Annotated in this window: 39 protein-coding genes (2 of these 39 running past the window's edge); 17 read left to right on the top strand and 22 right to left on the bottom strand. The window is 45.9% G+C overall.

All coding sequences use genetic code 11. From position 1 onward, the window contains the following. A protein-coding gene (malQ, locus tag ACZ5ZC_RS03995; protein WP_005396760.1) for a 4-alpha-glucanotransferase crosses the window boundary here: on the bottom strand, positions 1-1,000 show its 5' portion. It extends 1,181 nt beyond the left edge of the window; the window shows 1,000 of its 2,181 coding nt (coding positions 1-1,000); its start codon is at positions 998-1,000; its stop codon lies beyond the left edge, outside the window. A 117-nt stretch (positions 1,001-1,117) separates the two neighbouring features. Continuing rightward, positions 1,118-3,571 (bottom strand): glycogen/starch/alpha-glucan phosphorylase, encoded by a 2,454-nt coding sequence (locus tag ACZ5ZC_RS03990; protein ID WP_104973146.1) that lies wholly within the window; start codon positions 3,569-3,571, stop codon positions 1,118-1,120. Between the two features lie 735 nt (positions 3,572-4,306). On the opposite strand from ACZ5ZC_RS03990, the gene malT reads away from it, so the two are divergent. From malT to sstT, 7 genes are all read left to right on the top strand, one after another. Next, positions 4,307-7,015, top strand: coding sequence for an HTH-type transcriptional regulator MalT (gene malT, locus ACZ5ZC_RS03985; RefSeq protein WP_109169259.1), 2,709 nt, complete (start codon positions 4,307-4,309; stop codon positions 7,013-7,015). Between the two features lie 580 nt (positions 7,016-7,595). After that, a complete protein-coding gene (locus ACZ5ZC_RS03980; protein WP_041853110.1) occupies positions 7,596-8,513 on the top strand; it encodes a polyprenyl-phosphate transporter in 918 nt (305 codons plus the stop codon). Between the two features lie 251 nt (positions 8,514-8,764). After that, positions 8,765-9,190: a hypothetical protein gene (locus tag ACZ5ZC_RS03975; RefSeq protein WP_074190343.1), complete on the top strand. Its 426-nt coding sequence runs from the start codon at positions 8,765-8,767 to the stop codon at positions 9,188-9,190. Between the two features lie 9 nt (positions 9,191-9,199). Then, a complete protein-coding gene (locus ACZ5ZC_RS03970; protein WP_006740812.1) occupies positions 9,200-9,814 on the top strand; it encodes an SCO family protein in 615 nt (204 codons plus the stop codon). Next, the gene (locus ACZ5ZC_RS03965) at positions 9,804-10,112 is read left to right on the top strand and encodes a PTS sugar transporter subunit IIB (RefSeq protein ID WP_447821469.1); all 309 of its coding nucleotides are present in this window, start codon (positions 9,804-9,806) and stop codon (positions 10,110-10,112) included. Before ACZ5ZC_RS03970 ends, ACZ5ZC_RS03965 begins: the two co-directional genes overlap by 11 nt. A gap of 275 nt (positions 10,113-10,387) precedes the next feature. Then, positions 10,388-11,464, top strand: a complete 1,077-nt coding sequence (rsgA, locus tag ACZ5ZC_RS03960) for a ribosome small subunit-dependent GTPase A (protein WP_085342500.1) — start codon at positions 10,388-10,390, stop codon at positions 11,462-11,464. A 357-nt stretch (positions 11,465-11,821) separates the two neighbouring features. Continuing rightward, positions 11,822-13,039, top strand: coding sequence for a serine/threonine transporter SstT (sstT, locus tag ACZ5ZC_RS03955; RefSeq protein WP_005396770.1), 1,218 nt, complete (start codon positions 11,822-11,824; stop codon positions 13,037-13,039). A 76-nt stretch (positions 13,040-13,115) separates the two neighbouring features. On the opposite strand, the gene pdxY is transcribed toward sstT, so the two are convergent. The 6 genes from pdxY to ACZ5ZC_RS03925 all read right to left on the bottom strand — a co-directional run bounded on the left by pdxY (position 13,116) and on the right by ACZ5ZC_RS03925 (position 20,567). Beyond that, positions 13,116-13,985 (bottom strand): pyridoxal kinase PdxY, encoded by an 870-nt coding sequence (gene pdxY, locus ACZ5ZC_RS03950; protein WP_301616862.1) that lies wholly within the window; start codon positions 13,983-13,985, stop codon positions 13,116-13,118. A 101-nt stretch (positions 13,986-14,086) separates the two neighbouring features. Beyond that, complete coding sequence (locus ACZ5ZC_RS03945) at positions 14,087-14,275, bottom strand: AbrB/MazE/SpoVT family DNA-binding domain-containing protein (protein ID WP_005396772.1); 189 nt, start codon at positions 14,273-14,275, stop codon at positions 14,087-14,089. A gap of 147 nt (positions 14,276-14,422) precedes the next feature. Then, a complete protein-coding gene (gene potE, locus ACZ5ZC_RS03940; RefSeq protein ID WP_005396773.1) occupies positions 14,423-15,733 on the bottom strand; it encodes a putrescine-ornithine antiporter in 1,311 nt (436 codons plus the stop codon). A gap of 61 nt (positions 15,734-15,794) precedes the next feature. Continuing rightward, on the bottom strand, positions 15,795-17,942 hold the full coding sequence (speF, locus tag ACZ5ZC_RS03935) for an ornithine decarboxylase SpeF (RefSeq protein ID WP_005396774.1): 2,148 nt from the start codon (positions 17,940-17,942) through the stop codon (positions 15,795-15,797). Positions 17,943-18,383: 441 nt separating this feature from the next. Beyond that, a complete protein-coding gene (locus tag ACZ5ZC_RS03930) occupies positions 18,384-18,830 on the bottom strand; it encodes a helix-turn-helix domain-containing protein (RefSeq protein WP_031780583.1) in 447 nt (148 codons plus the stop codon). Between the two features lie 540 nt (positions 18,831-19,370). Next, on the bottom strand, positions 19,371-20,567 hold the full coding sequence (locus ACZ5ZC_RS03925) for a tetratricopeptide repeat protein (protein ID WP_046875696.1): 1,197 nt from the start codon (positions 20,565-20,567) through the stop codon (positions 19,371-19,373). Positions 20,568-21,113: 546 nt separating this feature from the next. On the opposite strand from ACZ5ZC_RS03925, the gene pulA reads away from it, so the two are divergent. Beyond that, positions 21,114-25,103 (top strand): pullulanase-type alpha-1,6-glucosidase, encoded by a 3,990-nt coding sequence (pulA, locus tag ACZ5ZC_RS03920; RefSeq protein ID WP_464931804.1) that lies wholly within the window; start codon positions 21,114-21,116, stop codon positions 25,101-25,103. Positions 25,104-25,202: 99 nt separating this feature from the next. On the opposite strand, the gene ACZ5ZC_RS03915 is transcribed toward pulA, so the two are convergent. The 5 genes from ACZ5ZC_RS03915 to ACZ5ZC_RS03895 form a co-directional block, all read right to left on the bottom strand. After that, complete coding sequence (locus ACZ5ZC_RS03915) at positions 25,203-26,819, bottom strand: endonuclease (RefSeq protein ID WP_464931803.1); 1,617 nt, start codon at positions 26,817-26,819, stop codon at positions 25,203-25,205. 332 nt (positions 26,820-27,151) lie between these two features. Then, entirely contained in the window at positions 27,152-28,765 is a 1,614-nt protein-coding gene (locus tag ACZ5ZC_RS03910; protein WP_464931802.1) for an alpha-amylase family glycosyl hydrolase, read from the bottom strand. 120 nt (positions 28,766-28,885) lie between these two features. Next, entirely contained in the window at positions 28,886-29,392 is a 507-nt protein-coding gene (locus ACZ5ZC_RS03905; RefSeq protein WP_006740821.1) for a hypothetical protein, read from the bottom strand. Positions 29,393-29,710: 318 nt separating this feature from the next. After that, positions 29,711-30,520 carry a MalM family protein gene (locus ACZ5ZC_RS03900; RefSeq protein ID WP_054866798.1) on the bottom strand — a complete coding sequence of 270 codons (810 nt, stop codon included), beginning with the start codon at positions 30,518-30,520 and terminating at the stop codon, positions 29,711-29,713. A gap of 100 nt (positions 30,521-30,620) precedes the next feature. Further along, positions 30,621-31,892: a maltoporin gene (locus tag ACZ5ZC_RS03895; RefSeq protein WP_006740823.1), complete on the bottom strand. Its 1,272-nt coding sequence runs from the start codon at positions 31,890-31,892 to the stop codon at positions 30,621-30,623. A 446-nt stretch (positions 31,893-32,338) separates the two neighbouring features. Here ACZ5ZC_RS03895 and glgX point away from each other — a divergent pair, with 446 nt between their 5' ends. From glgX to ACZ5ZC_RS03875, 4 genes are all read left to right on the top strand, one after another. Next, complete coding sequence (gene glgX / locus ACZ5ZC_RS03890; protein ID WP_464931801.1) at positions 32,339-34,309, top strand: glycogen debranching protein GlgX; 1,971 nt, start codon at positions 32,339-32,341, stop codon at positions 34,307-34,309. 160 nt (positions 34,310-34,469) lie between these two features. Further along, entirely contained in the window at positions 34,470-35,114 is a 645-nt protein-coding gene (locus ACZ5ZC_RS03885; RefSeq protein ID WP_124008131.1) for a recombinase family protein, read from the top strand. Beyond that, positions 35,111-36,295, top strand: coding sequence for a multidrug effflux MFS transporter (locus tag ACZ5ZC_RS03880; RefSeq protein WP_054866797.1), 1,185 nt, complete (start codon positions 35,111-35,113; stop codon positions 36,293-36,295). Before ACZ5ZC_RS03885 ends, ACZ5ZC_RS03880 begins: the two co-directional genes overlap by 4 nt. A 79-nt stretch (positions 36,296-36,374) precedes the next feature. Then, positions 36,375-37,019, top strand: coding sequence for an START domain-containing protein (locus ACZ5ZC_RS03875; protein WP_464931810.1), 645 nt, complete (start codon positions 36,375-36,377; stop codon positions 37,017-37,019). A 16-nt stretch (positions 37,020-37,035) separates the two neighbouring features. Here ACZ5ZC_RS03875 and ACZ5ZC_RS03870 read toward each other — a convergent pair whose 3' ends face one another. Continuing rightward, positions 37,036-37,245: a DUF3955 domain-containing protein gene (locus ACZ5ZC_RS03870; protein WP_006740828.1), complete on the bottom strand. Its 210-nt coding sequence runs from the start codon at positions 37,243-37,245 to the stop codon at positions 37,036-37,038. A gap of 505 nt (positions 37,246-37,750) precedes the next feature. On the opposite strand from ACZ5ZC_RS03870, the gene ACZ5ZC_RS03865 reads away from it, so the two are divergent. Continuing rightward, positions 37,751-39,997, top strand: a complete 2,247-nt coding sequence (locus tag ACZ5ZC_RS03865) for a CehA/McbA family metallohydrolase (protein WP_464931800.1) — start codon at positions 37,751-37,753, stop codon at positions 39,995-39,997. 92 nt (positions 39,998-40,089) lie between these two features. Here ACZ5ZC_RS03865 and ACZ5ZC_RS03860 read toward each other — a convergent pair whose 3' ends face one another. Beyond that, the gene (locus tag ACZ5ZC_RS03860) at positions 40,090-41,844 is read right to left on the bottom strand and encodes a hypothetical protein (RefSeq protein WP_464931799.1); all 1,755 of its coding nucleotides are present in this window, start codon (positions 41,842-41,844) and stop codon (positions 40,090-40,092) included. A gap of 428 nt (positions 41,845-42,272) precedes the next feature. Between ACZ5ZC_RS03860 and ACZ5ZC_RS03855 the strand changes: the two genes are divergently transcribed. Next, entirely contained in the window at positions 42,273-43,226 is a 954-nt protein-coding gene (locus ACZ5ZC_RS03855; RefSeq protein ID WP_005395595.1) for a M23 family metallopeptidase, read from the top strand. Continuing rightward, positions 43,130-43,582 (top strand): bactofilin family protein, encoded by a 453-nt coding sequence (locus tag ACZ5ZC_RS03850; protein ID WP_080619267.1) that lies wholly within the window; start codon positions 43,130-43,132, stop codon positions 43,580-43,582. Before ACZ5ZC_RS03855 ends, ACZ5ZC_RS03850 begins: the two co-directional genes overlap by 97 nt. A gap of 88 nt (positions 43,583-43,670) precedes the next feature. Here ACZ5ZC_RS03850 and ACZ5ZC_RS03845 read toward each other — a convergent pair whose 3' ends face one another. Further along, positions 43,671-46,421, bottom strand: coding sequence for a M16 family metallopeptidase (locus tag ACZ5ZC_RS03845; protein WP_464931798.1), 2,751 nt, complete (start codon positions 46,419-46,421; stop codon positions 43,671-43,673). A 364-nt stretch (positions 46,422-46,785) separates the two neighbouring features. Between ACZ5ZC_RS03845 and ACZ5ZC_RS03840 the strand changes: the two genes are divergently transcribed. Continuing rightward, entirely contained in the window at positions 46,786-48,672 is a 1,887-nt protein-coding gene (locus ACZ5ZC_RS03840) for a methyl-accepting chemotaxis protein (RefSeq protein WP_053808230.1), read from the top strand. 116 nt (positions 48,673-48,788) lie between these two features. Here ACZ5ZC_RS03840 and fecE read toward each other — a convergent pair whose 3' ends face one another. From fecE to ACZ5ZC_RS03810, 6 genes are all read right to left on the bottom strand, one after another. After that, positions 48,789-49,553 carry a Fe(3+) dicitrate ABC transporter ATP-binding protein FecE gene (gene fecE, locus ACZ5ZC_RS03835; RefSeq protein WP_017634499.1) on the bottom strand — a complete coding sequence of 255 codons (765 nt, stop codon included), beginning with the start codon at positions 49,551-49,553 and terminating at the stop codon, positions 48,789-48,791. Positions 49,554-49,555: 2 nt separating this feature from the next. After that, positions 49,556-50,527, bottom strand: a complete 972-nt coding sequence (locus ACZ5ZC_RS03830; protein WP_139059654.1) for a FecCD family ABC transporter permease — start codon at positions 50,525-50,527, stop codon at positions 49,556-49,558. Then, positions 50,524-51,483, bottom strand: a complete 960-nt coding sequence (locus tag ACZ5ZC_RS03825; protein WP_370687806.1) for a FecCD family ABC transporter permease — start codon at positions 51,481-51,483, stop codon at positions 50,524-50,526. Before ACZ5ZC_RS03825 ends, ACZ5ZC_RS03830 begins: the two co-directional genes overlap by 4 nt. 74 nt (positions 51,484-51,557) lie before the next feature. Then, complete coding sequence (locus ACZ5ZC_RS03820) at positions 51,558-52,481, bottom strand: Fe(3+) dicitrate ABC transporter substrate-binding protein (protein WP_054866865.1); 924 nt, start codon at positions 52,479-52,481, stop codon at positions 51,558-51,560. 101 nt (positions 52,482-52,582) lie between these two features. After that, positions 52,583-54,721, bottom strand: a complete 2,139-nt coding sequence (gene pvuA / locus ACZ5ZC_RS03815; protein WP_464931797.1) for a TonB-dependent siderophore vibrioferrin receptor PvuA — start codon at positions 54,719-54,721, stop codon at positions 52,583-52,585. A 121-nt stretch (positions 54,722-54,842) separates the two neighbouring features. After that, complete coding sequence (locus ACZ5ZC_RS03810; RefSeq protein ID WP_464931796.1) at positions 54,843-56,879, bottom strand: TonB-dependent receptor; 2,037 nt, start codon at positions 56,877-56,879, stop codon at positions 54,843-54,845. A gap of 249 nt (positions 56,880-57,128) precedes the next feature. On the opposite strand from ACZ5ZC_RS03810, the gene ACZ5ZC_RS03805 reads away from it, so the two are divergent. After that, positions 57,129-57,671, top strand: partial view of an ATP-grasp domain-containing protein gene (locus ACZ5ZC_RS03805; RefSeq protein WP_301606653.1) — the start only. It continues 669 nt past the right edge of the window; the window shows 543 of its 1,212 coding nt (coding positions 1-543); it begins with the start codon at positions 57,129-57,131; the stop codon falls past the right edge of the window.

The following is a 57,671-nucleotide window of genomic DNA, read 5'->3' as shown; positions in this document are numbered from 1 at the left end:
GCGCATCGAATGCAGCTTGGTGTAACAAGCTGTCGCCACCTTTTTCTACAAAGTCCAAGAATGCACGAGCGCGGTCGGTGTTTTTGTCTAAATGGCGAGCTTTAAACTCACTAAACAGCAGCGGAAGAACGCTCATTTTCAGTTGCGAAACTTCTGTGTAGTTCACCCAATGAGAGTCACGTGCTTTTTGTAGACGCTGTTGAAACTCTGCACTGCCAACACGTTGCTGAGCTTCAGCACTCAGTGCGAATTCAGGTACAGAACTTACGTCGATGTACATGATATTCAACCAACGACGAGAAGACGGGCTGTATGGGCTCGCGCCTTCTGGGTTCGCTGGGAACAGTGAGTGAATCGGGTTCAAACCAATGAAGTCACCGCCACGAGAAGCGATATCGCTCACCAACTGTTTTAGGTCACCAAAATCACCGATACCCCAGTTGTGCTGAGTACGCAGTGTGTAAAGCTGGATACTAGGACCCCATAGCTTTTTATGTTGGTTTAGATCGTCTTGTTTGAAACACGCTTTCGGCGTGATGATCAATGACATCTCGTAAGGCGTTTTACGACGCTTACGGCTGACAATCAATTTGTGATAACCCCAAGCCAAGTTCTTTGGCAATGCAAACACTAGAGGGCCACCCTCAGCACGCTCATCACGAACAATTTGGGACTGAAGATAGCCTTCAAGTACCTCTCCTTGTTCTGTTTCTAAACGCCAGCTGAATTCACTCTCACGAGCACTCGTACCTAGGTTTAGTTCCACTTCGACTGGTTCGCCGTCGCGTAAAACAAGAACAGGGGCTAGTACGTCTTTTTTATGTTTCTTTTCAGCAGAAGCCAATAGTTTTTCATCGCTGCTAGTATCGTAGCCAAGCGAAGCGAGCAAGCGGCGCAGCGTCTCCTCAGACACTTTTGCCTCATCTCCCCAAGCACTGACATAGCTATCAGCCAATCTCGCCATTTCCGCGACTTTCTTTAATGCTGTTTGTTCTTTCATCGCTTTCTCCGAAGGTAATACCAACACCTTCCGTGTAGGGTTTTATTGTTATCAATAACTTCTTTTGGAAAATGACCAAAGGTAGCGCTTGGCTACCTTGGTCTTAACTCTGTTCTATTAACGGTGAACCGCTTTTAGTTTCCAGATGTTGTTCACATAGTCGCGAATTGAGCGATCTGAGGTGAACTTGCCGACAAGAGCGGTATTAAGAATGGCTTTCTTCGCCCAGCCAGCTTGGTCTTTGTATTGTTCGCTCATGTCTTCGTGCGCTTTCACGTAAGATGCGAAGTCCGCAAGACATAAGTACGGGTCACCACCATCTAGTAGGCTGTCGTACGTTGCACGCAGTAAGCCTGGTTGACCTGGAGTGAATTCTTCACCCAGTAGTAGGTCCATAGACGCTTTGAGTAGGTGATCCGCATTGTAGTAATCAAATGGGTTGTAACCTTGAGCTTTCAGCGCTTTCACACCTTCAACGTCTAGACCGAAGATGTAGATGTTCTCATCGCCTACTTCTTCACGAATCTCAACGTTAGCACCATCCATCGTACCGATCGTTAGGGCACCGTTAAGCGCCATCTTCATGTTACCAGTACCTGATGCTTCTTTACCCGCAAGTGAAATTTGTTGTGATACGTCCGCCGCAGGAATAATAATTTCAGCCATGCTCACACGGTAATCAGGAATGAAGACCACTTTCAGCTTGTTGCCGATGCGAGGGTCGTTGTTCACTTTCTCAGCAATCTTGTTAATAGCGAAAATGATTTCTTTCGCTAGGTGGTAACCCGGTGCCGCTTTCGCTGCGAAGAACACAACGCGAGGCACACATTCGAAGCCTGGTTCGTGAATAATGCGATGGTACAGAGACAGTACGTGTAGAAGGTCTAAGTGCTGGCGCTTGTACTCGTGCAGACGCTTGATTTGAACATCGAAGATCGCATTAGTATCGAGTTCGATACCCATGTTCTCTTTCACCCAGTTAGCTAGGCGTTCTTTGTTCTCTTTCTTCACTGCCATGAATTCTTTCTGGAATTTCTCGTCAGTGGCGTACTTAGCGATGCCTTCTAGTTGCTCTAGTTTCGCTGGCCATTCTGGGCCGACTTTCTCTGTGATTAGCTTAGAAAGACCTGGGTTACAGAACTTCAACCAACGACGTGGCGTAATACCGTTCGTTACGTTGTGTAGACGTGTTGGGTACATTTCGTGGAACTCTGGGAATAGGTCTTTCTTAACCAATTCAGAGTGAAGTGCCGCTACACCGTTTACTGCGTAAGAGCCAATTACACATAGGTTTGCCATGCGGACCATGCGGTGGAAACCTTCTTCGATGATAGAAAGCTTCTGTTGTTTCGCGACATCACCCGGCCACATTGCACGTACGTCTTGTAGGAAACGGTGGTTGATCTCGTAAATGATCTCCATGTGACGTGGTAGTAGGTGCTGAATTAGCGACTCTGGCCATGTCTCTAGTGCTTCTGGAAGTAGCGTGTGGTTAGTGTACGCGAATGTTTGAGAGCTGATTTCCCAAGCCGCTTCCCAAGTTAGACCTTTTTCGTCCATCAGGATGCGCATTAGCTCAGGAATCGCAATCGTTGGGTGCGTATCGTTAAGCTGAATAGTCTCTTGCTTCGGTAGATCCGCTAGCGAGTAGCCCGCAGCTTCGTGGCGACGTAGGATGTCACGTACAGACGCAGCAGAGTGGAAGTACTGCTGCATAAGACGCAGTGTTTTACCTTTCTCGTGGTTGTCATTCGGGTAAAGCACTTTAGTGATGTTGCCTGCGTCGATCAGTGCGTGCTGCGCTTCGAAGTAGTCACCGTTGTTAAAACTTGCTAGCGAGAATGGTGCAATTGCCTGACATTCCCAAAGACGTAGCGGGTAAACCGTGTCTGATTCGTAACCCACAATTGGTAGATCCCAAGGCATTGCTCTTACAGACATGCCAGGAACCCATTTGCGAACTTCTTTACCGTTCTCGTTAACCACTTCAACGTGACCGTAGAAACCGATCTCTTGTGCAAGTTCTGGACGAGCAATTTCCCAAGGGTAGCCTTCTACACCACGCCATGCGTCAGGTGCTTCTTGCTGGCGACCATCTTTGAAAGACTGTTTGAACAAACCGTATTCGTAGTGCAAGCCGTAACCGACGGTTGGGAATTCTTGTGCCGCACATGAATCCATGAAACATGCCGCTAGACGACCAAGACCACCGTTACCCAATGATGGGTCACGTTCTTCTTCTAGCAGGTCAGTTAGGTTGTAACCCAGTTCAGCCATTGCTTCTGTTACTTGTTCGTACAGACCCATGCTGATTAGGTTGTTGCCCGTCAAACGACCGATAAGGAATTCTAGCGAAAGGTAGTTAACGCTCTTCGCACTTTTAATGCGTGGATCTTCTTCAGTAGCAAGCAAATCTAAAGTAGTGAACTCAGCCAGTGCATGACCCATTGCTAGGTACCAAGCTCGGCTGTCTGCGTTTTCAATCGTGTGAGCGTAAGTTACAGATAGGTGTTTCTTTACGCTTTCTTGGAACGACTTCTTGTCAAATTGTTTTTGTTGAGTAGGTTTCATTACGAAATTCTCACGTCTTTTGGTAATTCATCTGCCATACATCGTGCATTTACCTCTGTGAATAAACATCCTCCTAATTCTCCTCCTTTGAAGGAGGAGGGCTGAGGGCGTAGAGGGGGTACCATTGCTAGGTTAGTGATCCAAATCTCAACAAAGTGAGCTTTGCTCCAGTTCTTAGTGATTTTGATCACAATGGAATATGAGAAAGGTTAAAACCCGTTCATGACGCTTTTTATAGCCCACTCATCTGATGATGTGAAAATTGTAATATTGGTCACATTAACTTGGTTAACATGGAAAGATTTTTCATAATCGATGTGCAACGAGATCTTAATACGTTCGACACAAAAGATATTTAAGTGACAAGAATCACAAATAAAGGGCGTAGTTGATGGTAAATCCATCAACCCTTGAGAATTAGGAAGTGGATCAAAGTAACGGACATTTCTGATGTCGTACCATCCCACACGGCTCACAGGATTGTACGCTTTTTATACAAACTAGAATTAGGCGGTGTGAGTTATTTCTAGTTTTCGCTAGCTTTTATATCTAAGTGACCGTATGGAATGGTTTTTCAGACGGATGCAAGCCCCAACAAGAGGCGACATCAACCGGCATTCAAGCAGTTTTTGATGCCGGTGAAATCATTCAGTAAGACGAAGCTTTCGAGAGGGCCTTACTGAAATGATCACGTCGCAATCACTTGGGTATACATAAATAAGGACATAATTACTAATGTGGATTCCATCTAAGCTTACTCGACCAGGACGCCTGCACAATGCCATCGTGCGCCCACGAGTGTTGGACTTACTACAGCAAGCGCCTTACTACAAATTGGTTTTATTCCGCTCCCCAGCAGGTTACGGAAAAACCACCATGGCAGCGCAGTGGCTATCCGATAAACCAAACGTCGGTTGGTACAGCATTGATGACAGCGATAACGACGGCTTTCGTTTTGTGAACTACCTGCTTCAAGCATTAAACAAAGCCACCAACTTCAGTTGCTCTAACGCACAAAAACTGGCGGAAAAACGCCAGATCTCTTCTCTACGTTCTTTATTCAGCGAAGTGTTCGCGGAAATGGCTGATTTTCATCAAGAGTGCTACGTGGTGCTAGATGACTATCACTTGATTACCAACGATGAAATCCATGAATCCATGCGTTTCTTCTTAAAACACATGCCAGACAACCTCACCGTTGTGGTAACAAGTCGTGCAGCGCCGCCTCTGGGTACTGCAAACTTACGTGTTCGTGATTTAATGATCGAAATCGGCAACGAGATGTTGGCGTTCGATACCGAAGAAACGACTCGCTTCTTTAATCAGCGTATTGCCGATGGCATCGACGAAGACATGGCAAACAACCTCAGAACCTATGTGGAAGGTTGGCCATCGGCGATGCAGTTGATCGCGTTACAAGCGCAACATCAAAACCGTACATTGGCGCAAACCGTAGAGTCGGTATCGCAGTTCAATCACGCGCATTTGTGGGATTACCTGGTCGAAGAAGTATTTGACCTACTCGATCACGAAACTCGTCATTTCTTGATGCAAGTTTCCGTGCTTGACCACTTCAATGATGAGTTGGTGTTTGCCCTCACCCAACGCGAAGATGCGCTTGGTTTGATCGAATCATTAAACCGCTACGGCTTATTCATCTACCCACTCGAAGGGGAGCAAAACTGGTTCCGATTCCATAACTTATTTGGCGAGTTTTTGTCTCATGAGCGCCAAGCGCGTATTCCTCAGCAAGAAAAAGATCTTCACCGCAATGCAGCTGTTGCCTGGTTACAACAAAAAGCACCGCACCAAGCGATTCACCATGCACAAAAGTCGAACGATAAAGACTTGGTGGTAGAAATTCTAAACGAATTCGGCTGGAAGATGTTTAACCAAGGCGAGCTCAGCACACTGGAAAGCTCAATTAATAAGTTGGATGCTGAGCTTCTGTTCAGCCACCCAAAACTTACGATGCTCCGAGCTTGGTTGGCTCAAAGTCAGCATCGTTATAACCAAGTAGGCCACCTGCTTGAAGAAGCGGAAGAGGAGCATAAAAAGCGTAACATTGAGTTAGATATTCATTATCAAGGTCAAGCAAACGCGCTGCTTGCTCAAGTGGCTATCAACAGCAACCAACCAGAGAAAGCACTCGAATTAGCGGAGCTAGCACTTAGCCAACTTGATAACACGATTTACCGTAGCCGCATTGTGGCAACTTCGGTTGTTGGCGAAGTTAACCACGTGCTAGGTAAACTCGACCGCGCGTTACCGATGATGCAACAAACCGAAAAATTGGCGCGTCAGTACCAAGTTTACCACCAAGCGTTATGGGCGATTTTACAACAAAGCGAGATTTTGATTGCGCAAGGTTACGTACAAGCCGCCTTTGAGCTGCAAGATTCCGCATTCCGCCTGATTGAAGATCAGCAACTTCAACATGTTCCTCTGCACGAGTTTTTGCTGCGTATTCGAGCGCAAGTGCTTTGGTGCTGGAACCGACTTGATGAAGCAGAAGAATGTGCCTACCGAGGTCTACAAATTCTCGAAAACCATTCGCCAAGTAAGCACTTACACAGCTACTCGATGCTGGCGCGTATTGCGGTTGGCCGTGGCGAGCTAGACAAAGCCGGTAAATTCATTGAGCACATTCAACATTTGATGAAGCAGTCGACTTACCATGTAGACTGGACAGCAAACGCCTCACTATCGTTGATCCTGTTTTGGCAAGCGCGCGGGAATACCGATGCAATGCAAGAATGGCTCAACACTGCAGTTCGTCCTGAATCGGCATGCAACCACTTTTCACAATTGCAATGGCGCAACATTGCACGCGCGCACATCAACTTAGGTCAATATACCGAAGCGCGCGCAGCATTGGATTTCCTCCAAAGTGAAGCTCGTCGTACCAACCTAATCACAGATACTAATCGCAACTTAGTGGTCGAAGCAGTGTTTGCTGCTCGCCAAAAAGACGAAGAGCAAGCAAAAGCATTGCTAAAAGAAGCGTTAGTGATGACAAACCAGACGGGGATGGTAGGTAATTTCCTCATTGATGGCGCCACCATTGGCGGGCTACTGGAGAAGTTAAGCCTCCGCCATGAGTTAGGCGATCTAGAACGTCACCGCGCTCAACAATTGATGAAGGATATTTCCTCCAATCAGCGCAGCCGCTCTATTCACTTTGATGAAGACTTCATTGAGAAGCTGGTAAACCACCCTAACGTACCGGAACTAGTTCGCACAAGCCCACTGACTCAACGTGAGTGGCAGGTGCTTGGTTTGATTTATTCTGGTTTCAGTAATGAGCAAATCGCGCAAGAGCTTGATGTGGCAGGCACCACGATTAAAACCCACATTCGCAACTTGTACCAAAAGCTCAATATCGCCAATCGTAAAGAGGCCATTGTGACAGCTGAAAATTTACTCCAGTTGATGGGGTACTGATCAGTTCAAGAAAACAGATTAAAACCTAAAGTGAAATACAAGGGGTTGGCGTGATGCGTCAGCCCTTTTTTATGAGTCTAGAACGAGGAAAATGCAATTTGCAAAGCACGTAAGTAACGTTGTTCATATAAAAAAATAGCCAACCGCAATAATCGCGATTGGCTTATATTTAGTGTGAACAAATTGTATTCACTAACAACGTCAGTTGGCTAGGTGACCCTCGGCTTAAGAAGGGTCGAGCAGTATTATGCATTAATCATGCCAAAATGCAAAGACTTATTTTTGGGCACAGGATCTCATATAAAGTGAATTTGTCTATATAAAATATAGCAAAACGCAAATTCAATTATCAAATTGCATTTGCATAATGCAACAAACGTGGCCATTGATAGTACAGTTAATCATCTCAATAATGTAAACCAAATATTAAGATATCGTTGTATTTGAATCACCTCATTACCTGTAACAAAAATAAGCAATTACTTGGATATAAAACCCAGTAGCTACAGCACTATTTCATACTTTTTTCGTCGCAATGTTTGTATACTCTGTGCCATCGAAACGACTTAGCATTAGAGCAATGAACTACTTAATTACTTTCTTCAAAGGAATCGCCATGGGCGCAGCAGATGTTGTTCCTGGCGTATCAGGCGGCACCATCGCGTTTATCACCGGCATTTACGATACGCTGCTTGAGAGCATTCGACGCATTAACCCATCACTTTTCTCTATTTGGCGAAAAAAAGGGGTTAAAGCCGCCTTTAATCACATCAACGGTTTCTTCCTTATCGCTCTGTTTGCCGGTATTTTCACCAGCATTGCTACGCTAGCAAAGTTGATCACTTGGCTTCTTGACACACACCCGATCCCACTTTGGTCATTTTTCTTTGGTCTGATTTTGGTATCGGTCTATCACATTATTCGTCAAGTTGAACAACGTGATCTTATCCGCTTCGTGACTTTACTCGTTGGTGTCGGGTTTGCTTACAGCATCACCGTGCTTAAACCTCTGCACATGGAACCAACGGCCATTAACACATTGTTCGCTGGGGCTATCGCGATTTGCGCGATGATCTTACCGGGCATCTCTGGCAGCTTTATCTTGTTATTGATTGGGATGTATGCGCCAGTATTAGCCGCCGTGAAAGGCTTCCAAGTCGATACATTGGCGCTGTTTTTGTCAGGTTGTGTGATTGGTTTGCTGTCCTTTTCGCATCTATTGTCGTGGTTACTACGCAAGTTCCGCGATTTCACTCTGATGTTTTTGACAGGCTTAATGATTGGTACGTTACCAAAGATTTGGCCTTGGAAAGAAACCATCACTTGGCGCACCAATTCAAAGGGTGAGCAAGTGCCCTTGCTACAGCACAACCTATCACCGTTTGAATTTGAACACGTGACATCACAACCTTCTCAGTTAGTGCTTGCCGTTGTGATGATGCTTGCTGCCATTGCGCTGGTTTTGAGTCTCGAAAAATTCGCAGATTCAGACAAGTAACTGCGGTATCAAATCAATACGGAATCAACAAACAAGAACGGAGCCAATTGGCTTCGTTTTTGTTTGTTGGCTAAGAGAAAATCATCGCAATTGAAAATCTTTATGGGCTTGATTCAACACCCCCTACACCGCGCGGTTATTTTGATCTCTGGCATCGAGGCACAACGCACAATTTATCTAGGCCACGAGTTGGCGAATGACGCTTCTGTGCTACGATGCAGGTAATGTTAAGTGATAAATGCTGAACCTTAATGAAAGTGTTACAAATCGCCGCTGTTTCAGCCGCACTGGTTGCGGGGTTTTATGCCCCGACGTTACTAAAAAGCTTTTCTTCATCCACTCCGATCAAACCGATAGATGAGTATTGCGTTCTCTCTACTGCCTCGTGCGTTCAAGAGAATGTTACGATGACGCTCAACGCAGATACTGCTCAACCCTTGGTCCCTACTACTCTGAATGTTGAGTGGCACACAAGCGATGCTGAGCAACTCGTCCTCAGCCTTTCAGGAAGAGAAATGGAGATGGGAGAACCCAAGTTTTTACTGAAGCAAGTCGCTCCCGGTCGATATCAAGGTGACATCATTCTGCCGGTTTGCACTCAAGACGCCATGACCTGGGTTGGTGAACTCAGTGATGGGGAGAGTACCGTTTACCCTGCTATAAAAATGCAAAGATAAGGAATCATTATGAGCCGCAATTGGTCCCTATTTCTCGTAGTTGCTTTCGCCCTCGGGTTTGGCGTAAAGAGCTATTTAGATAATCAGAAAACGAAGCCAGAGCAAGTGGATAGTTCCACCTCTCAACAAACGGTATTGTTTGGGGAAAATAACCAAGCCGTCAATATCTTCGATGTGAATGACCCTCGCATTCGAGTCGTCTATTTTGGCTTTACTCGCTGCCCAGATGTTTGCCCAACTTCGCTTGCTATGCTAGCAGGAGCCCTAAATCAGATCGATGAAGCGCAAAAAGCGCAACTGCGCCCAATGTTCATTTCTTTAGATCCAGAGCGTGATGAGGCCGATGCCTCGGCGAAATATGCCCATTACTTCCATCCAATGATTGAAGGCCTATCGGCACCTCTTGATGTAACCACACCTTTGGCACACAACTATGGTGTTATTTTCCGCAAAACCGAATTGGAAGGCTCGGAGCTCAAATACACGCTTGATCACAGCTCTTACTTTTACTTCTTGAAGCCGGATGGCACGTTAATCACCAAGGTACCGCATACACTCTCGCCGGCACCGATTGTTGAAGCCATTTCAAAACTGACGACTGAAGGCTCCTCAAATGACAGTTAAGTCAGTGCTGAAACAGTTTTTCAGTTTCCTAACTCAAACCAACCCCAATGTCGAACAAGACGTCGATACGATCATTGACGCCATTGGGGGGATAGAAAACCTGCTAGAAACCGGAGCATGCGCGACTCGGCTGCGTCTTACCCTCAGAACGACGTCCATCATAGATAAAAATGCACTCAAAAATCATGGCGCACATGGCATCGTGATATTGGATGAGCGTCATGTCCAAATCATATACGGCTTAAAAGCCAACACGTATTCGCAGATTATGGAAGAGCGCATCAACAAACAAAGCTAATATTTTCGCAGTATAGCTACCCTCTAAGAAAAAGGGCGGCTATACTCTCTTGGCTTAATTAATTCACTTATTTATTAACCAACGAAGAGGACACATGATGATTGTATTGAATAACACTAACTGGGCATCGCAAGGGTAACCCTAACCGCACCAATTGCGTGGCATAGCCACAACTCCCCTTCTCTGCCCGGTCTTCACCGGGGTCAACTCTATCCGAATTAGACCCTAATGCGATTTGTATTAAGGCGCTTTTTTGCGTCTGGGATAATTCAACAATGAATCAAACACATACTTTTTGTGACACATTAATTTCAACTTCAAACCCACTAAAACGATTGGGTTGGAAACCATTTTTTCAGCAACAACTGACACTAGACGATTACGACGACACTATCTTTGCACGTGTGATTGCGCATCACCGAAGTGGTTACCTATTGGCGACAGAAACGGGGCAAGTCCACCTCAATGCCCACCACTCTCTACCCAATATGACCGTCGGAGACTGGGTTATCTTAAATGACGATCAGCAATTTGTTCGCTTACTGGATCGCTTGAGCCTCTTTAGCCGCAAAGCAGCAGGTAGCAAAGTGGCAGAGCAACTCATCGCCGCAAATGTGGATACCGTTTTTATCGTCTGTTCCCTTAACGACGACTTCAATTTAAGTCGTATTGAACGCTATCTCGCCTTGGCTCATGAAGCCGAAGTCGAACCCGTCATCGTGCTTTCCAAAGCCGATTTGTGTGGCAACATTGATGAACTAAAAAGCCAAGTACAGAAGCTCGATCCTCTATTAGTCATAGAGACAGTCAACGGCTTAGAAGCAGAGAGTGCTTCCAAACTCATGAGCTGGTGCGAAGAAGGACAAACCGTCGCTTTTATCGGTTCTTCAGGCGTTGGCAAATCAACTCTTGTGAATGCATTACTCGGGCAGCAAGAACAGGCGACCGGGCATATTCGTGAAGACGATAGTAAAGGGCGACATACAACCACATCGCGCTCTATCCATCTATTACCTGATGGCGGCATCTTGATTGATACTCCGGGAATGCGCGAGCTTCAACTAGCAGACTGCGAAGTGGGCGTCAGTGAGGCATTTTCTGACATTGAGGCTCTCGCTCAGCGTTGTCGCTTTGGTGATTGCCAGCATCAAACTGAGCCGGGTTGCGCAGTTCAAGCTGCGATTGAAAATGGCAAACTGGAGGTTCGTCGTTTCAATAACTATCAAAAACTATTGCGAGAACAAGCCTTTAACGGCGCGACTTTGGCAGAACAACGAGCTCAAAGTCGACAGTTCGGGAAACTCACTCGAAATGCCATGAGTGATAAGCGCAGGCGCCAACAAAGTTATTGATTTGTTACGTTTGAGTTGTCAATAAAATCAAAGGAGACGAAAGTCTCCTTTTTAACAACTTTATTAAAAACCATTACTCATAACTAATGATAATTTTCAACATAAAAATCTTATTTAAATAACATTGAGCAAACATTTAATCCAAAAACAAACTAAAACTAGACACAAAATATTACCAAGCTAAGATATGTGATATTCAGCAAGAAAATGGCTGAATTTATAAAAACAGGATAATTGATAATCATGTGTCTTAGTGACCAGAAGCAATGCTCACCCCTTGCAATACAAGGGCATTATCGCCGTGTAATGATGGACTATTGCCCTGCTCGCTCTGGCATAAAATTGCAGGAATGATGTATGCAACACAACAGCCTCGTTGCCCGATTTGCTCGTGGTAACCTCGTCGTCCAGATCCTTGTCGGTATTGTCTTTGGTATTTTGCTCGCCACAATTTCCCCAAGCCATGCCGAAAGTGCAGGATTAATTGGTAGCCTTTTTGTTGGTGCTCTTAAAGCGATCGCGCCAATCCTTGTGTTTATTTTGGTTGCCGCTTCAATTGCGAACCAAAAGAAAAACCAGCACACGTACATGCGTCCAATCGTTGTACTGTACCTGATGGGTACGTTCTTCGCGGCGCTATCAGCAGTGGTTCTAAGCTTCCTTTTCCCGACCAATTTAACGCTTGTCACCGGCGCTGAAGGTGCAACGCCGCCTCAAGGTATTGCTGAAATTCTACGCACACTGTTGTTTAAACTGGTCGACAACCCAGTAAATGCACTAGTAGAAGCAAACTACATCGGCATTCTTGCTTGGGGTGTGGGTCTGGGTCTTGCGCTACACCACGCATCTGCAACAACGAAAGCCGTGTTTGAAGATCTCAGCCACAGCGTGTCTCACATTGTTCGCTTTATCATTCGTCTTGCACCATTTGGTATCTTTGGTCTGGTTGCTTCAACGTTCGCAACAACAGGCTTTAGCGCACTAGCAAGCTACGCACACCTTCTGGCGGTTCTTCTTGGCGCAATGATGATCATCGCACTCGTTGTAAACCCGGCGATCGTGTTCGTTAAAACTAAGCAAAACCCTTACCCACTTGTATTCCGTTGCCTACGTGAAAGTGGTGTAACCGCGTTCTTCACTCGTTCAAGTGCGGCGAATATCCCAGTAAACATGGCACTATGTGAGAAGCTAAAACTGGACGAAGATACGTACTCAGTATCTATCCCACTAGGTGCGACCATTAACATGGCTGGTGCTGCAATCACTATCACAACGCTAACGCTTGCAGCTGTGCACACTATGGGTATCGAAGTTGATCTACTGACTGCGCTACTGCTCAGTATTGTGGCTGCGGTTTCTGCATGTGGCGCATCAGGTGTTGCAGGTGGCTCGCTACTACTTATCCCACTTGCGTGTGGTCTGTTTGGTATCTCAAACGACGTAGCAATGCAGGTTGTAGCGGTTGGCTTCATCATCGGCGTGATTCAAGACTCTGCTGAAACTGCACTAAACAGTTCAACAGACGTTGTCTTCACTGCAGCAGTTTGTAAATCAGAACAGCAAAAAGCTCAGTAAGACTGACAGAACAAATAGAAAGGGGAGCCGATGATGGCTCCCCTTTTTTGTTTAAGTACGGATGCTTTGCGCTCAATTACGCGGTGGCCAGAGCCACCTCTTCAATTGAGAAATGCTTACTTGGCTCAACAAATTCTTGCTGTGCCGCGATAGTTTGCAGCTCCCACTCCCCAGCATGGTAAGTGGCGCTTAATACCCCGTAGCATGCGTCATGGCAGTGTTGGAAAGCTTGCTTAGGAGACCACCCCTTCAATAATCCAGCGGTGAAGATAGCCGAAATAAGATCACCCACACCCACAGGCTGTTTGGCAAACTCAAACTGAGGACGCTTCGCTAAGTAAATGCCTTCTTGCGTTGCCAGTAACATGTTGAAGCTGCCATTCTCTAGGCAGTAAAGGTGCTTCACTAGCACTATTTTTGGACCTTTCGCTAGTGCACGTTGGCATGCCGTGATCGCATCGTCTAACGAGTGGATTTCCATCTCTGCAAATTGGCTTAGCTCGAACTGGTTAGGCACGATCACATCTGCCATTGGCATCAGACGGTTTAACAAGTTTTCTGCAATACCCGGCGCCACAATACAGCCTTTGTCTGGCGCGCCCATCACAGGGTCGCAAACATAAAGTGCCTTCGGATTCGCTTGCTTCACTTTCGTCACGGTATCTTCAACAGCAAGGCACTGCTCTGCGCTGCCTTGGTAACCTGTCAACACCGCTTGGCATTTTTCCAATGCACCGATGTTTCCAAGACCACGAACTAACTCGCTGATGTCTTCAGCCGCAAACGCTCGCCCAGTCCAGCCTTCTTGATACTGCGTGTGGTTAGAAAATTGAACGGTATGAATCGGCCATACTTCGAAGCCCATGCGTTGCATTGGGAAAACGGCACTGCTGTTACCAGCATGACCAAAAGAAACATGAGATTGTATAGAGAGGATACCTTGCATAGTACCTTACCTCTTATTGTTGTTATCGATAGTTCAAAGACAGCGGCAAGCGCCAGTTTTGCGAAACCAGTAGTGTATCCGACAAACCAAGATTCTCTAACTCAATTCTCGTTAACTTCTTCAGAGTAAGTTGGAGCGCTGGTTTTCAACACCATCTTCTTGATTTCCATTTTGTCTTTATTCAGTGCGATTTCTAGGGTATCTCCTTCCCTTATCCCGAGTTGAGTCAGGATTACGCTTGGAATGACTACGGCGGTATCGTCACCGATTTTAACAGGTTGACTTATCATCTTTCGTCCTCCAAATGTCGAAAATGAGTTTTCACATCATTGGATATTTATTCCCAAGAGCCTTGTTCTGACTTGGGCTTGGCATAAGCGCCTAAAAACAAAGAGCCTTCCACACCGCGTTTGGGAAGGCTCTTTCATTATTATTTTTTAATTTGCTAAAGGCTCATGCTTGGCAGCAATCAGACCGTAAGCACTCCAGCCTAGGAAGGTGACGATTGAGCCCCACATCATCGCTTCGTAGCCAGAACCATATAGCGCGTAGAAGCTGTATAGGGAACCAATCAGAGCGATAATGTTGGTGGTTTTCATCTCGCGCTCTGGCACGTGCGCCACTTGCTGCATGATGAAAATTGCGCCCATACATAGGATGTAAGGAATAACGTTCGTTACTACCGCTAGGTTAACCAGCGCTTCGAACTGCTCGTTCAGCGTTGGAGAAATAGTCATTAAAGACAGCACCGATTGGATAACCGTAATGGCCACCATACCTTTGATTGGCGTACCACGTTTGTCCACTTGAGAGAACAATTTAGGGAAGAAGCCCGCATCAGAAGATGATTTGAACACTGACGCGATAGTGAACTGCCAGCCTAATAGAGAACCCGCACAAGCCAATACCGCCATACCAGCAACCGCTTTACCTGCTGCTGAGCCAAGCATCACAGACCATACGGTTGAGAATGGTGCGGTAGAAGCGGCAAGCTCAGAGTTTGCAACGATACCAGAACAGATGTTTGTCGATACAATGTAAACCACCGCAGCAATCAACGTACCGCCCAATACTGCGATTGGTACGTTCTTCTCTGGGTTTTCTACCGCTTCAGAGTTCGCACAAGCCGATTCAAGACCAAGAAACGCCCATAGTGTCATGGCAATAGAAGCACTCACAGCTTCACCAAATGGTAGGTGGTGTGGGTTCCAAGCTTCTATGTACATGGTTGGGTTAAACCAGAACCAACCAACAATACCTAGCGAACATACCGGTAGGATCACACCCCATACCGTGAAGGTACCGATTTGACCTGTGATTTTCGCACCACCGAAGTTAGCGAAAGTACAAATCCAAAGAATGGCGATGGTGTACAAACAGGTTTCGACCGGAGATAGGGTCACTTCAAAAAATGCCGAGCCGTAACCCACACAGGTAATCGCGATCGCAATATTCGCAATAAGGAGCGACAAACCGTAAGTCCAGCCCGCCATAAACGCACCAGATTTACCGAATGCGTAAGACGCGTAACCGTTCATACCGCCGTCACGTTTACTAAAGCGACCACATTTTGCAAACACATAAGCCAACGCCAAAGAGCCCGCTGCCGTGATCAGCCAAGACAACACAGAAATGGTGCCCACTTGCGCCAGTTTACTTGGCAGCATGATGATACCGGAGCCAGCCATGTTGATGAACGTCAGAATGGTTAACTGCACCACCGACATTTTTTTAGTTTCAGTACTCATAAATTATTCTCCACGAATAAGCGGTTCGCACCGACGCCGGAGCGTGGTGCGAACGGGTAGATTAATCTTTTAGGACATAGCAATGTGCGGTAGTGCGACCGTCGACATCTTCAAGGTACACACCTTGAATTTCTGGCGCGAAGCCTGGGAATCGGTTGATGCCTTCTTCTAGAGATAAGAAGTAATCCACCACCTGTTGAGTCCAGATTTCACCAGTGATCACACAGATAATGCCTGGAGGGTAAGGCAGTGCACCTTCGGCGGCTACGCGGCCGACGGCCTCTTTAAGTGGTAGGTAATCGCATTCACCGCGGAAGTATTTACGTGTTGCCACGTCTGGTTTGTGAACCATTTGTGGGAAGTATTCACTGCGGAACATCGCTTTTTGTAGCTGTTTCACGTTCAGCTCTTTGTACATGTCATGCATTTCCTGACATAGCTGACGGATGGTGTAACCACGGTAGCGCTCTTTGTTCGCTTCGTAGACGCCTGGTAGCACAATACTGAGAGGTGCATCATCACGAATGAATTTTTCAAATCGGTTGATTTGCGCGACAAGGTGACGGATCTTACCCATATCTTCGGCAGGAGTGAGTAGGAACAAGATGGAGTTCAAGTCACACTTCTCAGGGATGATGCCGTTTTCGCGAAGGAAGTTCGCCAATAGCGTTGCCGGAATACCGAAATCTGCGTAGCTGCCGTCTTCGGCAATTCCTGCCGTGGTTAGCAACAATTTACATGGGTCAACAAAGTATTGACCTTCGCCATAACCTTCAAACTTGTGCCAGTTTGCATCTGGCTCGAACATGAAGAACTTCTTGTTGGTCGCGATCACATCAGTGTCGTAACTGCCCCAAGGTTGACCTTCAATTTCATTTGGAATGAACGGACGAATTAACTCACAACTTTTGAGAATTTCTTTACGCGCTTCGATACCTGTCTTAACCGCGTCGCTCCATAAACGTAAGCCTGCTTCACCATCGTGGATCTTCGCGTTCACATCCAATGCTGCAAACAACGCATAGAACGGAGATGTCGATGCGTGCATCATAAACGCGTTGTTAAAGCGTTTGTGATTGCAGTAACGAGCTTGGCCTTTGATATGGCGGTCTTTTTTGTGGATTTGCGACGTTTGAGAGAAACCAGCTTGTTGCTTGTGAACAGACTGGGTCACGATCACACCCGCATCTTCTGGTTTCAGATCCAGTAGCAGTGGCGAACAATCTTTCATCATAGGGATGAACTGCTCATAGCCTACCCATGCCGAGTCAAACAAGATGTAGTCACAAAGGTGGCCAATCTTATCCATGACGTAACGAGCGTTATAAATTGTACCGTCGTAAGTACCCAACTGGATGATGGCCAAGCGGAACGGACGTTCATCTCGTGCACGCTCTGGAGATACTTTCGCGATTTGAGCACGAATGTACTCTTCATCGAAACAGTGCTCATCCATACCACCAATGAAGCCCCAAGGGTTACGCGCCGTTTCTAGATAAACTGGCATACCACCCGCTTGGATTAACGCGCCGTGGTGATTTGACTTGTGGTTATTGCGGTCGAACAATACCAAATCGCCTTCAGTTACTAGCGCGTTACACACCACTTTGTTTGAAGCAGAAGTGCCGTTGAGTACGAAGTAAGTTTTGTCAGCGTTAAATACTTTTGCAGCGTGTGCTTGCGCTTGGTGTGCAGAACCTTCGTGGATCAGTAAGTCACCTAAGTCCACGTCCGCGTTACACAAGTCGCTACGGAATAGGTTTTCGCCAAAGAAATCGTAGAATTGTTTACCAGCAGGGTGTTTTTTGAAGAACTGACCACCTTGGTGCCCTGGACAGTCAAACGCCGAGTTACCCATCTCAACGTAGTGCGTTAATTGCTTGAAGAAAGGAGGGAGCAGACGACACTCATATTTAGTCACAGCTTCATTAATTTGACGGCAGTAGTAATCGATAGATTGTCTTTCTAAATCAATAACCCCCGTTAACCAAACGTAATCTTCTGCCGAAACTGGAGTTTCATCGGTCACTAAGAAAACAGGAATTCCGTACCCTGTTTCCGAAATCATTCTGTGCAGACCCGCTTTAATGTCTGCTGACGTAATAATAGCCGCACCAACGTCGGTTAATTCAACTTGTTCTAAAGGCAGTAAGTGACGATTAAATTGTTCATCTAAAGATTCAGCTAATAAGCTAAAGTCTTCAGGCATGTAATTACTAACACCTATAATTAAACGTTTCATTTGAAATATCTCTTTTTGTTCTTTAAAAATGACAAGGACAGATATTACAAACGAAATATTTATTTAAAATTCAAATTACAAATTTCGTGATTAAATTTTCATATTTAAAAGACTTATTTTATCGAATTAAAATTTAGAGACTTTCATCACTTTCCAGCTTCTATCTCAATGATATTGAAACGCACCTAAAAGGAAAGAACCTTCAATAATTATGTGACAACGCCCATTATTAAAAAGAAGGTTATTATAAGAAAATAAAGTTTTGAGATTTCCATCACTATATAATAAGTTAAATTATATTATTGCAGTTTAAAACACTCCACTTTTAACCAAATTTAAACACATAATAAAAGAGCCATCAACACATGTATTGATGGCTCTTTACTTTGGATATAAAGAAAAAACAACTTAATTGAATAAATGACTATCTAGCTTGACTCCACCATTCGACCATTGCTGATAACGCTTTACAGACATGCCTGACGAGTACATGGTATGTTTACAATCCATACACTCAACAAAATACAACCCACTCATTCCTGCCATAACGTGCAGCCTTCGGCTATCGCAGCGCTTGCAGGACAGGCGCTTTACTTTGGTGTTGACGTCAATACGCCGAGCAAAGTTTAACGTTTCGTGAGAGCATAAAGCGTCAACAGCACTATCTTTAAAAGGATGCTCACTAAGTAAATAATTAATGGCGTAATCGTACACCGGGGGGATTGAAGATTTTCCACTTTCAATATTACTTATCTTAGCAACGGAAACGCCTAATAAAGAAGCGAACTCAGCCTTACTGTACTCTAAGATAAATCTTGAAGAGATGAATTTATCTGCACTAATGATTCTCAACATACACAAATCTCTAATAGAAATAAAAACAGAGCAAACTAATTCGCTCCATTTCTGCTGAAACATGTAATGAAAAAGTTACTTCCTAGTGTAATTCTGCATATTATCTATGCTATTTTATTTTGTACGTCATCTTGCGCCTAATTAATTATAAAATCAATAATCCATGCCTAAATATAAAAACACAATTTAAGATTTATAATACAATTTTTAATTTAAATTATTAGATAAAGTAATGAATACTATTCACCTATTACTCTGGGCATCAAGTATTGCTCTTCAATCATTATTACTATCAATTGAAGAGACTTGATTTGAGCCCAACAGGAGAAGTAGATAAAGAGGGAAATCCCTCTATTTGAAGATAAACATATCTCGCCTTAGCGAAGTACTAAAAATGTGTTGAAAAATCGAATAAATAGTATGCAATCCAGTAAATAAATCGCTTAGATAAGTTTACAGTCTGTAATTGTGATCGACAGAGATACTGAGACAGAAAGGCAAAAGAAAAGCCTCAATTATGAGGCTTATGGATAAGATAAATTATGGTTGAAGGAAATTCTGCGTGAAATCGAGCGCCTCTTTAGAGAGCTTTTTTTCGGTAGACGATGTGGTTGTCTGCCCTTCCGTCGTTGCTGTGGTCATGTCTGGCTGGAAGTTCGGCGCCGATGCTTCATCCCATGCGTTAGCATCGTCTTTATTTTCGTCACTCAACACCGCGTTAAGTTCCTCCTCTGCAGGAAAATACGCTTCGCGTTTGTACACCTTGTTCAGCGCCCGAATAATGGAATGCTTTCTTACCATCCCTGACGCCAGCTTTCTTTGCAACGGTTTCGCTATGGATTGCAATCCAACGACGACATCAACACCAATATTGGTTGCCACTTCGTCACGCAACGTACGCGCTGGCTGATACCCCATATTGGCAGCAAGAAACAACCAAACATAAGCAATCGCATTGCCTGTTTTACCTTTGTCCTTCCACGCTTCGCCAGCATGATACATCGCCTCGGCGCTGCCACCTTCTGCGGCCCTTTCAAGCCAATAGCAGCCTTTGACCATGCTTTTTTCTGTACCAACACCATTTAGGTAACATAAGCCAACTTGGATCTTTCCGTCCGCACTGTCTTTTTCAGCCGCTTTCATAAACCAATAAAGCGCATCTGCACTGCGTCCTGCACTATTGTCTGGTGAAAGTTGCCATTCACCCATGTAAAGCATGGCATCAATGCAGCCTTCTTCGGCTGCGGTTTCAATCAGTTGGTTACCTTTGGGAATATTTTTTTCCGTTCCGCGACCAAAAACCAACGCTTTGCCTGTCGCAAATTTCGCTTCGGTATCCCCTTCCATTCCGGCAATGGCGGTACGCCAAAAGTTTGCCTGCTCTTTTAAAATCACATCTTCACGCATGCGCTCACTCAAGCGAACAATACCGTACATTCCCGTCACGTTGTCCAACTTAGCGGCTTTATCATACCAATACAGCGCTTGACGAATGTTGTCCTTCTCGGCTTCTTTCGCTAGAAATAAAATGGTGGGGATATGCCCGGTTTCTGCTTTGAACTCACGCTCTTTACGCTCTTGCTCTCGCGCTTTTTGCATCGCCTTTCGATAAGCGGCTTCGCGAGCTTTCCTCTCTGCCTCGAGTCTCTGTTTCCGCATCGACAACGAGATCATCCACACAAATATCAGGACGAGTGAAAGGCCAGTTGCCGCAATGGCAATGCCCATACTACTCATAAATAGCCTCTTTTGGTTTCAGGGCCCAATTCATCTCCCTCTCAGGGAAATATTAAGATTACGCGCCGACATAACGCCGACTACCTTCATTATATAACGACCACTTAGCGAAAATCTGAAGCTTGCCAAGACTTAATGGCGGTATTTTATGCAATATCACTGCAACTTATTTTTAATTAAAAAATATCACTGCGATTTTTATAGAACTTAATCACGGTTTTGGGGCTGAGATATTCTCCTCCCCTATCATCCCCCCTTGCTCCTCCTATAAAAATTTACATTTTAATGATGTGCAGAAGCTCTCACTATGCGTCTGTTTTATTATTTAATTTGTGAACAAAATCGACTGTGACAGAAAATTTTCACTTGTAAAAAACTTAACTGCCTGCTCTCACATTTTGCTGATGATTCAGTGTATTAGCATCTAGTTGAACATTTCCTTTTTCGGCATCTGCCTTTCTAGCGTGTGCGAAACCTTCTTGATGACTGAGTCAGCGAAGGCAGCGCGCAGCTCAATATCAATTCAATAACAATGGATTTGTAAACGTGGACAATAAGACATTTAAATTATCAACAATTGCCAAAACCGTACTGCCTTTGATTTCCGTCGCAGTCATCAGCGGTTGTGGTAGTGATAGCACGAACGAAGATACGACGAACCCAGGCTCAGGCTTGTACCCTGCGGGAGAGAACGAGGTCGTCATTTATTACAAACGCGACGTGGCGTCCGCTTCAACGGCCAGCGACTACGAAGGTTGGGGCTTGCACCTGTGGAACGGTGAAGGCTGTACCAGCACAGATTTAGACGCAATGGGCATTCCTGGCACAGGAACGGATTGGTCGGCACCGCATCCATTCGATGGCATCAACGACACCTACGGTGCTTACTACGTACTGAAAGTGAACCCAGATGCCTCTGACCCACACGAATGCATGAACTTCATTCTGCACAAAGGTGATGAGAAAGCATTCGGCAGTGCAAACTCAAAAGTGGAGCTGACGAAAATCGGCGAATCTAAAGGGTTGTTTGGCTTCCACGGCAGCAGTGAGCTTTACTACGAGCCAATCGAAGAACGCCCTGTTGATATTGATGGTCAAAAAGCGCATTGGCTAGATGCCAACACCATCGCGTGGGAAGCGGCGGCCAATGCGGATTCCATGAAGCTGTTCTACAGCCTCAGCAACGACATTAAAATGGATGAAGACAAGCAAATCTCCGGTGGCACAGCGGTTGAGTTGACGAAAGCAGGTGATTTATCTGAAGGTCTGAAATCACGCTTCCGTCACCTTGCTAGCCTCCAAGCTGCAGGCATTGATATCGATGACGCGACCCTACGCACGATCCTGAAATCACAAATCGTTATGGTAGCTTACAACGCAAATGGTGACGTCATTTCTGCAACTGAAGTGCAAAAGCCAGGCGTTTTGGATGCGGTGTTTGCCGACTCCAAGGCAGGTAACGCGATTGGTCAAGAACTCGGCGCGATTGTGGAAGGCGGTGCTGCAACCTTCAAGCTATGGGCGCCAACTGCTCAAGATGTTGATCTTATTATCTACGATGAAAACTTAGCGGAAGAAGCTACCGTTGCAATGACAGAAGATCCAGCAACAGGTATCTGGGCTTCTGAGGCACAAAGCAATGTTGTTAACAAATACTATCGCTACCAAGTTAAGGTATACCACCCTACAACTGGGGTCGTTGAAACGCGTTTGGTAACAGACCCATATTCAATGAGCTTGTCTAAAAACTCGCGATACTCGCAAGTGGTTGATTTAGATGACCCAAGCTTAATGCCTCAAGATTGGAATAACTACGCGCGCCCAACGGTTAAAAAAGACGAAGACCATGTCCTTTACGAGTCACACATTCGTGATTTCAGCTTTAATGACAGCAAAGGCACGCCAAGTCTTGATGGCAAATATCTTGCCCTTACAGAACCTGAGCGTGAGTCTGTTTCTCACTTACAAGCCTTAAAAGATGCAGGCCTAACAACGCTGCATATCCTACCAGCATTTGATATTGCAACCGTGGATGAAGACGCCGACAAACGAGTCGATATCACCGACACCGTGGGTAAACTTTGTGGCATCAAGCCAGAAGCGTCCATCTGTGAGACCGAAGACGACGGCAAAGTGATTGAAGAGGTATTAAACAGCTACGACCCAACAACGGGCAAAGCACAAGCGTTGATGAACGATCTTCGCATGCTAGACAGCTTCAACTGGGGTTACGACCCATACCACTACACCGTGCCAGAAGGCAGTTATGCGACCGATCCTAACGGTTCTAAACGTATCCTTGAGTTCCGCGAAATGGTTCAAGCGACGCATAAAATGGATCTGAAACTGGTCATGGACGTGGTGTACAACCACACGAATGCATCCGGTGTGAACGAAAAATCAGTACTGGATAAAATTGTCCCTGGGTACTACCACCGCCTAAACGTCAACACTGGCGGCGTAGAAAACTCAACCTGTTGTGATAATACCGCCACCGAAAACCTAATGATGGGTAAACTGATGGTTGACTCATTGATGGTGTGGGCGGATGACTATAAAGTCGATGGTTTCCGTTTTGACCTTATGGGCCACCAGCCGAAAGATGTCATGGTTTACGCACTTGAAAAAGTCCGTGAAATTGATCCGAATACTTTATTCTACGGCGAAGGCTGGGACTTCGGTGAAGTCGCGCAAAACGCTCGCTTCGATCAAGCAACACAAGTCAACATGGCGGGGACAGAAATCGGTACTTTCTCTGATCGTCTGCGTGACGCAGTTCGTGGCGGAAGCCCGTTTGATGGCGGTGTAGATTCCGAAGGTAAGCACCCACTTCGCTTCAACCAAGGCTTTGGTAACGCCGCTTACCCGAACGAAGAAACTAAAACTGATGCAGAATCTGTGAATGGCCGCCTACACAACCAAGATCTGGTTCGTCTAGGTATGGCTGGTAACTTAGCTGACTACGTCCTTCTGGATTACAAAGGCGAAACCAAACTTGGTAAGAATGTTGATTACAATGGTGCTCCAGCAGGCTACACAAAAGTGCCATCAGAGAACATTTCCTACGTGTCTAAGCACGATAACCAAACGCTGTGGGACAACAACGCTTACAAGATTGCGACAGGTACTTCATCTGCTGAACGCGCACGAATGCAGTCTGTATCACTATCAACGGTGATGCTAGGTCAAGGTATTCCGTTCATTCACATGGGTTCTGAGCTATTGCGCTCTAAGTCAATGCAGCGTGACTCGTACGATTCTGGTGACTGGTTCAACCGTGTATTCTTCGATGGAAGCGACAATAACTGGAACGTTGGTCTACCACGTGAAGACAAAGACGGTGCAAACTGGGAGTTGATCAAAACCATCGTCGGTGACAGCACGGCGAAACCAGACTCAACGGACATCGAGCTGACGAAGCAACAATTCCTAGAGCTACTAAAAATCCGTAGTACAAGCGAACTGTTCCGCTTAGACACCGCGCAAGAAGTGATGAATCGTGTTGATTTCCGCAACGTGGGCCAAGACCAAGTAGAAGGCTTGATTGTGATGTCTATCGACGATGGCACATCAGCAGGTGCCGATTTGGATTCGAACTACGATGCTATCGTGGCCGTTGTTAACTCAACATCAACTGAGAAATCTTTCAAAGTTGCTGGCGCAACTGGTTTCGAGCTGCATGAAGTTCAACAAAACTCTGCGGATGACATCGTGAAAGGTGCAAGCTTCGCCAATGAAACATTCACAGTACCAGCACTGACAACAGCGGTATTCGTACAGCCACAAGACGGCGCGCAAGGTGCTGGCCTACCAGTAAACACGGACAATAAAGACGTATCGAGCATTCCTCCTTACGGCGAAACTGTGGTTTACGTCAAAGGCACCATGAACGAGTGGTCAGATAGCAGTGACTGGGCGATGACCTTTATTGGCAACGGCATGTACTCTGTAACTGGCGTTCTTGAAGCAGGTGAACACGAGTTCAAATTTGCGGACTCAGGATGGGCAAATCCAAACATCGGTTGTGATGCTGCGGATTTGGCTTCTGGCTCACTAGACTTAGGCTCTGCGGGGAACTGTACGTTGTCTGTCGCTGAAACTGGTAAGTACAACTTCACTCTGAACGCGTTACACGTTCAAGATGAAAGCGTAGAAAAACCTGTCGTTTCAGTGACGAAGTCAGCAGATGCACCAACATTCGGTGAAACAGCACTTTACCTACGTGGCACTATCACCACATGGGATACTCCAGCGCAAGACTCAACTGCGAAGTTCAGCTATGTAGCAAATGACGTTTACTCGCTAGACATTGACCTAGCGGCGGGCAACTACGAGATGAAAGTTGCGAGCGCAGACTGGGCAGCAGACACCAACTTCGGTGGCGAAGGCAGTGTTGAGCTTGGTAAAGCGCTAACGATGGAAGTCGGTGGCGGTAGTGCAAACCTGAAAATTGCGATTGCAGAAGCGGGAAATTACAACTTCCACTTCAACGCGGCTGACAAGTCGGCGCCAATCGTGACGGTAACGAAAAACTAGTTTCATTTAAAAACATCCATAATGAAAAAAGGGAAGCATCACGCTTCCCCTTTGTTTTTTTGGCGTCACTAAATGGTGGATACCAAAATCAAGAAGGTGTTAGTTTCCCCAAATCTGTTCAACAAACTCAGGGTGATCAATGAATGGATTGCGATTGCCCTGAAACTCAAACACTTGTTGATTGCGGTTTTGTTCTTTTTCACTAACCGGATCATTTTTGTGCCAACGTTTCAGCATGTTTAACATCCAAGGTTCAAAAACCGTTGAACTTGAACCATCAAGGACAGCATCCGCATTACTTGAGTTACCTTCCCAGTTACCTACAACATTTTCATAGCGGGTTGCCATGTAGAAATAGGCACGAGCAAAGTCGCCTTTGAACTCATCGATCGGCTCAAACACCGTACCGGAATAACCTAGGCTAGTACTTGCTTGACCAAGTTTAGAACCATTACTAGACACGTACGTCGCGGTGGCAACTTCACCAAATGGCCAGTTACTGCGCTTCGCATTCACATAGCCATCGGTCGCAAACAAATGGTGACCATCTGAGTTCATCGGCTCAACTTTGCCGCCAAACCAGCTTTTCGGGAACGAGTGTTCACGGTTGTAGCAATCCCCTTCTTGTCTGTATTGACCACATTGGTCTGTCACTTTCGTGAAGCTGATAGCATCAGTGCCCGCAGGTTTCTCTGAATACATATCGAGAATAGAGCCATCATTTTCGTAATAACGATCAATATCGGCATCTTTTACCAAGGTCCACACCGCAGAATAACCTCGGCTAGTGTGGTTGTTGATGATGTTAAACAGCGCTGTTTTTAGAGCGTAGCCCGTCTTACCAGATGCCGCTTGATAGTAACCATCAACCACTGGTGGGGTCGTGGTTGAGTCACCTAACGTAAAATCGGTGGTTTCACTTTTCGAGAATTCAGCGCCAGAAGCAAGAGTCTTATCTCCCACCTTCAACGCGTAAGACCCCGAACCATTGCCACAGCAAATGCCGTCGCCATAGCTGTCTTGAATCGTAAATTGGTAGTTACCATCGGCCAAACACATGGTCTTTTCAACAGAGGTTGACGACTCATACCCCTGACCAGAGAAAAGCACTTGCGCTTGGCTATTTTTCAACTCCCAGCTAGTTTCTGAGCCATAGTTGTCCGTCGTGAGTGTAAGAAGCACTTCATGATCACTACAACTTTCTACAGGAGGTTGTGTACTTGTCTCGGTAGGTTGAAAATTATCGATGTAGACAACTTCTGAGCCGTCAAAACCGGCCTCATCATAAAAACGCAACCCGACATTGATGGTCTTGTTCGAACTCGCAGTATAGTTATGCGCCAGCTCTTGCCACTGGTTTACCTGCTGCGGATCTGAGTAATTGTGATAACCATCAACCACCAGACGTGCTTTTACATTTCCTTCGGTGTGATAAACCGAGACAGAAAACGGATAGGTTTTCCCTTGCTCCACATTAATGGTTTGCAAAAGGTCAGTGTTGCTTTGGGTACCTGTATTCACGACGACTTGAGCAGCCAGGCCGCCCGATTTGATTTGTTCGCTGCTTGGCGACACCGCGATGCCAGCGTCAATCACTGACCACTGCGTAGGCGCACTGCCATTCCACTGTTCAAAGTCACCATTGAGAATTTGGCTATATGCAAGCGGAGAGCTAATAACAGCAAGAAGACAGAGGGGTTTCGTTATGGATTTCATTATACTTTTCCATTAGTTATGTAAATCCCAAACACGATAAACATATTAGTAAGGAATAAGTAATCCTTCAGTCACATTTTTACGTTGCACAAGTGTTAATTTACTTTTTAATGTGCAGCTTATCTCACAAATATCCATCTGCTGAAAACAAATGCCAATACAAAAAGCGAAGCAACTTGTTGGCTACATCGTTGGAAAACCATTAAGGGAAAAGTAAAACGGACGGAAAAAAGCCAAGTGTGCGCCTATGGGGGTCAGCAACAACACTTGGCTTGTGTATGAGAAAAGCTTCTGGTCAGCTCAACTGATGAGCGGTGATTCTGGATACTTCCTTAGGGTGTAACCGCAAAGAATCGACCTTGTAATGGCGACATCGGAATTTGATATTGACCATTGCTCGGCGTAATTTTTTCATTCGTGAGCAAATCCACCAACTCACCTGTGCCAACATTCTCCTGAGCAAGAGTGACGCTTTTAGAGCTCTCTAAGGTATTTAGCGCAAACAGTACTTTGTCTGTACCAGATTGTTTCAAGTCCACATAACTGCTGTTACTCGCAACTAAATTCGTGCGTGACCCCTGATACAATGCTGGGTGCGCACTGCGCATCGTCATCAGCGATTTCACGTAAGCTTTGAGATCGGCTTGATTTGCGTCAAGTGTCGCCGTCACACCTTCAATTTTTGCACTGCTGCGCGCAACGTGATCATCGCACAAACCTTGAATGGCGCAGGTGTTGTTGTCTTCTTTTGCGGCAAAACCATCCACTTGATCCCCGATTTCATCGCCGTAGTACAGCGTGATTGGCCCAGTGTAGGCCGCTTGGAAGGCAAACGCAGCTTTATGGCGTAACCAATATTCTGCATCATTCACATCCGCCAAGTTTCCGCGTTGCAACAAGTCACCAAAGCGCACTAAATCATGGTTGCCGATCATCAAATTCGGTTGCGCATGCGTTGGATATTGGTTGTGTGTGCTATAGCCGTTGTCTAGCCAATCCACACCGCGACCACCCACGCCGCTCTCATTCACGGCCAAAGTTTCTACGATGCGATAGCGCATCGGGAAGTCAAATGCAGAGCACAATGCTGGATCGCTGTTCGATCCATACGCCTCATTCGCGATCTCAGACTCCCCTTTCCAAATCTCTGCCACCATGTAACCCAACGGATTCACTTGTTCACCTTTGCTATTGGTGTACGTCACACTTTGTGAGGCTTCATCGACAGCTTTACGAAGTTGTGTCCAAGCGTCTGTCGGAACTTGATAGGCTTGATCTAAACGCCAACCGTCAATTTTGAGTTCTTTGATCCAATACGTCGCCACCTCTTTGTAGAAATCGAGACTGGCCGGATAATCAACCGGGTTGCTTGATCCAGATGGCAGCAAACCGGAAGGTGAGGGTTTGATCAAGCCATCTTTGTGATGACCAAATACGCCATCAAAAAATACGTACAAACCACGTTTGTGTGCTTCTTCAACTAGGGTTTTCGCGGTCGCTAAATCACCAAATTTTGGGTCGATCTTAAAGTAATCTGTAGCAAAATAGCCCGTGGCATCCAAACGATCGGCCCAGTGATCTTGTCCTGCGATCGCTTCAGACTCAAAAACAGGCGTCAACCAAATCGCGTTCATCCCTAAATCTTGGATGTAATCAAGTGAATCAATCACCCCTTGCAAATCGCCATTATGATGACTGGTGCCATAGCCCGTACCGTGACCACTACTCGCATCGCCATCCACAAAACTCTCGACCATGATTTGATAAGTACGAAGTTGGTTACTTTGCGCCATGACATTGGCTTGGCAAGCATAACTGGTATCCGGTAGCGGAGTGCTGCTATTAGTATCGCCACCACCAGAAGAATTACACGCAGATAAAGCACCAATCACACTTAATGCAAGCAGAGATCGATACAGGCGATGGTTACGTCGGACGTTACGCATTTTACTCTCCCTAACTTACTCAAATAACCTACAAACATTTGAGTAATAAAATTAACCCCAACATGCTTCCCATGTAGGGGTTAATAAATAAAAACAGATTTTAAATAACTGAATGGAATACTATTGACACTTATTTACCATAACATGAAGCGGTTTGCCTTTTCCTTCAAATTGAAGGCTCCAAACATATTTCCCGTCTTCTTTAATATCAACTGAAGTATCTGTACCGTAACCACCAAATGTTAGTGGTGTTAATTCACCAACGTTCATTCGATTCCCTTTAGCGGTAAATTGTGGGAACCACAACTCGGTCGCATACTGCATTTTGTAGGAACCTACTTTTTCTTGAACTACAGCTTGGTAGAAGTTATTGCCTTTGTAGGTGTATTGACGTTGAGGCACGTGTTTCCAGTCGGAATCCGCAAACGTACCCACCACAAACAGTGGTTTAGAAATTGGTCCTTTCGCCGTACTATCTGGGTTGTCACACGCTTTCATGAAAGCAACCACTTCGTCTTGAGACATATTCACAACGGGCTCTGCGGCCGCTTCTGGTTCTGCAGTCGATTGACAACCCACTAAGGCAACAAGTAGGGCAGCAGCAAGAGAGGTCTTCATCATGTTCATTTCACGTAATTCCTTTTTAGTATATCCAAAGCAAAATAAACTCAACGTTTAAAAGAAATATTAATCGTTATTAAAATGGAAATATCAAACGCTAAATAAATATCGTCGGATTGCGAATTTAAATCACTTCGAGAAGTTTATTTATTTCCTAAGTACAAAAAATAAGTTAGGAACTGTCAATAATTATTGATCTAACCAATATAAAAAACAAAACAATAAAAATAATTATGTGAATAAGATAACTCTATGTAGGGGTATTTTTTATTGGTTTATATTCTATGAAAAAAGGCCAGCATTTTGCTGGCCTTTTATATTCAGTTATTTTTTATTTACGGCTTTCACAAACACTTGTTGCGCACCTTCAATACCCAGTTCTTTTGCTTCATCGAGCAAGGTGAGTGCTTTCGGAATATCGTTCGCTGCCACTGCCGCTTCAATTGAGCTGTGGTAGTAGCTAGTGAGATCCGTACCTTGAGGAAGGTTGTCGTTTTTCGCAACAATCTTGGTATTCACGATATCATTTGCGGATACCGACAAACGGAACTGACCCAGTGGGCTGTGTTTCGCTAAAGGGTCTGCAATATCTGGCGGCTGAGTGTGGCGCGCCATGGCGAAGGCTTTTGCAGGATGCAGAACTTGCGTACTGCCTTTTAGATCAGCGGAAGTCGTGTACACCAATACATGCAGATCGTTACCTGTCATGTCTGGAATCACATTGAGATCAAGTACGAATTTATCATTGTCCAACAGTTTTGCTGGTTCGTACTTAAACTTTGAGAAATCTGCTTGGTAAATGGTTTCTCCTGCCGAGTTCATCACTGCGACATTAGGAGCATAAAATTGAAGTTCTTTACTTACGAATGTCTCTAATTTGATATCGAGACTGCCACGGTTGCCCGGAAGAGCAAACGCTGCAATAGCGCCAGCACTGTTACCATCCAACAGCATTTGGCTTTTATCAGTCAAAGCGAATTCAGTAACCACAGGTACATCAACCGTTACCCATTGAATATCACCCGATTGAGTGATCACTTGTTGCTGACCTTTTGGACTCATCTCTACTTGTTCTACGGACGCACAACCAGTAGCCAACATGCCCAGCAGTACGGGAGCAAGCCATTTTTTCATTACTGTCTACCTCGACTCTTTATTGTTTTTTAAATAAATACAGCCAGATAAGTTCTGGCTGTATCATTCTAGGACAATTTAGGACTTAGTGGTTAGATGATTACCACCAAGCTTCAGCTTGTACACCGAATTGGAACGTATCGTCTGAACGACCGTTGTCAAATGTGTTAGAGTTGTCTTCTTTGTCAGCCGTTAGGTAAGAAGCGTAAACACGGATTTCAGGACGAGCCCAGAAGCTAGAACCAGCAGACCATGCTTGAGCAACAGTTAGCTTACCGTATTTGTTTTCGTCGCCGTCGTTATCATCGATAGCGTAACCAGCTTCGAAGATAGTTTTGTGGTTGTCATCCCATTTGTACATTGGACGAACTACAACAGACATTGTTTCCCACTTGTCTTGGCCAGCCCACATGTCTTCACCAACACCGTAAACTAACTGGTGACCCATTTCCCAGCTGTCACCCATGCCGATTACACCCCAGTTGATTAGGCGGTAACCAGATGCACCGTTATCAGCTTCTGCACCGTACCAGCTACCGTCGCCGTAGAATGCCATTGTTTTTGAGTAGCCTTCAGTACCGTACTGAAGCACTGTTTTGTTGAAACCAGCGTCTAGACCTTGAGTCAATTCTGCTGTGAACATTACGCCGTTTTTCGCATCTTTAGTGCCGTTTGGCGCAGCGTCAGTTTCGTTAAGGATTGCGTAGTTCAAGCCCATTTCTAGAGAACCGTTGTCCCATAGAGGAAGACCTGCATAACGTACGTCTAGAGTGTTAACGTTTGTATCGCCGCCATCGTTACCTGGATCTGCGATATCGCCACGGTCATTACGAACCCAAGCGAAAGAAACTTTACCTGGACCAGCTTCGATACCTTCAACACCAGCGCCCGCGCCAGAGATGTTCCAGTAGTAGAAGTCAGAGATATGAATGTCGTGACGTTGGTAGTAGCGCTTACCAGCCCAAAGTGTTGCTTCTGGAGCAAAGTTTAGTAGGCCTTTAGCTTGAACGTTGAATTGACGTAGTGCGAATTGTGCATCGTCAACACATTTCACTTCGCCGTTATCCAAACCACAGTTAGCAGAAGTGCTTTCCCAGTCGTTTGAACCATTAGAAGTCATTGCAACCATAGAGTCTACGTAGAACGTTTTGCCGTTGTTGTTGTAAACTTCTTTACCTAGTTGAATCTCGCCGTAGATATCGCTTTCATTACCTAGACGACCGATCTTGTTCTTTTCGAATGTTAATTGTTGACCACCGTCAGCGTTCACGCCAACGCCAGCACGCATGTAACCGTGGAAATCCACTGCGAACGCAGAACCAGCAGCTAAAGTTGCAGCCACAGCAGCAGCAATTGCACTTACTTTTTTCATTCTTAACTCCATTAAGGGTATTTATAATTCTGTCTTCCCTGCTCACTCTTTTAGGTGAATATAGGCAGTAAAAACACACCTAAAGAAAGAGAGGTAAGATGGGAACGAATCCCCGTTTGTTTCAACAGTTATGAGATTACCCGAGGCGTACAAGGATGACTTCCTCCGCCCCAAACTAATTTAGGGGGGATGAGAAGGGAGTAGAAAATTTACCGAATGGTGTTTTTTCGAGTCAGATCACCAATCTAGGGAGGAATTAGTAAGTTTATTCGGTTTTGAGCCGCTACAAAGTGATAGCCATTTCATATTTTTGACTCTAAGCCGTCACATAAAGTAATTAAATTACATGAATATTTTTATATTTAGGGTGGTTGACCTTAGTAAGACAAAGTTTTTAACTTATAGTTTCCTAAAGGTAGCAATAAATATTAAATAAAGTATCTCCGATGACACGACTTCTCTCTCGCCCATACCCCTTGGGTGCAACTGTAAATAAAGAAGGTTGTAACTTCTCTATTCACGCACCAGGGAATAAAGACATAAAACTCGCCCTGTTTGCAGACGATGGCAGTTACGCGCTTCATGATTTACCGAATGAATACGCTGGCATACGTCATACTTTTATTCCGGATATTAAGCCGGGGCAAAAATACGGTTACCTTGTCTCCCACAAGGAAGAGCCACTATTAATTTCTGACCCTTACGCAAAGTCAATTGATAAAGCCCTCCACTACCACCCTCCCTACTCTCCAGCCAAAAGTTTCGATATGCCGAAGTGCATCGTTATCGAAGATAATTTTGACTGGCAAGATACGGATCATCCGCGTATACCAAGAGAAGAGATGGTGTTGTTTGAGACACACGTCAAAGGGCTTACCCAACTCCACCCAGAAGTTGAGGACAAACTGAAGGGGCGCTATTTAGGTCTTGCATCACCTGAAATGCTGGCCTTTTATGAACAGCAAAACATCAACACGCTGCAATTGCTACCTGTCGCAGCGTGTATGCATGAGCCTCACCTACTAGAGATGGAAAAGGTCAATTATTGGGGATACAACCCTTATCTCTTTATGGTGCCTGATCCGCGCTATGCAGAAAAAGACGCCGTCACAGAGCTCAAAACAACGATTCGAGAACTGCACAAAAACGGCATCGAAGTGATTCTCGACGTAGTTTACAACCACACCGCAGAGGGGGGGGAAGGGCCTACAATTTTCAACCTGAAAGCGCTCGATTCCCGTTTTTACATCAAACATGGCAACCACTTCGCAAATTACACTGGTTGTGGCAACACGGTCGATCTCACCTATCAACCCGCTTTAAACCTTGTAATGGATACATTGCGCTACTGGGTTAGCGAATTTAAAATCGATGGCTTCCGTTTTGACTTGGCTGCAACGTTAGGTCGACAGGGCGATGATTACAACCCAGAAGCAGCTTTCTTTAAAGCCGTCGCGCAAGACCCAATTTTGCGTGAAACCAAATTGATTGCCGAACCTTGGGATATTGGTCCAAATGGCTATCAAGTGGGTAACTTTCCATTTGGTTGGAACGAGTGTAATGACAAACTGCGTGATATTTCCCGCAGTTTTTGGCGCGGTGATCAAGGCTATTTAAAAGAGTTTGCCACTCGATTAATGGGCTCTCGTGATATTTATAGTGCAGCGAACTGGCCATACAAACTCACGGTGAATTACATCACGTATCACGATGGCTTCACACTGCAAGATTTAGTGTCTTACAAGCACAAACACAATGAAGCTAATGGCGAAGAAAATCGCGACGGCCACGGTGACAATCGCTCAGAAAACTACGGTGTCGAAGGCGAGACAGAAAATCTGATGATCATCGCCACGCGTGAGAAGCAAAAACGCAACCTTATTGCCAGCTTGCTGTTTGCTTTTGGAATCCCACACATCCTCACTGCTGACGTGCTGTCTCACACCCAAGGCGGTAACAATAATGCCTATTGCCAAGATAACGAAACCAGTTGGCTTAACTGGGGAGAAACGGAGCGTAAGCAACATTTCAAAACGTGGATGTCACAAATGGTCGCCAACCGAAATCAATACATGGTGCCATTTATCCGAGCTTTCAGTGGCGAAAACCGCAATAACAACCGCATTTTCTGGCGCCGAACAGACGGTCGCTTAATGGAGCATGATGATTGGAACCGTTTAAGCTCTGTCGCACTTCACCTTGGCATCGGTAAAGAAGGACAAGAGCTGGTCTATCTCATCAACCAAACTAACGCTACAGCGCGCTTTAAGCTCCCTAATGAGCGAAAGCAAGAATGGGTAACGATCTGCGACACAAACGTACGTAACCTCAACCCAGGGCATGCTGAAGGCGAGGTTTTGCTATCACCTACTTCGATGGTGATTTTGCATTACCAGCCGAAATTGGAGCAATCATAGAGCAATAGCCCTGAAAGCTTATATACACGACTTTAATAGTAAAAGACCCGAAGTCCGTTAACGGCTTCGGGTCCATTTAGTGTTGTAAGCATTAATGAACCTCTGTATATTTATGAGCCATTACAGTATATGAACCAAATTAAAAAGGCGTATAGTCCATATGGCTACTTATCTTTACACACGTTATTCGCCAAAAAATCGAGCTTACCAAGAGCACCTTAATACTCTAAAAGCTTTTGCGCCCGAAGCTCAGCATTTTGAGGATAAGGTTCGTGGTTGCATGCCTCCAACCGAGAGAGAGGCATTCTTACAACTGCTCGATTCCGTCAGAGCAGGTGATACGATTGTGCTCTGGTGGCTAACGGCATTTGGTCGAGATTTTAGTCAGGCGTTAAATACAATAAAAGTATTACTAGCAAAAGGGGTCACACTGAAAACCGTTTGTGAACCACTCACATTTGAACCGGATTCTGTTCAAACTCAAACGCTACTCACCGTGCTATCTGGATATGGAAAAGTGCAGACTGAACATCGCCTGTTTGCAGCAGAGCAAGGACGGCAAGCCATTAAAGATCAACCAGATTTGTGGAAACAGAAATTTCGCGGACGCCCAGCAGACAAAACTAAACACCAACAGATCGCAACGTTGCTGTTAGAAGGCTATACGTTGAAGAGTGTTTCGGAGCAGTGTGATGTCAGCCTATCTACCGTAAAACGCGTCAAATCTAAGTTAAATGAAGTGGATGATGAAGGCTGCCTCAGAACACGAAAGCAAAGAGGTTATTCTGATGGTGATCCATCATGAGTCGCCCAATCAACTTTCGCATTATCTTACTCGCCTGTCTTATTATCAGTGTTGGCCAATTGAGCATGGGGCTTGTTATGCCCTCTTTGCCATGGATCGCAAAAGACTTTTCTATCTCCCTTGATCAAGCCCAACTGCTTGTGAGTATTTACTTACTCGGTTTTGGTCCCTCTCAGTTCATTTACGGTCCGGTATCGGATGCTTTGGGTCGAAAAAAAGTACTATTGACGGGTTTGCTCATCGCGATGTCTGGTCTATTAATGATCATTTTCCTCAGTGACACCTTCACAGGCATGGTGATGGGGCGTTTTCTACAAGGCTTAGGAACTGGGTGCTGCGCGGTACTCGCGAGAGCATCGACTCGAGATAGATTTAGTGGCGATGAGCTCCCTGTCGCCATGTCTTATATCGCTATGGCAGCTTCGATCACGCCACTCATTGCGCCTGTGATTGGCGGTTTTATCAACTTCCACTTTGGTTGGAGTATGGTGTTCATTTCACTGTTAGGTTATGTCTCACTCGCTTGGGTAATCATCGCCTTTAAGTTTACAGAAACCATTGCAAAACGATCTGTTATCCCGTCACCACGCAACATGCTTTTCCAGTATCGAGACTTGGTGACGTCACGTTACTTTATGAGTTTTGCCAGCATCAGTTGGTTAAACTTCAGCCTGATGATAACGACCGTGTCCGTGATGCCATTTATCATGCAAGACCAAATTGGCATGACATCCGCTCAATACGCAATGTGGGCACTCATTCCCGCTTTAGGTATGTTAGGCGGCACCACGATTTGTAACCGAGTAAGGCCAATTATCGGCAACAAAAGAATGCTACTTTGTAGTCCATTCTTGCATCTCAGTGCTGCAATATGGTTGTTATTCTGCCCGGTAGAACCGCTGTATTTAATGTTGGGGCAACTATTAATGATCTTAGGTAACGGCATTGCCCTACCTTGCGCGCAAGCCATGGTAATGCAACCCTACAAAAAGCAGGCTGGTGCTGCAGCAGCCATGTCTGGAGGTGGACAAATGATCGTATCCTCATTGGTCAGCTTAACATTGGTACAGCTTGGTTTAAGCCAAGCCTGGCATCTATCAATCGTTATTGTGGTGTTTGCAGCAATAACGCTCACCAACATTCTACGAGGTTTTGGAGCAGAGCAACCTTCAGAACAGTAACGAAAAGACTTACTATTGTTCTTACAATTAAGAACACATCGTATAAGCTTTAACTATGGATAAGTTGGCGGGTACTAACATGATGTTGCATTTACGAATTGGCGCACTACTAGTCGCCACTTTTATATCCGCTGGCACCACCGCGAAAGCCAACGAGTACTGGCAATTTGATAGTGACGATAACGGAATCACTATCTACTCTCGAGAGCATACCGGCGGTTTAGTTGAGATTCGTGCTCGGATGTTCACACCCACCAGCTATGGCGCATTTTTAACGCTATTGGAAGATAGTGACAATATCCCGAACTGGATTGACAATGCCAGTCATAGCAGAGTTTTAAATCAAATATCAGCCACCGAAAACATCGTTTATACCCAATTTACGGCGCCATGGCCTGCAAAAAATCGTGATATGCTCACCTACTCTAAATATTGGGTCGATGAACTTGGGTTCACGATAAAAATCAAAAGCGCACCAGACTCATATCTTGCTGAACAAAAGGGCTATGTTCGCATTCGTTCGGTTGATGCAACTTGGGAATTACAAAAGCTCACTAATGGCACGACACTCATTGACTACAAAGCGTTTGCTGACCCCGGAGGCCTTTTGCCAATCTGGCTAATCAACAAACTATCAAAACAAAGTGCACGAGCAACATTTAGTAACCTAAGAAAAGAGTTACCAAAATATCAGCAATACTCCCATCCTCAGATAAAGGAGTAAACTTCACGTTTGCTCTTTAATTACGATTACGGTGTTTGAAAAAAGTGCCCACAAAAGAGGCGAAGGCTAACCCCAAAAAGAGCCAAAACAAAGGGATAAACCCAAATGACTCTACTAATAAGCCATTTTCATCTACGTAAGAGCCCTGAGCGTGGTACGCAATTAAACATGCCACACCACTCAAAAACAAAACTATGCTCAGTTTATATTTACGAATAAACCCCATCTAAACCTCAAGCAATCAATTGATATGTCTTCGACATATTGCCACCGCATATAGTTCACTCAAAAAACATAGTGTCTCTATGTTTGCTCCAATCTTTATTAAAGGCCTTTTAGTCAGAGACAAGATAAAAACCCAAGCATAAAGAATAAAAAGTCAAATTTAACTCAAAATATTATATGCGTTCTCAGAACTATCTTGACCTTTTTTCTCACATATACAGTGTAATTGTTATCATTTTGTTTGCTCAATGCTGCCAAAAATCGTTCACATCTCTCCCAAAATAATTAGTGTTCTAAATATTTTTATTACTCTATACAAAAACGAATCAAACAACAAAAGACCTTTAAAATCAAAACTTAAGATTCAGAAATCAATTGTAAAACAATAATAGAAACGAGTTGACCTCTTCATTTCTTTCGCTTTTTTAATTGAACGTCTAATCAAGTTAACGCACAATGCCATCGACAACTCACATAATAAATCATGAAAAAAAGGAAGTGTCTTCATGCATAATTTTTCAAAAAGTGCAGTGGCAACTTTAATCTCTGGCCTTTTGCTTGGAACTTCAGCGAATGCGGGAGTGAGTATCACACAAGGAAAGACCACGATCCCCGATGGCGAAGCAACACACGCTCAAGACATTACCGTTCAAAACGAACATGTCGCCTTCGCTCTCGCTGTTGAATCCGCACCACCATGGGGCGTACCGCGAGGAACATTGGTCGATTTGGCAGCAGTAAAGAATGGCAAAGTAGACCTTGACCGGGTTGCCTTTGCTGACTTCATTCCTAACAGCTGGTCCGCGTGGCCGAATGATCGCAAATCCATTGAAATTATCGAAGACAGCGACAATAAAGCGGTCATCAAAGTGAGCCGCAACTTCGATGACGTTGATATCACAACGTGGTATACGCTCGCTTCTGGATCTGACTCAATTGCGCTTAAAACGGTCATGACCAACCAAGGTAAAAAAGATCTTGCATTAGAATCAGGGCACACCATTTGGCCAGACACTGGCTACCAATTTGCCGTGCCCGGGCTGGAAGGGAAAGAAGAATCCATGGCCGACCATGCCCTCGCCGATCGCATGGTCGCTTATGATCGAGACTGGGCCTTTGCACTTCATGCTCCTTATTTTGATCGCGTCAAATACAATGGTCGTGACATGTACCTAGGACATACCTTGAAAGCAGGTGAAAGCCGCACTTTCCAATCCCGATTACAAGTGGTTCCAAATGGAGACATGGCCCCCATTGTCAAGGCAGAAGCTGACCGACTAGGACAAGCGACAGGCACCATCAACGGCCAATTACGCGCAGATAATGGTCGTGTTCCTGAAGATGCTATCGTGATGATCGAAAAAGAAGGACAACCCTATGCCTGGACATTGGCCAAAGATGGCCAGTACAGCATGGCGCTGCCTGAGGGTGAGTACCAAATCTACGGCACAGCGGCTGGTCACGCAAACAGCAAGCTGCAATCGATTAAAGTGGCGAGAAATAGCGAGCAAACACTCGATTTTACGTCTCTAAAACGCCCAGCAACTCTCTCACTTCAAGTTGAAGAGGCAACATCAGGTCTGGCCAAAGATGCGAGAATCACCATCCTTGAAGGTCAAGCACCACCGGTTGAATTTTTGGGTAAACGCACCTTCTTTACCGATCTGCTGCCTGCAGGTCATGCGGAGCTAAAACTGGCACCCGGTCAATACAAATTAGGTATCAACTCTGGTGGAGGTTTTACAGCTAAAACCCAAACATTAGACGTAACCCTAACGTCCGGTAAAACGACGAAGCAACGAGTAGAAGTGCCTCAAGTGACGTTTCCTAACCGTCAGCATTGGTATGGCGCAGATTTACACCATCATGGCAACGTGTTGGAAGGCGTTACCCCGCCAGAAATTGTTGTGCGTGCTCAATTGGCAACGGATCTTGATCTGACTTTCATTAGCGATCATGACTCAACCATTAACCACCAGAAGTTTGCAGAACTATCTGCGAAACGTGGCGTGCCTTTCATCCCGTCGATCGAAGTTTCGCCATCATGGGGACATATGAACCCATTTCCTATCGACAATGGCGCCGAGCTAACGGTCGATCCTGGCACCGCTGACGTTCACACGTTACTTGACGCCGTACAAGAGATGGGGGCTGAAGTCGTACCGATGAACCATCCATACAACGATTATGGCTACTTTACGAACATCGCTAAAAATGCAGTCCCTGGTGGTAAAACGGATCGCTTCGACCTTATGGAGCTTAATGCGCGCGTAGACAATGAACCAACGTTGAAGAAAGCGCATAAACTCTGGGATCAAGGTGAAGCAATGTACTTTACGGCGGGAACCGACACCCACGATGCGTGGAACCAACTCACGGGGCAGATTCGAATGATGGCGAGAGTCGATGGAGAGCTAACGCCGTCGAAGTTTGCGCAAGCACTTAAAGCCGGCCATGGCTACGCAACACAAGGCCCTATTCTTTATCCGCAAAACATTATGTTTGGTGAAACAGCAACAGCTGGCGATACGTGGGATATCCACGTCGTTGCAGCCGATAGTCTAAAAGAAATTCGATTGATCGGTAAAGGCGGCAAAGTGCTGAATACCCTGACGATTAACCCGAAAGTTGATACTCAAAGCATAGAGCTGTCGCTACCTATACCTAGCGACGCAGAGGGATGGATAAGTTTAGAAGTCGAAGATAAAGACGGCAGCACGGCCTGGAGTAACCCTGTTTGGTTGCAGTCATAGTCTTGATGAATGTCCGACTCGATGGTAAACAAACCTGAGTTCGACGATGAAATAAAGGCGGCACACTGTGCCGCCTTTTTCTACTCGATGTTTTACTGCTGTGCAACCGTCACGGGTTTGGTCGCACCACGGTAATCAAACTCAAAACCAATACCTTGATCTGTTACATCCATCGTCATACCACCAACAAGCTCACCTTGTAAGCTTTTCATAACATCATCAGGTAACGGCTCACCAGTCACGGCTGACGCACTTTCCAACACTTCCAAAATGCGTTCTGAATCGAAGTCAAAACTGAACAAGCCATTTGGAGAAAGTGGTTGTGCCATCACTTCTTTGCTCGCGTCTTCGGCATTCTCACCACTGTAGAGCGTAAAATGGTTTTCGTTTAAGCGAGCAAACACATCCATCTTCAAGCCTGTGTGCATTTCTAGCAGATCACTGACATTAACTGGCTGGTTATCCGGCTGAATTTGTAATTGAGCAAGTTCAGGGACAAACATTTGCGCGGTTTGAATCAGCATCATTGGATCATTGGCAGATAGAGACAACATACCATCTAGCTGGCTAAATACTTCACCGTGCTGAGCATTAGTGTCAACGTGGATATCAAACATTTGCAGGCTTAATCCTTTCAGGCCGTTAACCATGCCGGAGCCCATGCTCACAGCTGCGGCTGGGTTTTGGCCACCCATCTCTTGCTGCATTTGAGTCAATAAAGAACATTGGTACTGAGGCTGAGTCAAGTCGCTCCAAATCTGACCAATCGATGGCGCTAGCGTATTAATGTCTAAACCAAGCGCCATGCTAAAGAAGCTCTTATCATTGTTCGATTCTGCCAAAACGCCACGAATCGACTTAAGCGCATCTAGAATCACTTTATTTTTCGATTCAACAACAAAAGCACCTTTAATGAATGCCTGCTCGCCTTTCAACTTGTATTCCGCAAATACGACGGATTGAGGCCAGTTTTCTGCAACTTGAGTAAGTTCAGTATGACAGGCTGGTGAACGCATCTCCTGAATAGTCGGCTCAGGATCAATGGCATCCAGCATGCTGACTTGACGCGCAAAGATATTGCCATCTTTCGTCGTCAAACCTTTAACCAATTCACGGTGATCAAAGTAACCGAAAGAGTTATTGTTTTCGCCGTATTTAGCCTGCAACGCCGCTAGGCGTCCACTCTCCGCAATGTTTTGACTTGGTGACTCAAGTCCCAATGCCATTTTAAGCGGGTTTTGAACACCCAGTTGCGGAATATCAACCGTTAACGTAAGTACGTTGTCAACCACGGCAACAACCAAGCCAATGCCATCTTGCGGGTCAACCGAATCTGTCATCTCGTAACGACGAAACTCCACTTCACCAAGTTTAACCAGCTCGTGCTTAGCACCGCTCATCTGCTCTTCGTGATCCAATGTTTTCCATAACGCGGCAGGGTCTTCAATCTTCAATTTGTACACTGGTACCATACCGATTGTGTACAACACAGGGTTAATGTTTTCTCCGGTACCTAAGTAGGCTTTTAACGTTTCTGGCGATGCAGCGCTCTCCAGATATCCATCAAACAAGTTAACGGCAAACTGTTGCTGTGGAGAAAGTGGTTCATCGGCAAAAAGTTCAGCAATCGAGCCTTGGTTAGCCGTGCCAAATGCATTCATGTATTTATAATGATTAAAAGGTTCCGCCTGATACGTCACCATAAGCGAATCCGCAGGAACTTGCGAAAGTAGTGATACTGAATCACTCGGGGTAGTATTGTTTTGGTACAGGTAGCCAGCGCCCCCTGCAGCTGCGACCACTGCTGTAGCCAATAGTAGTTTTTTCACGACCAACTCCGTTGTCATAGTTATGTGTTCCTAAGCGAAAGATCACGCTTAGGTTTAAAGCCTTTGAATAGCACTTTTATATCGACCGCTATCATAAACAAGTTATCGATATAATGAATGTCGGTTTGATAAATTATCCAACATTTATAAGGTAAACCGTGAAGTAAGTTGAATTGCGTGAGGATGCTATTGGCAATATTCACAATCTAATTTCTCGGATAACCACCTTACAAATCAAAATCTTCAGTTCAATAAAGCGATTTGGAGTAACTACGACCAAAAGCGCTAAGATATTAAATCTTTATTGAGTCTTTTATCTAATATCTGAAAACGCCTCACGGCCTGACACTTCTTTCCAGTTTGCCTCTAGCGGTCCCCGTTCGTTTTCCTTACATTCCCATTAACTCAGTGACGAGACGTATACCAGATACGAGCAGTAGAAGACGATGAAAGACCAGTTGACGATCTCTATATCAACCATCAATGGCTCCAGACATTGGTACTTCAGTAAAAGGATGCAACGCAATCTAAAAACGTTTTTATGCTTTTTTGTCATTGCTCTGGCCGCAACCGCGATCTTAATTCATCACTTGTACACTCGCGTCGATAATGCCGCGTTAAAACAAGCTGAATTGACAGAACATTCGCGCACTATGGGTGAAGAGCTCAGCACACTGAAAGCATTAAAATCCGAGCTGGAAAGTGATCTCTCAGAGCGAGAAGAGCGAGTACAACTTGTTTCGGAGCGTTTGGGAGAGTTAGAGAAAGTCCTTGGAGTTGGAGAACATACTACCACGGATAATTTGGATGCCCGACTTGATGCGGCGGCGATTACGTCGAACGTTCGCATGGTGTTGTTAAACCAAATACCAAGCGGGTCTCCGGTCGGTAAAGCGCGGCTCTCTTCTCGCTTCGGTAAACGCATTCATCCGGTGACAAAAGTCGCTAAGATGCATCGCGGGCTCGATTTTGCCGTGAATACCGGTACTAAGGTTTATGCCCCAGCAGATGGGGTTGTGGAAGTCACCCGCCGCAGCAATAAAGGCTCTGGTAACTTCCTCAGGCTGCAACATTCTTTCGGTTTTTCGAGTTCTTATTCGCACTTGAAAAAGTTCAAAGTAAAAAGCGGTCAGTTCGTCAAAAAAGGGCAACTGATTGCAATTTCCGGCAACAGTGGGCTCTCTTCTGGCCCTCACCTTCACTACGAGGTGCGTTTTGTTGGGCGAGCACTGAATCCGAAGCCATTTGTCGATTGGAGCCTCAATGATTTCGAAGACATTTTTACTAAGGAGCGAAGAATACGATGGGAATCTTTAATCAAAACCGTGGAACAACGAGTAGCTCAGCAGCTTCAACTCTCATCGCCAAAGGCTGTGCTGTTAGCGGAGAACTCAAAGTAGAAAACGATGTCCAGATTGATGGCATCGTCGATGGTCAAATTAATGTAGAAGGCACTCTCGTCGTTGCAGAAAGCGGCCGAGTAAACGGTGAGATCTACGCTAAACAACTGATCATCAATGGCATGATGGATGGTAACTGTCACGCAGAACACATTCAAGTACTTGCCAAGGGACGTGTAAGTGGGAGGATCTGGAGTAATAACCTCAGCATCGAACCTGGTGGTAAATTCTTTGGTGAAGCGGCCGAATTACCTGAAAAAGAAGTGGTGACACTGAAAGGAAAGGCTCAAGAAAACGCCAGCACGAAAGAAAACAACACCAACAATGAAAAGCGACCTGCGCGTAAATCAGCATAAACTCTTTGGTTAAAGTGCATAAAAAAGACGGCTTTCACGCCGTCTTTTTTATTACTAGAGACACGAGCTTCGTCAGAAGCCACAGTGATTATTCGGCCGGGTTTAAAATCATCACCGAGCGCTTTGCTTGTGGACCAAAAGCCGCTCTCGCATGCGCTTTCACTTCTTCTAATGTCACACTCTTAGCCGCTTTTTCAACGTCAAGTAACACATCGACGCCGTAATCATGCACTAAGTAGCGAGTATACGACCATGCGCGCTGAGCAGGGTTATCATCTAATCCTTGCATCGCTACCGCCAATTGCTTCGCTGCCGTATCCACTTCTTTTTGCGTGATGTTCGAAGCTAAGTCATCAAACATTTTGCCTAGCTTGCTATCTAAAACTGCCACGTCTTCGGGCTCAACTTGAGATTCCAAGAGCCAATCAGAGATTGGTTCGCGATCTTGCGTCACGGTGTAAATATTTGGGCTGTAATCAAGGCTAGACTCTTCTCGCACAATATCCAAGACACGCGCGTTACTGATACGTTGCAAAATATCTTCGATAACCGTATCCCTTGCCGTACGTTGGTAATCGTTCGTGTTAGTCAAACGCATTACATACAACGATGAAGGTTCATGACCATCCGCAACGACTGTTCGCGCCGGCACGTCGGTGTTGAACGCAACATGGTAATCAATCGAACGACTCGGTTGCATCTCGATGGAGGCCACATACTTACGCAAGAGTGGCGTAATTTCTTCCGGCTCGACATTGGCCACAATGACCATCTTAAAACCATCGTTGGTTTTGAAAAGTTGCTCATGCACCGCTAGTATCTGCTCGGAAGTCACTTGTTCAACATCATCACTGGACACTATACGATGACGACTACCTGGCAAATAAGAATTGCCGTTTGCTTTTTGAATCAGTTTTCCCATCGGTGATTCAAAAAAAGCACCGCTCTGCTGCTTAAACTCTTGCTTCGCTGCCGCCATCTGGCGCTCGTCGACTTTAATCTCCGTCGCTAGATTGTATAGTCCATTCAACGCGTAAGTTAAATGCGTTGTTGGCGCGGTAATTTGTGAACCGTGACTGGTCGCATCAAGAATCGCGCTAAGCGCAATGTTATTTTTGCGTAAGTAACTGTCTAACTCTGAACCAGAAAATGCCCCTAACCCACTGCGTATCGCCGTCGTTGCAGCGATTTCATACGCAGCATATAACGCTGGATCAACGGCGGCTTTACCACCTTGGCTCGCATAGTAAATATAAGCTCGACCACCCGCTTTGGCATCTTTTTGGAACCACACTTCGACACCGTTTGATAGCGTATAAACTTGAAAGCCACCCGCTTCCTGACGCATGCTGGTGATGGTACCTTCTTGAGTAGGCTGTAAGAATCCATCCACTTTGTCATACATCTCTAACGGTTTTTCGCCAGTTTGGAGGTAGGCGCTGTATAGATCGGTAAATACATCATTGAACTGAGCTAACGTTTCACTTTTCCCCAACCCAATCACAAAGATTGGTTGCTCAGACAACAAGGCATTCAATTGCGTGTTAATGCTCTCTAGATTCTCGTTGTTGATGAATTCAGACAAACTCTGGGCGTAACTCTCTTTTGATTGACTCACACTGCCTTGGTCAATTTGGAAAACGCGCGCTTCTGCATAACTGTTTGGCTTACGTTGGTCCCAGTCTGAATCAATATTTGCGAGCTCACCTTGCCAATTTGACATGATGCTCTCTAACTCAGATTGCGTCGCACCATAATCTCTCAGTGACGCCAACGTGCTGATGAAAGTTTGATGCATTTGTTCACGACGCTCAGGCGCAAACGAAATACCTGCCGACATCATGCGCTGGTAGTTGGAGTAGTAAGGCTGGGCATAAGCATACTGAAAAGGTTCAGCGGCATCATTAAGTACACGAATCAGACGTTGTTGAATTAGCTGTGTTGCGACTTCATCACGCCACACTTGATGCTGTTGTTCAATCGTAGTGCTGCCACTTAGACCACGCTCAATCACTAAATGAAGGCTTGGTGATTCCATCGTGTTACTTGGCAAGATTCGGTTTTGGTTGTTCACTCGAATATCGCGGCGCTTCTCTATTACGGTATCCGAGGTGCTTTCCCAGTTCGAGAATTTGTTTTTGATAATATTGGACAGTGAATCCACGTCGATATTACCGCTCACAACCAACTCGGCATTTTGTGGTTGGTACCACTTGTCGTAAAACGCTTTTAGCTTGCTTGATGAGGCATTTTGAATCGCTTCGCGAGTACCAATTGGGTCGTGTTCACCATACATAGTGCCTTCAATCGACGCTTGATAAGCATGCATAGAAAAGGACTTATCATCCGGGTTAGCACGTCGCCATTCACCAAGGATCACCCCTTTTTCTTTCTCTACTTGTTCAGGAGCAAACTCAAGTCCGTTTCCGATATCTCTCATCCACTTCAGGGCATCTTCCAGCTTTGTATTATTGGCAAGATCAAGTTGGTAAGAAGTTTGCTGATAAGTGGTAAAGGCGTTGATATCGGCACCAAAGCTACCACCAGATTGCTCGAAAAGTTTAACAACGTCGTTGCCGGTAAAATGCGTGCTGCCATTAAACGCCATGTGCTCAACAAAGTGAGCGTAACCTTTTTGATTGGTTTCTTCTTGGAATGAGCCGACATTCAGAACCAAACGGACCGATACTTCTTGGTCTTTTGTTGGGTAAAGATGGTATTTCATACCGTTCGATAACTGGTCGACATGCCAATTGGCGTCAGGCTGAATCGGCGTCGATTGTTGTGTCAGAGCACACCCTGACAGTAATAACGCGGGGACTAACAATATACTGCGCATAACTATTGCCCATAACAATGATTAAGCCGATCAATATAATCCTCGTTCCATGACCTTCACATTTTTAATGGATTATTTACTACTCAAATGTGACGTAAATCACCTTTTAATGAAATCAATTATCATTTACAAAAATAGACATATCCTTACTTTACAAATAGATAAATAACACAACTTAAAAGCCTTTTTCTTATTTGATGTAAAACTCAAAATCGCGACATGGAGTCAGTATTTATTTTGAGCAATAAAATATAATTATTGAACAGATTCGAATCTGACTTTCTGCTGCATATTCAACGGCTCGGTGAGTCCTGATGAGAATAAAAACACAACAACTATTATTCAAAGATCTATTATTCGCTTTATGTTCAAAAATCTATCATTAAAAAACAAACTGGCAATCTCTGCCAGTGCTGCCATCATTCTCGGGGGAGTGCTGGTAGAAGGGCTGTCTTTTCGAGATTCATTAAACAGACTGGATGTCGAAGTCGCGCAACGACTAGAAAGCACCAGCGCATCTTACAATCAATACGTAAAGGACTGGTTACTCTCAAAAGAGCGTGCACTGACGTCACTCTCTTCCGATTCAGAGAAGCGTTCTCTGGTTACGCACTTGAAACAAGTCCGAGACTCTGGCGCGTTTGATAACGTCTTTCTCGCTTACCCAGACGGCTCACAAGACAACGCTAATGGGGTGGTTTTGCCACCAGGTAATAACGACCCTCGCAAATGGGGTTGGTACACCAACGCCATTGCCAATCCATCGAAAGTCTTTATGGATAACCCAACCGTCGCAGCGGCCACGGGGGCCAACGTCGTGTCGCTTGGTAAAGCACTGCAACTACATGGTCAAACCGTCGTTCTGGGTGCTGACGTCGAGATCGGTGATATTCTGAACAGCCTCAACCAAGTGATCCTACCGGGTGAAGGCTATATGTTTATTGCCAATGAACAAGGCAATATTTTCACCCATAACGACGGTAAGCTGCTGAACCAACCTGTTAGTAAGCTAGGCCTAAACAACAGCGATATTACCTCTGCCGCACGTTCCGGTACAGAGCGTCGCGTCTCGATTAACAACACCGAATATGTGGTTTACGCGCGCCATATTGAGGGCACCAAACTCACAACGGTCACAGTGTTAGATCAAAACTCGTTAGTTGCCCCACTTTACGATGCTGTTTGGGATCAGATCATCGCAACCACTATCGTCGTCGTTATCTGTGTAGCTTTGTTTAATCTGCTATGTAACATCTTGTTCCGTCCACTCTACAACGTTTCGAATGCGCTTGCGCAAATCGCCAACGGTAGCGGCGATCTGACTCAACGCATCAAAGTAGAAAACCGTGACGAAGTTGGTGAACTGGCTGAAAACTTCAACCAGTTTGTTGAAAGTTTACAGCAGCTTATTGGTCATATTCGTCACCAAGCGGAAGAACTAAGCCAGCAATCAGAACTGAGCACGACTCGCGCGAATCAGTCGGTTTCTGATCTGAACCATCAGCAACAAGAAATCACTATGGTGGCGACCGCTGTGACCGAAATGGCATCGGCAACGCAAGAGATTGCAGCGCATGCAGAGCAGACGGCTAAAGCCGCTCAAGACTCTTCAGCGAGCACACAAAATGGTCATGAACTGGTGATCAATTCCAAATCGTCCATCAACAATTTGTCTTCTGAAGTCAACCAAGCGAGCGTTGTTATCGGCGAGCTCAACCAGCACGCGCAAGACATCTCAACCGTGCTATCAACGATTCGAGACATCGCAGAGCAAACCAACCTACTTGCTCTCAATGCGGCGATTGAAGCGGCGCGTGCAGGTGAACAAGGTCGCGGTTTTGCCGTTGTTGCAGACGAGGTTCGCGTGCTATCACAACGCACACACACCTCAACCGAAGAGATTCGCTCGACGATCGAGACCTTGCAGCAAACCACACAACGCGCAGTGACCATCATGGATACAAGCTCTCAGCTCGCGCAAGGTTCGGTGGAAGATGCTGATCGCGCAGCACTGGCTCTGGATGAAATCAACGCGGCCGTTGCGCTGATCAGCGATATGGCAACGCAAATTGCGACCGCCGCCGAAGAGCAAACGCACGTAACCAATGAAATCACACAAAACGTCACGTCAATTAAAGATGTGACCGATCACTTGGTAGTTGGTGCCGAAGAATCGATGAATCAATCTGCTGAGCTGAAATCGCAAGCCGAGGATCTCAACTCGAAAGTGGCAACATTTAAACTGGCTTAAACGCCACGTTAAGAACGCTCTTAAAAACAACAACCCCGCTAGCAACTTTGTTACTAGCGGGGTTTGTTTTTATGGATCGACGTTTTTATTGCAGATAGCTTTCGAAAGACGTAAACCTACACCGCCACACACATCGGTGTGCCTGAGATTGGGTCGTTAAATACTCTCGCTTGTAAATCAAACACCGATGACAACATGCCTTCTGTCATTACCTCTTGCGGCGTTCCCTGCGTGACTAACTGACCTTTTTCCAACACCACCAAATGATCGCAGTAACGGCACGCTTGGTTTAGATCGTGCAGCACTACCACCACAGTTTTGCCTTTGTCGTTCATCTGCCTCATGAGTTTCATCAGCTCAACTTGGTGAGAAAGATCCAAGTAAGTGGTTGGCTCATCAAGCATCACTACGTCGGTATCTTGCGCCATTACCATCGCAATCCACGCCCTTTGCCTTTGACCGCCAGACAGCGATTCAACTGGCTTGTCAGCAAACTCAATCACGCCAGTATCTTGCATTGCTTGCTCGACTAAGGTCTTGTCTTGTTGACTTAACCGGCCCCAATGAGAGAGGTAAGGCGAGCGGCCATATTCGACCAGTTTTCTGACGGTAATGCCTTCAGGGCTGACAAGAATCTGCGGCAGCAAAGACAACGAACGCGCCAAGCGTTTATCACCGTAGCTGCTTAGTGGTTTGTCGTCATACAACACTTGGCCAGAAGCGGGTTTATTGATGCGTACCAAGGTTTTTAATAGTGTCGATTTCCCGCAACCATTTGGACCAACTAGTGCGGTAATTTTACCTTGAGGAATCGACAAAGAGAGATCTGGAATGATGGTCTGTTTGCCGTACGCGACGGATAAGTTCTGCGTTCGCAACATGCTTACCAACCTCTATAACGATACAAAAGAAAAATGAAATATGGTGCGCCAATAACAGATGTCAGCACTCCCGCTGGTAGCTCAATTGGCGGCTGTAAGCCTCTCGCTAAACCATCGGCGCAAATCACCAACAAAGCGCCAAGGGTTGCAGCGGCTGGAATCAACAACTTGTGGTTGTGGCCAAACAGCAAACGCGCAAGATGCGGCGCAAGCAGGCCAACAAAGCTGATCGTGCCTGCCACAGACACACTGATGCTCGCCAATAGCACGGCAGCAATCAGCGCAAGAATTTGGATCTGTCTTGGTTTCGTGCCAAGTGTAGTGGCGCTTTCTTCTCCCAGTCCCATCACATCTAACCTCCATGCCAACCAAAACGCCAATGGCAGTAGCAGCAATAGAGCACTCCAAATAAACGGCACTTGTTGCCAGTTTCGTCCCCACAAACTGCCGGTTAGCCATACCATCGCCGTGTTGATTTCGATAGGGTGCACAATCAGAAGAAAATCGATACCGCTGGCTAAAAATGCGCTGACAGCAACACCAATCAGCGCCAAACGTGCTGGTGTTGGTTTCGACCAGTAAGCCAGCACAGCAATAAAGCCAGCAGCAAGCAAGCCTCCCGCCATGGCGACCATCGGCAACATTGCCACTGGCGCATTCGGATACAGCACCAAACAAGCGGTAGCCGCCAGTCCTGCTCCGGCGCTTATCCCCATTAAATCTGGTGAGGCAAGTGGATTACGGATGACGCCTTGAACTAAAACGCCTGACAGCCCCAACCCAGCGCCCACGCCAATGGCGAGCAACATTCTCGGTAATCGATATTGGTGAATCACAAAGTCCGAGCCAGAGAAAGAAAACAGTAATGCAAAAACCTGTTGAGCCGACATGTTCGCCGCGCCAACAAACAGCGTGAGAGAAGACGCAATCAGCAACAATCCAACTAATGCAAACAGTTTGGTTTGATTCATCATGATGATTTCCTCATTGCAATCGCGATAAAGCAAGGTGTGCCCAACAGCGCGGTAATCACGCCCACTGGCGTTTCAGCCGGAAAGGCAATCGCTCGTGATAAAGCATCTGACCACGTCACCAATGCCGCGCCACACAAGGCGGAAACCGGAATGAGAATGTGATAGTTGTGACCAACAATCGGGCGTACCAAGTGCGGCACTAACAACCCGACAAAGCCAATTGGCCCAGCAATCGCTACGCTAGTTCCTGCCAACAGCACAACCGCTAAACCACTGATAAATCGCGTAAGACGAATGTTACCACCTAGCCCAACAGCAACTTCGTCCCCCAACGCGAGTAAATTTAAGTTTCGCGCTAAGCCCATGGCGAGCACCAAACCTAAAGTCGCAAAAGGCCACAGTTGCTGCCACTGCTCAGAATCTACCGCAGAGAGTGAACCCGTTAACCAATGCAACACGCTGTAAGCCATGTCATCCGCCAAAATTACCGACGCACGAGTTAACCCTATCAGCAGTGCACTGATGGCAATGCCCGCTAGCACTAAACGCAATGGGTGAGAACGCGCGGAGAAAAAACCGCCCAACAACATGACCGCACCACCACTTAGTAGCGCGCCGAGTACTGCGTTGATGATTGGGTTCAATTGACTAAAGAATGGTACGCCGATGGACGCCAAGGCCATAAAACACGCCGCACCGGCATTAATGCCGAGAATGGATGGCGACGCCAAAGGGTTACGAGTTAATCCTTGCATCAGCACTCCGGATACCGCAAGCGAAGCGCCAATTAATAACCCAGCATAGGCACGAGGCGCACGCAGCGTCGCGAGGATTTGATGCAGCATATTGCCCTCATCAAACGCAAACCAATAGCTTGTCAGATCATTAACGCTCAAAGAAAAGTTGGACCAGCCAATCATTGAGGCTGCATAGCCTGAGAGCGTACACAACGCCATAGCACAGACAAACAAGCTCGCTTTCCAATGCGATTTGCTAACCGAAGACGCGCTTTCCGAGCTTATCGCCGCACTCATGAGCGCTCCAATAACGCTTCAAGATTGCGGGCAATTTCTTCCGCAGCCAACATGCCGCGATTTAACGACCACAGTTCAGGAGAAACCTCAACAAGTTGCTGTTTTTTCGCAGCAGTTAGCAACCTAAACAATGGGTTTTTGCGCCACTCATCCACAATATTTGGTTGAGAGTAAAGTCCAACTAACAACCAATCAGGGTTGGTTTTTAGTAAAAGTTCGAAACTGGTTGGGATATACGCTTTTTGCTCAGATGGAGCCAGCGGGCTTTGGATGTCCAGCGTACTCAAAACGCCCCCAGCGTAAGAAACCGGGCTATGCAGCCACATCCCTTTGTCAGAAACCACACCAAACTGAATGGTTTCTTGTGTCGCAAAATGCTGTTTGAACTCCGCCATTGTCTGTTTGTGCTGCTCAATTCGTTGTGTCATTTTCGCTTGTTTGCCAATTGCCACGCCGATTTTGTGTGCGGATTCGAGATTTTCTTGATATGTCTCACCACGGCTTTTTAGCAGCAAGGTTGGCGCAATTCGCTGCAAATCTTGATAAATCGCACGATGACGTTCTGCATCAGCAATGATCAAATCCGGCTTGAGCACCGCAATCGCCTCTAAACTCGGTTGTGAGCGCATGCCGACCGATTGCCAAGGTTCAATCTTGGCTCGAACAGCAGGGATAACTCGTGTGGCATCGTTGTCATCGGCAACGCCTACCGGTGAGACATCGACTGCCGCTAATGCATCGACAAACGAAAACTCTAAAACCACAATACGTTGAGGTATCGCTTCTAACTCAAACGTGCCTTGCTCATCTTGCACGCTGCGCGCCTGAGAAAATGCGCTAAATGACATCAAAGCTGAGCTCAGTAGCATCAGCAAAACGGTTGAAAAGTGTTTGATCGTAAATTGTTTTTTATTTTTCATCTTGCTTTTTTCCAGTGCTAAGAGTTTTCCAGTACCTAAGATCGGCAAAGTCGCCAAGGTAAATTGGCGACTTTTCTTTTCAAACTCGGTGAACTAAACGCTTAAAACTGATAGTTCAGATCCAGTGTGTAAGAGCGTCCCGGAGCTGGGTACCGACCAACTGGGCTTGTATCAATCCCGCGGAAGTAATACTCCTCGTCAAACAAGTTGTTCACCGCAACATTCATGCGTAACTTGCCTTTGTCGTCTTTGTATAAATCCGTCCCCAAGTTGAAATTCCACACCATGTAAGATGGTACTTTACCCGTTGCGCCTGTTGCATCTTCGGCACTGGTGTTGGCGTTATCGGTATACGAGTCACTGAAGTAGAAGCCCGATAGCGTGGTGTCCATGCCGTAAAATGCGTAGGTTGCATCCCAACCAAGCTGATGCTTAGAGGTGTAAGGCAGTTGATTACCTTTATTCTCACCTTCTTCTTCAAGCGTAGCGTCTAGATAGTTATAGCTTGCGCCTAAACTCAGTGCAGGTAGTGCTTCAGGCACGTAACGAGCAGAAAGCTCTATGCCTTGGTGAAGTGTTTTTCCGATGTTATCGAAGGTCTGCGTTGAGCTTTGCCATTGCAATTGATCTTCAAAGTCGATGCGATAAAGTGCAGCGTTAAAGCTGGTCGCATCTTGGGTGTAACGCGCGCCGACTTCGTAGTTCCAAGCCAGTTCGCTACCTTCTTCACCCAAACCTCGGATGTAGGCAATTTGTGGCGCACGAAGTGATTTTTGCGCGTTCGCATACGTCACCCACTGGTCAGTTAAGTTGTATGCCACCGTCAAACCTGGCAACCATTCCGTCACGGTGTTGTCTGCCGTTTGTTTTTTACCACGATCGGTAAACGTCATTCGAACCGACTCAACACGCAACCCAGGCGTTACCTTCAATGTATCATTGAACAAACCAATTTCGTTGCTAACGTATCCAGCAAACGCGTCCGTATCTAGATGCCAATCACGCGGAACGCTGGTTGCACCACCGGCGATTGGAGTCTGAGTGAGTTTGTAGTCAATGTCTTCGTTAACATAACGGGTACCCACGATCCAGTTTTGAGTAACGGATTTACCTTCGCCAAAGTACATCGCCATTTTTGGCTCTATACCATACACGGTAAATTCACGTGGAGAGGTACGAACGTCCGTCGCTGGCAAAGCCGGATCTGCCCAATGGCCACCCGCGCTGTTAAAGCCCCACTTGAAAAGACGCTCTGACTTATGGCCAAACGTTAGCACTTCTAGCTCGGCACTGTTGGCAAATGGCAAATCGTGGATGTACTTAACACTCCAGCGCGTCGACTTACCTTCATAATCATCGTAAGGACGTTTCGATTGATGACGATCTTGCTCGTAATCTTGTGGCGAAAGTGCGCCCGGCATTTGCGTTTCAGCATCGTAACGTTGCAGGAATGCTTGAATCTCTTGAGTATCACTCAGTAGCCACTGTGCTTTAGCTTGAAAGTTCTTCACGTCCGTATCGGAATGTTCACGGAAGCTTTCGCCTTTTAGGAAGTTACCCTCCAACTGCAGCGCGAATGTGTCGCTTAACCAACCGCCCGTGCGTAGGTAAAAATCATTCAGCGGCGCATCACCGCCATCAAACACGGTAAGGCGGTTACTGATTTCAGTTTGCCAAGTGTGTGGAATCGGTTTGGTCACTAGGTTGATCACACCACCGACGTTGTTTGGACCGTACTGCACTGCGGCACCGCCGCGTACAATGTCAATACGATCAAGCATCGACAGCGTTGCTGGGAAGATAGACTGACCAGTATGGCCGTATGGCGCGAGCGTTAGCGGCACACCATCCATCAAGAACTGCGCATGACCACTGCGGCTTGCTTTCAAACCACGTACGGAAATGTTAGGCAATACGCCCGTTCCGCTTTCATCCTGAACTTTAATACCCGGAACACGCTGTAGCGCATTATCGATCGAACCAGCTGCAGTTTTCTCAATTTGATCACGGGTAATGACGGTACGAGCACCTGGGTACTCTTTGACATCTTCAATTTCAGAGTTACCAATCACGCTACCAGTGACAACGACGGTTTCCATCGCGGTAGTTTGTTCTTTTTTAGCAGGAGCGGCAACTGCGCTCATGGAGGTGGCAGAAGCGATAGCAATAGCGAGCACACTGTAAGTGGTAGACAAACCAGCACGTACACGCACTTTACCATCCAAATTCTGGTAAGACATTAAGGTCTCCTTTGCGAGAAATTGAGCCTCGGGCAAAACATTTCCCGTAGGCTCTCGGGGCTAAACATCCTCAATAAGAGGCAAAAAATCGGCTAACGTGCGCCAAATACGCACAACAAGCCTAGAACTGGTATCCGTAGCTAAGCATGAACTCGGCTGGTGCGCCGTAGCCAATCTGGTTTAGGCCAGACGTGCCGTTTGTTGCGCCAAGAATGTATTTCTCATCCAAAATGTTGTAAGCGTTCGCTTGGATCTTGTGACGACCAGTGGTGTACGCCGCCATCAAATCCACCGTGGTGTAATCGCCAAGTGCGACGGCTTCGTCGTTCCCTGCATAACGGTCGCCCACGTATTTCACGCCGCCACCCAAACGCCAGTTGTCATCCAATTGGTAAGTGCTCCAAAGGGAGAACAAGTGGTCTGACACATCATTCGGCTTTTTACCTGTGGCTTTGTCTTCTGCGTCCAAGTAGCTGTAACCAACAGAGATATCCCACTGTTTGGTGATTTGGCCACGAGCTTCTAGCTCAATGCCTTGGTGACGTACTTCAATTTTGTCGATGACATCGCCGTCTACGTTAGTTTGTGGCTGCTCTTGGTCGATCTGGAACAGTGCCGCATTCAACATTAATGCGTTATCCAAAAGGTACGCTTTCGCACCCACCTCTTTTAAGTCGGTGTGGAAGAACTCCGCCAATTTTGGATTGATGTAGATACCAGCGTACGGTAACTGCCAAGAGCGCGCTAAACTCGCGTATACGGATGTGTCGGAATTGATGCGGTATACCAAACCAGCACGGTAGCTGAATTTGTCATCATCCAATTTTTCCTTATCTGAGCCCGCTTTTTGTTGTTCGAGCTCCATCGAGTCGTAACGCACGTTACCGATCAAAGAAAGGTCGCCCCACGTATAGACGTCTTGCACATACAAACCTGTCGTGGTGGTGGTATTGTCACGAAATGGCTTAAAGCCCGGATCAGGCGTTGGGCCAATGACTGGGTTGTAGATATTTTGCGGAGGAAGCGTTTTGTCACTTGCCAACGTTAGGTCGATATCGATCTGGTTGAAATCTGCACCCACCATCAATTGATTGTCCCTGGTTTCCCAAACCAACTCAGATTGCAAAGTGGTTGTAGTACGAGGATCGTAACCAAAATTGTTCACGGTTTGAGACACTTCATTGCCCGTCACTTTGCCCTGACGCGTGCCTTTTTGCTCAAGTTCAATATGGTTGAACGCCGCTCGGTTGTTCCATACCCATTGATCATTCAGACGCCATTCGTAGTCCACTGCAACGCGAAGACTGTCTGACTCCTGATAGTCGTTTGTGCCGCCAAAGTAAGTGCTTACTGGCAAATCAACTGGCTTGCCATTTTTTGATGGCACACCACGATATGGCACTAGTTCTTGATGGGCGTATTCCACGTCAATATCAATGGTGTGACCATCCGCTGGTAACACACGAATGGTCGGTGCAATGAAGAAATCGTTTGAATCAACATGATCAACGTACGAGTCGGCTTGACGGTATTCCAAGTTAATACGCCCGTTGACCTTATCTGTAAACGCCATTGAGCTGTCGACCTGACCGACATACTGGTTGTTGCTGCCTACACTGCCGTTTACGTGAGTAAAATTCTCACCGTTAGCGCGTTTCGTCACCAAGTTGATGATGCCCCCAGCCGAGCCACGGCCATACAATGCGCCCGCAGGGCCTTTCACAATTTCAACGCGTTCAACGTTCGCTAAGCTGCGGTAAGACTGCAACGTACCGTCATCTCGCAAGCCATCACGGTACATATCGTTGAGTGAATCAAAACCACGGATCATGAACTGATCGCGGCTGCCTTCGCCCAAGGTGTTATTGACCCCGGCTACCCCATCTAGCGCATCCACTAAACGCACCGCGCCTCGGTCTTGCATTTCTGTTTTCGTTACTACAGATACCGCTTGTGGCACATCAAGCCATTCCACATCGGTTTTGGTGCCTGATTGAGGCATGTGCTCAGCATAACCTTCGTACTGATGACCGAAGACTTGAATCGTTTCAGTTGCTGATGAGGTTGAGTTCGTCTCTTCTGAAGCCACTGCGCTTGGTGCTACTAGTGAAGAACCAATCGCGACCGCCAAGGGGGGCAGGGTCAATAATTTATTCATTCCATAATTCCGTTTAGTTGTTATAAAGCCAACGGATGGAAATAAGAACAAATATTATTTCTATTTGCAATATTAATTTTATGCTCTATATTTATTTACCCTAAAAACACAACTAACAACAAAAAAACCAAACATAATAACAATAAACACTAAAACTTCTGCCCTCCGTCTCGCGAGAGGCACATTGGAAGACGACCGTGAGCGACTTTATCAACGTTAGAAGAAAATGTTAGAAAATTAGGAAAGCTCATGAAATCTACGATGATTATCGTAAGTCATGTCGTTAACGATGCAGTCACTCACGGCTTCGTGCCTGCAGCTAAAGCGATGGACCTTCACGTCGTTCTTATCACCGACCACAAGATCAGCCATTTAGAGCTGGCGAGTCGTGATAGTCACTTTAATCCGGATACCATTCTAGAATGTGATGTCTTCAACCCATTAGAACTCATCGAAACCATCACGGAGCATGAATTAAATCCAGACGCTATTTTTAGCAATAGTGATCACTTACAAACTTCCACCGCCATCTGCGCGCAATTTTTTGGCCTCCCATCCAAAGATTGGTCTGTCACGTTAAAAGCCAAAAACAAACACTTAACTCGACAAGTGTTAAATGAAAAAGCCCTACCCAACACAAAAAGCTGTTTGCTGCACCGCCATTCGAATGTGGCATTAGGCATGGCCTTTCCTGTCGTGGCAAAACCCAAAGAAGGCGTGGCAAGTTTAGATGTGCAGCGCTGTGACTCCCAAAGCGAGCTCGATGCTTACTGCGATGCGTTTTGGCAAAAA

The sequence above is a fragment of the Vibrio sp. JCM 18905 genome, assembly GCF_055393305.1.
This window is presented reverse-complemented; position numbering and strand designations above follow the sequence as displayed.

Coding starts and splice junctions, on each gene's coding strand:
- ACZ5ZC_RS03990 (WP_104973146.1), bottom strand. CDS start 3,571: ATGAAACCTACTCAACAAAAACAATTTGACAAGAAGTCGTTCCAAGAA.
- malT (WP_109169259.1), top strand. CDS start 4,307: ATGTGGATTCCATCTAAGCTTACTCGACCAGGACGCCTGCACAATGCC.
- ACZ5ZC_RS03980 (WP_041853110.1), top strand. CDS start 7,596: ATGAACTACTTAATTACTTTCTTCAAAGGAATCGCCATGGGCGCAGCA.
- ACZ5ZC_RS03975 (WP_074190343.1), top strand. CDS start 8,765: ATGAAAGTGTTACAAATCGCCGCTGTTTCAGCCGCACTGGTTGCGGGG.
- ACZ5ZC_RS03970 (WP_006740812.1), top strand. CDS start 9,200: ATGAGCCGCAATTGGTCCCTATTTCTCGTAGTTGCTTTCGCCCTCGGG.
- ACZ5ZC_RS03965 (WP_447821469.1), top strand. CDS start 9,804: ATGACAGTTAAGTCAGTGCTGAAACAGTTTTTCAGTTTCCTAACTCAA.
- rsgA (WP_085342500.1), top strand. CDS start 10,388: ATGAATCAAACACATACTTTTTGTGACACATTAATTTCAACTTCAAAC.
- sstT (WP_005396770.1), top strand. CDS start 11,822: ATGCAACACAACAGCCTCGTTGCCCGATTTGCTCGTGGTAACCTCGTC.
- pdxY (WP_301616862.1), bottom strand. CDS start 13,985: ATGCAAGGTATCCTCTCTATACAATCTCATGTTTCTTTTGGTCATGCT.
- ACZ5ZC_RS03945 (WP_005396772.1), bottom strand. CDS start 14,275: ATGATAAGTCAACCTGTTAAAATCGGTGACGATACCGCCGTAGTCATT.
- potE (WP_005396773.1), bottom strand. CDS start 15,733: ATGAGTACTGAAACTAAAAAAATGTCGGTGGTGCAGTTAACCATTCTG.
- speF (WP_005396774.1), bottom strand. CDS start 17,942: ATGCCTGAAGACTTTAGCTTATTAGCTGAATCTTTAGATGAACAATTT.
- ACZ5ZC_RS03930 (WP_031780583.1), bottom strand. CDS start 18,830: ATGTTGAGAATCATTAGTGCAGATAAATTCATCTCTTCAAGATTTATC.
- ACZ5ZC_RS03925 (WP_046875696.1), bottom strand. CDS start 20,567: ATGAGTAGTATGGGCATTGCCATTGCGGCAACTGGCCTTTCACTCGTC.
- ACZ5ZC_RS03915 (WP_464931803.1), bottom strand. CDS start 26,819: ATGAAATCCATAACGAAACCCCTCTGTCTTCTTGCTGTTATTAGCTCT.
- ACZ5ZC_RS03910 (WP_464931802.1), bottom strand. CDS start 28,765: ATGCGTAACGTCCGACGTAACCATCGCCTGTATCGATCTCTGCTTGCA.
- ACZ5ZC_RS03905 (WP_006740821.1), bottom strand. CDS start 29,392: ATGAACATGATGAAGACCTCTCTTGCTGCTGCCCTACTTGTTGCCTTA.
- ACZ5ZC_RS03900 (WP_054866798.1), bottom strand. CDS start 30,520: ATGAAAAAATGGCTTGCTCCCGTACTGCTGGGCATGTTGGCTACTGGT.
- ACZ5ZC_RS03895 (WP_006740823.1), bottom strand. CDS start 31,892: ATGAAAAAAGTAAGTGCAATTGCTGCTGCTGTGGCTGCAACTTTAGCT.
- glgX (WP_464931801.1), top strand. CDS start 32,339: ATGACACGACTTCTCTCTCGCCCATACCCCTTGGGTGCAACTGTAAAT.
- ACZ5ZC_RS03885 (WP_124008131.1), top strand. CDS start 34,470: ATGGCTACTTATCTTTACACACGTTATTCGCCAAAAAATCGAGCTTAC.
- ACZ5ZC_RS03880 (WP_054866797.1), top strand. CDS start 35,111: ATGAGTCGCCCAATCAACTTTCGCATTATCTTACTCGCCTGTCTTATT.
- ACZ5ZC_RS03875 (WP_464931810.1), top strand. CDS start 36,375: ATGATGTTGCATTTACGAATTGGCGCACTACTAGTCGCCACTTTTATA.
- ACZ5ZC_RS03870 (WP_006740828.1), bottom strand. CDS start 37,245: ATGGGGTTTATTCGTAAATATAAACTGAGCATAGTTTTGTTTTTGAGT.
- ACZ5ZC_RS03865 (WP_464931800.1), top strand. CDS start 37,751: ATGCATAATTTTTCAAAAAGTGCAGTGGCAACTTTAATCTCTGGCCTT.
- ACZ5ZC_RS03860 (WP_464931799.1), bottom strand. CDS start 41,844: ATGACAACGGAGTTGGTCGTGAAAAAACTACTATTGGCTACAGCAGTG.
- ACZ5ZC_RS03855 (WP_005395595.1), top strand. CDS start 42,273: ATGAAAGACCAGTTGACGATCTCTATATCAACCATCAATGGCTCCAGA.
- ACZ5ZC_RS03850 (WP_080619267.1), top strand. CDS start 43,130: ATGGGAATCTTTAATCAAAACCGTGGAACAACGAGTAGCTCAGCAGCT.
- ACZ5ZC_RS03845 (WP_464931798.1), bottom strand. CDS start 46,421: ATGCGCAGTATATTGTTAGTCCCCGCGTTATTACTGTCAGGGTGTGCT.
- ACZ5ZC_RS03840 (WP_053808230.1), top strand. CDS start 46,786: ATGTTCAAAAATCTATCATTAAAAAACAAACTGGCAATCTCTGCCAGT.
- fecE (WP_017634499.1), bottom strand. CDS start 49,553: ATGTTGCGAACGCAGAACTTATCCGTCGCGTACGGCAAACAGACCATC.
- ACZ5ZC_RS03830 (WP_139059654.1), bottom strand. CDS start 50,527: ATGATGAATCAAACCAAACTGTTTGCATTAGTTGGATTGTTGCTGATT.
- ACZ5ZC_RS03825 (WP_370687806.1), bottom strand. CDS start 51,483: ATGGCGTTGTGTACGCTCTCAGGCTATGCAGCCTCAATGATTGGCTGG.
- ACZ5ZC_RS03820 (WP_054866865.1), bottom strand. CDS start 52,481: ATGAAAAATAAAAAACAATTTACGATCAAACACTTTTCAACCGTTTTG.
- pvuA (WP_464931797.1), bottom strand. CDS start 54,721: ATGTCTTACCAGAATTTGGATGGTAAAGTGCGTGTACGTGCTGGTTTG.
- ACZ5ZC_RS03810 (WP_464931796.1), bottom strand. CDS start 56,879: ATGAATAAATTATTGACCCTGCCCCCCTTGGCGGTCGCGATTGGTTCT.